The organism is Pedobacter sp. ISL-64, from assembly GCF_018613605.1.
In the GTDB taxonomy this organism is placed as follows: Bacteria; Bacteroidota; Bacteroidia; order Sphingobacteriales; family Sphingobacteriaceae; genus Pedobacter.
In genome coordinates this window covers 230,686-288,356 of the sequence record NZ_JAGGPU010000001.1, presented here as the reverse complement: position 1 = coordinate 288,356, position 57,671 = coordinate 230,686, and the positions used below count along the sequence as shown (strand labels likewise).

51 protein-coding genes and 2 tRNA genes (2 of these 53 only partly in view) are annotated in these 57,671 nt (G+C 39.1%); 15 read left to right on the top strand and 38 right to left on the bottom strand.

The window, feature by feature from the left end:
- The 10 genes in view from traN to J7E57_RS01215 are tightly spaced (at most 37 nt apart) and all read right to left on the bottom strand, a layout consistent with a single transcriptional unit that may run on beyond the window.
- A protein-coding gene (gene traN, locus J7E57_RS01260) for a conjugative transposon protein TraN (RefSeq protein WP_215129826.1) crosses the window boundary here: on the bottom strand, positions 1-725 show its 5' portion. It extends 199 nt beyond the left edge of the window; only the first 725 of its 924 coding nucleotides appear in the window; the start codon lies at positions 723-725; its stop codon lies off the left edge, out of view.
- A gap of 20 nt (positions 726-745) precedes the next feature.
- A complete protein-coding gene (gene traM / locus J7E57_RS01255) occupies positions 746-2,059 on the bottom strand; it encodes a conjugative transposon protein TraM (RefSeq protein WP_215129824.1) in 1,314 nt (437 codons plus the stop codon).
- Positions 2,046-2,330 carry a nitrogen regulatory IIA protein gene (locus J7E57_RS01250; protein WP_215129822.1) on the bottom strand — a complete coding sequence of 95 codons (285 nt, stop codon included), beginning with the start codon at positions 2,328-2,330 and terminating at the stop codon, positions 2,046-2,048. The genes traM and J7E57_RS01250 overlap by 14 nt, the downstream gene beginning before the upstream one ends.
- Positions 2,331-2,360: 30 nt before the next feature.
- Positions 2,361-2,783 carry a hypothetical protein gene (locus J7E57_RS01245; RefSeq protein WP_215129820.1) on the bottom strand — a complete coding sequence of 141 codons (423 nt, stop codon included), beginning with the start codon at positions 2,781-2,783 and terminating at the stop codon, positions 2,361-2,363.
- Positions 2,784-2,792: 9 nt separating this feature from the next.
- Complete coding sequence (traK, locus tag J7E57_RS01240) at positions 2,793-3,416, bottom strand: conjugative transposon protein TraK (RefSeq protein WP_215129818.1); 624 nt, start codon at positions 3,414-3,416, stop codon at positions 2,793-2,795.
- A gap of 26 nt (positions 3,417-3,442) precedes the next feature.
- Positions 3,443-4,435: a conjugative transposon protein TraJ gene (traJ, locus tag J7E57_RS01235; RefSeq protein WP_215129816.1), complete on the bottom strand. Its 993-nt coding sequence runs from the start codon at positions 4,433-4,435 to the stop codon at positions 3,443-3,445.
- 28 nt (positions 4,436-4,463) lie between these two features.
- The gene (locus tag J7E57_RS01230) at positions 4,464-5,087 is read right to left on the bottom strand and encodes a DUF4141 domain-containing protein (RefSeq protein WP_215129814.1); all 624 of its coding nucleotides are present in this window, start codon (positions 5,085-5,087) and stop codon (positions 4,464-4,466) included.
- A gap of 37 nt (positions 5,088-5,124) precedes the next feature.
- Positions 5,125-7,623, bottom strand: a complete 2,499-nt coding sequence (locus J7E57_RS01225; RefSeq protein WP_215129812.1) for a TraG family conjugative transposon ATPase — start codon at positions 7,621-7,623, stop codon at positions 5,125-5,127.
- Entirely contained in the window at positions 7,620-7,958 is a 339-nt protein-coding gene (locus J7E57_RS01220) for a DUF4133 domain-containing protein (protein WP_215129810.1), read from the bottom strand. Before J7E57_RS01220 ends, J7E57_RS01225 begins: the two co-directional genes overlap by 4 nt.
- Before the next feature lie 11 nt (positions 7,959-7,969).
- Positions 7,970-8,275, bottom strand: a complete 306-nt coding sequence (locus J7E57_RS01215) for a DUF4134 domain-containing protein (RefSeq protein ID WP_215129808.1) — start codon at positions 8,273-8,275, stop codon at positions 7,970-7,972.
- A gap of 287 nt (positions 8,276-8,562) precedes the next feature.
- On the opposite strand from J7E57_RS01215, the gene J7E57_RS27215 reads away from it, so the two are divergent.
- Both J7E57_RS27215 and J7E57_RS01210 read left to right on the top strand, forming a co-directional pair.
- Entirely contained in the window at positions 8,563-8,694 is a 132-nt protein-coding gene (locus J7E57_RS27215) for a DUF6922 domain-containing protein (protein ID WP_262897897.1), read from the top strand.
- 92 nt (positions 8,695-8,786) lie between these two features.
- On the top strand, positions 8,787-9,224 hold the full coding sequence (locus J7E57_RS01210) for a DUF6922 domain-containing protein (RefSeq protein ID WP_215129806.1): 438 nt from the start codon (positions 8,787-8,789) through the stop codon (positions 9,222-9,224).
- Between the two features lie 478 nt (positions 9,225-9,702).
- Here the strand turns inward: J7E57_RS01210 and J7E57_RS01205 are convergent, their stop codons facing one another.
- The 7 genes from J7E57_RS01205 to J7E57_RS01175 all read right to left on the bottom strand — a co-directional run bounded on the left by J7E57_RS01205 (position 9,703) and on the right by J7E57_RS01175 (position 13,875).
- Positions 9,703-10,062 carry a hypothetical protein gene (locus J7E57_RS01205; protein ID WP_215129804.1) on the bottom strand — a complete coding sequence of 120 codons (360 nt, stop codon included), beginning with the start codon at positions 10,060-10,062 and terminating at the stop codon, positions 9,703-9,705.
- Positions 10,063-10,230: 168 nt separating this feature from the next.
- Positions 10,231-10,863 (bottom strand): hypothetical protein, encoded by a 633-nt coding sequence (locus J7E57_RS01200; RefSeq protein WP_215129802.1) that lies wholly within the window; start codon positions 10,861-10,863, stop codon positions 10,231-10,233.
- 7 nt (positions 10,864-10,870) lie between these two features.
- Complete coding sequence (locus J7E57_RS01195; RefSeq protein WP_215129800.1) at positions 10,871-11,680, bottom strand: hypothetical protein; 810 nt, start codon at positions 11,678-11,680, stop codon at positions 10,871-10,873.
- Between the two features lie 45 nt (positions 11,681-11,725).
- Positions 11,726-12,358 (bottom strand): conjugal transfer protein TraD, encoded by a 633-nt coding sequence (locus J7E57_RS01190; RefSeq protein ID WP_215129798.1) that lies wholly within the window; start codon positions 12,356-12,358, stop codon positions 11,726-11,728.
- Positions 12,359-12,409: 51 nt separating this feature from the next.
- Positions 12,410-12,682, bottom strand: coding sequence for a DUF3408 domain-containing protein (locus J7E57_RS01185; RefSeq protein ID WP_251029751.1), 273 nt, complete (start codon positions 12,680-12,682; stop codon positions 12,410-12,412).
- A gap of 12 nt (positions 12,683-12,694) precedes the next feature.
- Positions 12,695-13,099, bottom strand: a complete 405-nt coding sequence (locus tag J7E57_RS01180; protein WP_215129796.1) for a DUF3408 domain-containing protein — start codon at positions 13,097-13,099, stop codon at positions 12,695-12,697.
- Between the two features lie 5 nt (positions 13,100-13,104).
- Entirely contained in the window at positions 13,105-13,875 is a 771-nt protein-coding gene (locus tag J7E57_RS01175) for a ParA family protein (RefSeq protein ID WP_215129794.1), read from the bottom strand.
- 719 nt (positions 13,876-14,594) lie between these two features.
- On the opposite strand from J7E57_RS01175, the gene mobA reads away from it, so the two are divergent.
- Together mobA and mobB are read left to right on the top strand one after the other, a co-directional pair.
- Positions 14,595-15,032 (top strand): conjugal transfer protein MobA, encoded by a 438-nt coding sequence (mobA, locus tag J7E57_RS01170; protein ID WP_215129792.1) that lies wholly within the window; start codon positions 14,595-14,597, stop codon positions 15,030-15,032.
- On the top strand, positions 15,033-16,307 hold the full coding sequence (mobB, locus tag J7E57_RS01165; protein WP_215129790.1) for a conjugal transfer protein MobB: 1,275 nt from the start codon (positions 15,033-15,035) through the stop codon (positions 16,305-16,307). It abuts the gene before it with no gap.
- Positions 16,308-17,387: 1,080 nt separating this feature from the next.
- On the opposite strand, the gene J7E57_RS01160 is transcribed toward mobB, so the two are convergent.
- The 3 genes from J7E57_RS01160 to J7E57_RS01150 are packed head-to-tail and all read right to left on the bottom strand — an operon-like array spanning position 17,388 to position 25,026.
- The gene (locus tag J7E57_RS01160) at positions 17,388-17,936 is read right to left on the bottom strand and encodes a hypothetical protein (RefSeq protein WP_215129788.1); all 549 of its coding nucleotides are present in this window, start codon (positions 17,934-17,936) and stop codon (positions 17,388-17,390) included.
- Positions 17,930-24,547, bottom strand: a complete 6,618-nt coding sequence (locus J7E57_RS01155; RefSeq protein WP_215129786.1) for a polymorphic toxin type 23 domain-containing protein — start codon at positions 24,545-24,547, stop codon at positions 17,930-17,932. Before J7E57_RS01155 ends, J7E57_RS01160 begins: the two co-directional genes overlap by 7 nt.
- A 20-nt stretch (positions 24,548-24,567) precedes the next feature.
- Complete coding sequence (locus J7E57_RS01150) at positions 24,568-25,026, bottom strand: T9SS type A sorting domain-containing protein (RefSeq protein ID WP_215129784.1); 459 nt, start codon at positions 25,024-25,026, stop codon at positions 24,568-24,570.
- Positions 25,027-25,797: 771 nt separating this feature from the next.
- Between J7E57_RS01150 and mobC the strand changes: the two genes are divergently transcribed.
- Positions 25,798-27,792 (top strand): conjugal transfer protein MobC, encoded by a 1,995-nt coding sequence (mobC, locus tag J7E57_RS01145; RefSeq protein ID WP_215129782.1) that lies wholly within the window; start codon positions 25,798-25,800, stop codon positions 27,790-27,792.
- Between the two features lie 253 nt (positions 27,793-28,045).
- Here mobC and J7E57_RS01140 read toward each other — a convergent pair whose 3' ends face one another.
- The 3 genes from J7E57_RS01140 to J7E57_RS01130 form a co-directional block, all read right to left on the bottom strand.
- Positions 28,046-28,678 carry a TetR/AcrR family transcriptional regulator gene (locus tag J7E57_RS01140; protein ID WP_215129780.1) on the bottom strand — a complete coding sequence of 211 codons (633 nt, stop codon included), beginning with the start codon at positions 28,676-28,678 and terminating at the stop codon, positions 28,046-28,048.
- An 84-nt stretch (positions 28,679-28,762) separates the two neighbouring features.
- On the bottom strand, positions 28,763-34,111 hold the full coding sequence (locus tag J7E57_RS01135) for an N-6 DNA methylase (RefSeq protein WP_215129778.1): 5,349 nt from the start codon (positions 34,109-34,111) through the stop codon (positions 28,763-28,765).
- Entirely contained in the window at positions 34,098-34,535 is a 438-nt protein-coding gene (locus J7E57_RS01130) for a DUF1896 domain-containing protein (protein ID WP_215129776.1), read from the bottom strand. Before J7E57_RS01130 ends, J7E57_RS01135 begins: the two co-directional genes overlap by 14 nt.
- A gap of 151 nt (positions 34,536-34,686) precedes the next feature.
- Between J7E57_RS01130 and J7E57_RS01125 the strand changes: the two genes are divergently transcribed.
- Positions 34,687-34,863: a histone H1 gene (locus tag J7E57_RS01125; RefSeq protein ID WP_215129774.1), complete on the top strand. Its 177-nt coding sequence runs from the start codon at positions 34,687-34,689 to the stop codon at positions 34,861-34,863.
- A gap of 90 nt (positions 34,864-34,953) precedes the next feature.
- Here the strand turns inward: J7E57_RS01125 and J7E57_RS01120 are convergent, their stop codons facing one another.
- The 6 genes from J7E57_RS01120 to J7E57_RS01095 all read right to left on the bottom strand — a co-directional run bounded on the left by J7E57_RS01120 (position 34,954) and on the right by J7E57_RS01095 (position 41,670).
- A complete protein-coding gene (locus tag J7E57_RS01120) occupies positions 34,954-37,038 on the bottom strand; it encodes a type IA DNA topoisomerase (protein ID WP_215129772.1) in 2,085 nt (694 codons plus the stop codon).
- Between the two features lie 31 nt (positions 37,039-37,069).
- Positions 37,070-38,581 (bottom strand): DUF3945 domain-containing protein, encoded by a 1,512-nt coding sequence (locus tag J7E57_RS01115; RefSeq protein ID WP_215129770.1) that lies wholly within the window; start codon positions 38,579-38,581, stop codon positions 37,070-37,072.
- 96 nt (positions 38,582-38,677) lie between these two features.
- Entirely contained in the window at positions 38,678-38,971 is a 294-nt protein-coding gene (locus tag J7E57_RS01110) for a helix-turn-helix domain-containing protein (protein WP_215129768.1), read from the bottom strand.
- 379 nt (positions 38,972-39,350) lie between these two features.
- Entirely contained in the window at positions 39,351-40,199 is an 849-nt protein-coding gene (locus J7E57_RS01105; RefSeq protein WP_215129766.1) for an RteC domain-containing protein, read from the bottom strand.
- An 886-nt stretch (positions 40,200-41,085) separates the two neighbouring features.
- Entirely contained in the window at positions 41,086-41,418 is a 333-nt protein-coding gene (locus J7E57_RS01100; protein ID WP_215129764.1) for a hypothetical protein, read from the bottom strand.
- A 27-nt stretch (positions 41,419-41,445) separates the two neighbouring features.
- Positions 41,446-41,670 (bottom strand): hypothetical protein, encoded by a 225-nt coding sequence (locus tag J7E57_RS01095; RefSeq protein WP_215129762.1) that lies wholly within the window; start codon positions 41,668-41,670, stop codon positions 41,446-41,448.
- Between the two features lie 313 nt (positions 41,671-41,983).
- On the opposite strand from J7E57_RS01095, the gene J7E57_RS27395 reads away from it, so the two are divergent.
- Positions 41,984-42,232: a LytTR family transcriptional regulator DNA-binding domain-containing protein gene (locus tag J7E57_RS27395; RefSeq protein ID WP_410522673.1), complete on the top strand. Its 249-nt coding sequence runs from the start codon at positions 41,984-41,986 to the stop codon at positions 42,230-42,232.
- A 5-nt stretch (positions 42,233-42,237) separates the two neighbouring features.
- On the opposite strand, the gene J7E57_RS01090 is transcribed toward J7E57_RS27395, so the two are convergent.
- The 7 genes from J7E57_RS01090 to J7E57_RS01060 form a co-directional block, all read right to left on the bottom strand.
- Positions 42,238-43,377, bottom strand: a complete 1,140-nt coding sequence (locus tag J7E57_RS01090) for a TlpA family protein disulfide reductase (protein ID WP_215129760.1) — start codon at positions 43,375-43,377, stop codon at positions 42,238-42,240.
- 466 nt (positions 43,378-43,843) lie between these two features.
- The gene (locus J7E57_RS01085) at positions 43,844-45,127 is read right to left on the bottom strand and encodes an HlyD family efflux transporter periplasmic adaptor subunit (RefSeq protein ID WP_215129758.1); all 1,284 of its coding nucleotides are present in this window, start codon (positions 45,125-45,127) and stop codon (positions 43,844-43,846) included.
- 11 nt (positions 45,128-45,138) lie between these two features.
- Positions 45,139-47,325, bottom strand: coding sequence for a peptidase domain-containing ABC transporter (locus J7E57_RS01080; protein ID WP_215129756.1), 2,187 nt, complete (start codon positions 47,323-47,325; stop codon positions 45,139-45,141).
- Between the two features lie 67 nt (positions 47,326-47,392).
- Entirely contained in the window at positions 47,393-48,541 is a 1,149-nt protein-coding gene (locus J7E57_RS01075) for a TlpA family protein disulfide reductase (RefSeq protein ID WP_215129754.1), read from the bottom strand.
- Between the two features lie 30 nt (positions 48,542-48,571).
- Positions 48,572-49,225 (bottom strand): DUF4369 domain-containing protein, encoded by a 654-nt coding sequence (locus J7E57_RS01070; RefSeq protein ID WP_215129752.1) that lies wholly within the window; start codon positions 49,223-49,225, stop codon positions 48,572-48,574.
- Between the two features lie 66 nt (positions 49,226-49,291).
- Complete coding sequence (locus J7E57_RS01065) at positions 49,292-49,486, bottom strand: hypothetical protein (protein ID WP_215129750.1); 195 nt, start codon at positions 49,484-49,486, stop codon at positions 49,292-49,294.
- 158 nt (positions 49,487-49,644) lie between these two features.
- The gene (locus tag J7E57_RS01060) at positions 49,645-51,225 is read right to left on the bottom strand and encodes a thioredoxin domain-containing protein (RefSeq protein ID WP_215129748.1); all 1,581 of its coding nucleotides are present in this window, start codon (positions 51,223-51,225) and stop codon (positions 49,645-49,647) included.
- Between the two features lie 481 nt (positions 51,226-51,706).
- On the opposite strand from J7E57_RS01060, the gene J7E57_RS01055 reads away from it, so the two are divergent.
- The 5 genes from J7E57_RS01055 to J7E57_RS01035 are packed head-to-tail and all read left to right on the top strand — an operon-like array spanning position 51,707 to position 55,619.
- A complete protein-coding gene (locus J7E57_RS01055; protein WP_215129746.1) occupies positions 51,707-51,886 on the top strand; it encodes a class I lanthipeptide in 180 nt (59 codons plus the stop codon).
- A 27-nt stretch (positions 51,887-51,913) separates the two neighbouring features.
- The gene (locus J7E57_RS01050) at positions 51,914-53,365 is read left to right on the top strand and encodes a S41 family peptidase (RefSeq protein ID WP_215129744.1); all 1,452 of its coding nucleotides are present in this window, start codon (positions 51,914-51,916) and stop codon (positions 53,363-53,365) included.
- The gene (locus J7E57_RS01045) at positions 53,362-54,414 is read left to right on the top strand and encodes a sensor histidine kinase (protein ID WP_215129742.1); all 1,053 of its coding nucleotides are present in this window, start codon (positions 53,362-53,364) and stop codon (positions 54,412-54,414) included. The genes J7E57_RS01050 and J7E57_RS01045 overlap by 4 nt, the downstream gene beginning before the upstream one ends.
- A gap of 57 nt (positions 54,415-54,471) precedes the next feature.
- The gene (locus J7E57_RS01040; protein WP_215129740.1) at positions 54,472-55,194 is read left to right on the top strand and encodes a LytR/AlgR family response regulator transcription factor; all 723 of its coding nucleotides are present in this window, start codon (positions 54,472-54,474) and stop codon (positions 55,192-55,194) included.
- A 56-nt stretch (positions 55,195-55,250) separates the two neighbouring features.
- Positions 55,251-55,619 (top strand): LytR/AlgR family response regulator transcription factor, encoded by a 369-nt coding sequence (locus J7E57_RS01035; RefSeq protein ID WP_215129738.1) that lies wholly within the window; start codon positions 55,251-55,253, stop codon positions 55,617-55,619.
- A 226-nt stretch (positions 55,620-55,845) separates the two neighbouring features.
- Here J7E57_RS01035 and J7E57_RS01030 read toward each other — a convergent pair whose 3' ends face one another.
- On the bottom strand, positions 55,846-56,154 hold the full coding sequence (locus tag J7E57_RS01030) for a hypothetical protein (RefSeq protein WP_215129736.1): 309 nt from the start codon (positions 56,152-56,154) through the stop codon (positions 55,846-55,848).
- Positions 56,155-56,663: 509 nt separating this feature from the next.
- Between J7E57_RS01030 and J7E57_RS01025 the strand changes: the two genes are divergently transcribed.
- Positions 56,664-56,739, top strand: a tRNA-Met gene (locus J7E57_RS01025).
- Between the two features lie 75 nt (positions 56,740-56,814).
- Positions 56,815-56,886, top strand: a tRNA-Glu gene (locus J7E57_RS01020).
- A 79-nt stretch (positions 56,887-56,965) separates the two neighbouring features.
- Here J7E57_RS01020 and J7E57_RS01015 read toward each other — a convergent pair.
- Positions 56,966-57,343, bottom strand: coding sequence for a winged helix-turn-helix transcriptional regulator (locus J7E57_RS01015; RefSeq protein WP_215129734.1), 378 nt, complete (start codon positions 57,341-57,343; stop codon positions 56,966-56,968).
- Positions 57,344-57,453: 110 nt separating this feature from the next.
- Here J7E57_RS01015 and J7E57_RS01010 point away from each other — a divergent pair, with 110 nt between their 5' ends.
- Positions 57,454-57,671: the 5' end (the start) of an FMN-dependent NADH-azoreductase gene (locus J7E57_RS01010; RefSeq protein WP_215129733.1), read on the top strand. The gene runs 385 nt beyond the window's last position; 218 of the gene's 603 nt are visible here — the first part of the coding sequence; the start codon lies at positions 57,454-57,456; the stop codon falls past the right edge of the window.

The window sequence follows — 57,671 nt, the reverse complement described above, 5'->3', positions numbered from 1 at the left end:
GATCTCAGGGGAACCAATTCGTTTTCCTGCACTGCAGTCAATTTTGATGTTTTTCGATCTACAATCTTGAAAGTCATAAAATCGACAGAATAAGGTACGTTTGTATTATTCTTAAGTTCGGTATGGAAATAATATTTACCATCATAGATATAAATTCCTTTAAGTAAAAAACTGATTCCAAAACTGTAGGAACCGATATGCCTGATCAGTTTTTTATTCTTGGTATAAATGGTTTTCAAAGCTGCCGCAGTTAATGTGGGCCGGTTACTTCCCAGATCTTCAAACAGCACATCGTTTACTTTTTCCTTATCCTGATGCTTGAACATTTTAAGTACATCATAATTTAAAGTTGCCGGATATCCGCTGTAAAAAACATCAAAGCTGTAAAACCTACCATCCTCTGTGATGACCGAAAAATTGGTTTCAGACTCAAAGTTTCTTACTGCCGCTTTTACGCGCAATACATTTTCCGCGGCGTCGGCTTTTCCAGCTATCAGGTTCTCACTACCTAGGTCTACGTACTTAATCTTTGCTGGAAAAATGATATGACTTGTCTTATCATAGGTAACCGTCAGCCAATAGGGTTCAATCTTACCTGTTTTTAACCGCGATTGGGTAATCACACTATCTTTCATCGATATGCTGTCCTGTTCCTGCGCATTTATATGGAGAGAAAAAGTTAAAAGCAGCATTAGCGCGCAAACATCTTTTAATAGTATTTTCATATTGTTATTCTTAATTATTGTTATTTTTTGGCGATCAGGAATACCTTGTAGCCCGTTTTCAGGGTAACTTTCGGCGTCCTGACCTTCTTTGAAAAGTATCCGGAAATTCCCTGAACTACACTTTTGCTCAGATCACTTGTGATCTGCTGCCCGGCAGTTGAGCTCAGCGATACACTGGTTCCCGAAGTGTTGCCCATATTGGCAATGGTTTCGGTAATGGCGCTTCTTTCAGCTGACACCGAAACGGGTAGACCAGGCTGCCCCTGTAGATCATAGGCAGAAATTTCTACGGGGATGATGTTGCCCCCAAATTCTATAGAACTGATTAAAAGCTGCAATCTTGAACCCTGAAACTTTGCTGTTCCGGTCAGTACAGTTCCTTTGGGGATGATCTGGCCGTCAATCGTCGCATTTTCCAAAAGCCTGATACCAACAGCACTATTACCAACAACGAGCTGCTCCTGGTGGATGCAGGCACGGATGCTGTTTACGGTTTGAAAAGATTCCCTGGTTTTTCCGATGCCGAAAAAATTGCGATTTTTTCCTCTGCTGAGTTCAGCCAGCCAGGCACTATCGGATGGTTCCCTGTTCAAAGCGGACACAATAATATTAGTGGCTGGGTACAATGCAGCGAAAGAAAGTTTCTGCCCTGTTTTTTCAAAGGTGTCTTTTGGTCTCGTTGTTTCCTTTACTTCTGATTTCACGTTGCCACCAGTGGGAAAATACTTTGCTGCCATCTGGTAGGATTTTTCCATCAATGCCAGTTGGCTTTCCACGGGATTAGTCTGTCCAACATTTTCCTTTTGTGCCAATTGCGATTTCAAGGACCGGACTTCGTTCTGTAACTGTGCAGTCTCTCCTTTATCTTCGTAAAAATTGCCCAAGGTACCCTGAATGTTGCGGTAGCTGCTCAGTGCCTGATTATGGTAATCTGGTAGTGGCGCGGCAGGATTTGAACCTGGTTTCGATACATTCGTCTCTGATGCAGTACTGTCACCGTTCCAGTAATCCGAAAGGGTAGCTAATGATTTCTTCCTCTCAAGTTCTTTCTGCTCCATGAGGTCACTTTCGTAAGCTTTGCCCTTATCTTCCTGCATTCCTGCATCGCTCGCCTGTGGCACCACCTCATTCAACCCAACCTCGTCCATTGCTTTTTTATCAGGTACAAAAATCATGTACATACAGGCCACAAAAACGATGGACATCAGCCCGAAAATAATCGGTTTCCTTAGTTTCTTCAATCTGTCCTGCGATGTTTCCACCGCTTCAGGACTTTCGGTCTGTCCCACTTCCGTAAGCTTGACCGAGGTGTTATTATTATCATTCTCTTTCATGTTGTTTATTTTTTAAGATGATTGATGATGAATCCCCCAATTGATTCTCTCGTTTCAGAATTGGGTTTTGGATGTGCTCTATGCCGTTTTTCCGCGTTCTTCTCTCTGTTTTGGCATCAAACCACACTGTCGCGATCACGCATGCTGTGATAAGCAGATAGCCCGCGAAAAAGAGCACGATAAACCTTCGCTGTTTACGCTCTGAGAGTTTTGACCACCGTTGTTCTATGCGGCTTTCCCAGACATGGAACATTGCTCGTAGTTTTTTCATTGGTTTAGGTTTTAATTATAATTTTGATTTTTACAGGCGCAGCCTTCGCTTCTTTTCCTGAAATGACTTGTGTTTCGGCGTATCACTGACCAGTTCAATGGCCCGCTGAGTGGATGGTACCTCATCTAATGACAGCTTATTCAATTCACATTGTTTGGTAGGGCCATCACCTTGTTTCTCGATAATCATCTTATCCACGCCCATTTGTCCTTGGTCCTCTTTCAGCCACATATCGCATGAAACGAACTGTTTCCCATCCCCACTCCAGCTGATGTATGTGAGCAACCATAAGCCGTCGTTACCGGCAATCCTATTTTCGATTTTACCATCAAAATAGTCTGCTACAATTTCCCTAAGTTTCCCGACTGAATCTCTTTGCGCCATCATATAACCGTCATATCCTTTGGCGGTAAGTGTATCGACAATCCTTTCTTGCTCTTTTTCTTTATCCATAAGAAAGATTTATCGTTCTACAACCTGGATATCTTTGTTTTCAAGCACCCTGAATCTTTCCATATTGAAGCCCTGCGGATTGTTGTCGGAGCGGACCGAGTTTACCAAAAAGCAGGATGTAACAAGGTTTCTTTCCGTGACATTACTGGATCTAAGGATAAATTGTCTGGCAAAAGTTTTAACGGCATAGGGATAAGTTTCGAAATCACAATGAACGCTGTCCACTTCGATGCGCTGCTGCACATTTCCAGAAATAATCCGGTTGTAATAGCCTTTTTCGGACAGATCTTTATAGTAGTCAAATGCGCTTCTGTCTGCAAGGTTGAATGCCCTTTTCATATTACTTTCAATTGCATTTTTATCAGGTGCCAAGGTGAAAAATAGCTCATGGAAACGCCGTACGTGTTCTCTTGCTTCTACGGGACGGTTGACTGTGGCATCCTGCGCAAGTGCCAGCATCAGAGATTTACCGTTATCCAATACGTAAATCTTTTGCCTTTGCTTTTCGGCGAAATCATAGGATTTCCATACGGCAAATCCCATCACCGAGATACACACCACCGCAAATATGATGGCATACAGCCTGATCTGAAGGAAACTATTTTCAATATTTCTTAATGTTTTAAATTCCATTTTTTATATTTTTTTTGTGAATTGAATTATTTCAATAACTGACCTCCAATATTGCCTGCCGCTGCACCAGCGCCCGCACTGGCAACATTTCCTGCTTTTTGCGCAGTTTCGGTAACTTTGCCCATGAAATTATCGGCACCACCAGCCTGGATGACCCAGCCTGTTACCGTTGGAATGGTGAAATAGCCCACGATGCCGATGATCATAAATATGGTATAGATCGTGTTCGAACCATCAGGAATAAAACTCGGATCAGAAAGACTTTCAATATCTTTTTCAAGCATCAGAGATTGCAGCTTGGCTAGCATCGAGCTGAAAATATCCGCAACCGGAAGCCACAGGTAAACACTGATATACCTTGTGATCCATTGATTTAAAGTTGACTGAAATCCATCCCACACCGAAATGGCAAAGGCAATAGGTCCTAGGATTGACAGGACGATGAGAAAAAATGTCCTTATCGTATCGATGACCAGTGCAGCAGCCTGGAAGAGAATTTCCAAAAGATCCCTGAACCAGTTTTTTATGCTCGTTTCAAGCTTGTAGCTCTGGCGTTCTAGATACATTCCGGCCATTGTTCCCAGATCAGATGGTGACCAACCCAGTTGCTCCAGCTTTTTATCAAATTCCTCATCAGAAATAAGATAGGCCTGTTCTGGATTGCGGAGCATTGCCTCGCGTTCCAGTTGGTCTTTTTGCTGTTGCAATTTATTCAGGTCGAGAACTTGATTTTCAAGCATTGCATGTGTGCCTTTTACAACGGGGCTTAACACCGCATTGATCGTTCCCAATACTATCGTGGGAAAAAACATAATGCAGATTCCAAGGGCAAATGGCCTTAGCAATGGAAATACATCGATGGGTTCTGCTCGGCTCAGGGCTTGCCAGACTTTAAGGGCAACATAAAACAGGGCTCCTAGTCCCGCCACCCCTTTAGCCACCGCCGCCATCGTTGCAGAAAGTGGGAGCATCTCGTCATAGAGCGAGCGTAATATTTCATGAAGATTATCGAATTCCATAATATTTAAGATTTAGAGGTGATCGGTTCTACCAGTATTTTTGATTCGCTGTACCATACAGTTGCAGTACGCGCTGACTATCGTTTTTCTTTTTGGCCCTCAGGTAGCTGACCGATATATTTTTATTGGTATAATAGCGTACAAGCTTATAGTAATCACTAACCTCTTTATAGACACGGTCGATAATTTCCATACGCTCTTTATCGTTCATGGAAAGCGATGAAGAATTAACGATCTGTTTGAGATCACTTAAAAGCCCTCCGCTTTCATTCAGTAATTTGGCATACCCAAATGCAATGGCGCTTAGTTCCTGCGATGAAAAGTTCGGATCATCAATCATCTTCCCGAAATTCGTGACATACACCTCGGAAATATCGCCCACCATCAGGACAGTCTGCTGTACCTTACGGGCATCTTTGATCAGATTATTGACCGCTTTGAGTTTATCATAATACTCCTTTCCCTGCTCATAGACTTTTTTGACTTCATTGAAATTTTTGATCACATTGGAGACCGTATTGGAAGTCTGCACAATTTCATTGGCAGAATTTAAAATACCAGATGCCAGATTGGTAGGATCAGTTACAACGAACTGAGCCTTCATTGTTGCCAAATTCAATAATAGGCCACAGAATAAGATTAATTTTTTCATTGTTTTGATTTTAGAATGTTATAATTATTTTGAAATTTTATGGGTTCTCACTTTTGTAGGCAGCGATCCTCTTTATAGATAGCTCTACGTTGCCATCCAACTCTTTAGCCAGCTGCATCACTTCGAGCTTTTCTGTTTCTTCAGTAGTGTAGGCCAGATATTCCTGAGCGGAAACCTCTGTAGCATAAACTGCAGAATGTGTCCCGCCCAGACCGATCCATACTTCTTTATAAAAGCGGGAGGGATCGTTGTTCATATTAATAGAAAGCACCTGCGCTTTCTCTTTGTCAGTGAGCCCGAGCATCGCCTGAATATCATCGAACTTGTTCATGTACTTTCGCTGATCCAAGAGGATCTTGCAGTCCGAGTTGTTGATAATACTTTCCCTGACAATTGGTGAGTGGATAATATCATCGACCTCCTGTGTAACTACGATAGCCTCGCCAAAGAATTTTCTAACGGTTTTAAACAAATATTTTAAATATTCCGCCATGCCCTCCTTGGCTATCGCCTTCCAAGCCTCTTCAATTAAAATGAGCTTTCGGATGCCTTTCAGCCTTCTCATCTTGTTAATGAATACTTCCATGATGATGATCGTTACAATCGGAAATAAGATTTTGTGATCTTTAATCGCGTCGATTTCAAACACAATAAACCGTTTTGTTAAAAGGTCAAGCTGTTTCTCAGAATTGAGCAGGTAATCGTATTCGCCGCCCTTGTAATAAGGTTCCAATACATTTAAAAAATTGGCAATATCAAAGTCTTTTTCGCGAACCTGCTTTTCTTCCAGGATCTTACGATAATCGCCTCTAACGTACTCGTAGAATCTGTTAAAAGACGGATTGTAATTCTCCTTCTTGATCCTATCGATATAGCCGCTCACCGCATTGGAAAGGGCCACTTCCTCGGCTCGGCTTGGCGGTTCATCATCTCTTTTCCAAAGCGTCAATATCACGGTTTTGATACTTTCCCTTTTTTCAATATCGAAAACGCCGTCGTCGGTGTAGAAAGGATTAAAGGCTATCGGACTATCTTCCTTATAGATAAAATATACCCCGTCCTCTCCTTTCGTTTTGCCTTTGATCAATTCGCACAAGCCTTGATAAGAATTACCCGTATCGACGAGTAAAACGTGAGCTCCTTGCTCATAATATTGTCTCACCATATGATTGGTAAAAAATGATTTACCGCTTCCCGATGGACCTAGAATGAATTTATTCCGGTTGGTAATAATGCCTTTTTTCATCGGCAGATCAGAGATATCAAGATGTATAGGCCTTCCTGTCAGACGATCGGCCATTTTAATTCCAAAGGGCGATGGCGAATTTTGGTAATTTGTCTCTTCAGTAAAAAAGCACAGCGCCGGTTCTATAAACGTGTAAAAGCTTTCTTCACTTGGAAAATCTCCCGCATTACCGGGAATTCCTGCCCAAAACAAAGTGGCAACGTCTGTCGTGTTGTGGCGTGGTTTACATTCCATCAGGGCCAAAGCACTACCCGTATCGTTCTTCACTTGTTTAAGCTCAACAGCATCATCCGACCATGCCATTACATTGAAGTGCGCCCTTATGGATGACAGTCCATGAGAGTGCGCTTCGTTCAGATAGCGTTCGATCCATTCTTTATTGATCTGGTTACTACGGCTGTATCTTCCCAGCGAATGCATATTTCGTGCAGATTTTTCAAACTTCTTGAGGTTATCATCGCTGTTATCAATAAATAAATATTGATTGTAAATATGATTACAGTTCAATAATAATCCGACAGGTGCAGCAAAGGACAAACGGCAGTCACTACGGTCTGTAGATAATTTTTCATACCGGCTATCTGTGGCTACTGTTGACGGGAGATCATCGGTGTCGGATAAAGTATGCAGACAGAGCCTGTTATTTCCGATCCTCATTTCTTCGCTCCCCAAAGCAATGTCCTGCAGTGCAGTCCCCGGTTTTCGGGAAAGCGTAAAATATTGTTCAAGTATACCCTGCTTGTCCTTGCCGCCGATAATATCCTCTTCACTTAGTTGCTGGATTCTGATAAAGCCGGAATCATTTACGATCCGCTCGAACTGGCTTACCGATTCCATAAACCTTCCAACCGCTTCCTTATCCCTTATTTCCTTTGGAACTAATACCCCTTTGCAAAGCGAAGAAAAATTGCTCTGCATCCGCATCCTGTCTTTGGAAGTTTTGGTAATAAATACATAGCAATAATGATTGAGGAATGGGCGCTCGTTAAAGTGCTGCTGATATGACTTACCAAGGAAACTCAAATCGTCTTTAATAATGTCAGGTTGATAGTTCTCCTTGATGTACCAATCCTGTTTATGGACCACGGTATATTCAGGTAATGTTTTCACTGCTTTATGCCATGCCGAATGGATCGCATCATAATCAGGTCCTGCCACCGTAAAAATCTCAGGCAGATGAACTACGAAGCATGCAGTAATGTCAGCTTCCTTTGAGATTATACAATGGTTTTCTACCGCAAGCAGTGGAAATTTACTCTCCAGTGTGGTTGCCTTTGAAATATTTCTCATAAGGCACCTTTTTTATGGTTGAACTTGAGATAACGGTAGATCGGTTTACGGCAGATGATGAATTTGGGATGCCTGCTTTTTCCACCGATTTTCATTAATCCGTACTCTCCATATTTTTGGTTGAGCTTGAATGTCTGCCAGATTAAGAGCGAAGCCCCTCCTGCCCCAACTAAAAGACAGATGTAGGAATTAACCCCAACCATGTATAGGATCATTGTCAGGATAAGAATACCCAGCAGTCCGCCTGCAAAAATGAACAGGTACTGCGCTTTTAAGCCCTTAAATTCTACTGTCCTCCCAATACCTTTGTTGATGTTGAATGCTGTATTATTCATAAGGCATCAGTTTAAAGGAAGAATGAACGAAGGATTGTTGCAGCTACGATCAGGAAAATACATGCACCAAACCAACTTGCCGCTGTCTTGCTGGTGTCGGGATCACCGCTGCTGAACTTATTGTACACTTTTACCCCGCCGATCAGTCCCACCACGGCACCAATCGCGTAGATCAGCTTGGTCGCAGGATCAAAATACGATGTGACCATCTGGGTCGCTTCCGTAATTCCTGCTGCACCATTCCCCTGCGCAAACACGCCCGATACTGACAGTAAAATCATTCCTGCCAGAATCAGTTTTTTTCTTTGTTTCTCCATGTGAAATTGAATTATTTGTTAACCATTTTCCCGCGCCTTGCGGGACTTGAAAACAAATGTATTGGGGAAGCAAAGACAGACTAACAAACTGGCAATCAGTGGAATTACTTGGCGTTAAAAGGCTTTTAAAGTGAAAAAAATCGTATATTTGATAGAGATATTTTTAAGAAAAAAAATAGAAATCCAATTTGTAAAATGATGAAAGAATCAAAGAAAAATATACCCAACCTGCACCCCAATTTTTTTTGGGATTTCAGATTTGATGAGATCGAATGAGAAGCTTATAAATGGTAATCGGTCGCATCGTTGAGCGTGGAGGACAGGAAGAAATTGATGAAATCATTCGTTTCTATGGTCACGAAAAAGTGATCAGGGCTATCCGCGATGAAATCCACTTTCTCCCTAACTATGGCTATTGATAAGGTATTAAGATTTTTTCCTGAAATCAAGAAAGAAGAAATGCACTGTTATCAGAATAGGAAAGACAAACCTTATCACTGGATTTAACTTCATGAGTAAACGTTTTCACAATTCCGGCAGTAGAAGAAACAGCCGTCGCGCAGAAATAAAAGCAAAAATTGTTGCCTACATCATTGATTTCAGGGTTCAGCAAAAAAGTAAATGTTATGTTATCAAACCTATCTCAAAAAATAAAAGAATGCCAAAAATAGACCGTGTATTTTTTTGGGACTACGACATAGAGGCAATGGATTTTGACAAAGCCTATAGATCAATCATCGGACGCATTGTAGAACGTGGAGGACAGGAAGAAATTGACGAAATCATTCGTTTCTATGGGTATGAAAAAGTGATCAGGACGATCCGTGACGAAATTCATTTTCTCCCTAATTATGGTATTGATCATGCATTAAAATTTTTCCCCGAACTCAAGAAGGAAGAAATGCACTGTTATCTGAATAGAAAGGACAAACCTTATCAGTGGATTTGATTTAATAATAAAAATAATAGATACTGAACCTCAGATCGGATTTTTTTAGATTACAAAGACCCTGGTAAAGTGAAAAATATTCATTAAATAATATGATCTTAAACATTTTGTACAGGTTTAACCCACATTCGATTATTAATATAGTAATTCATGTATTACAATCACATTGCTTTTAATAATGTTGATTTTTAAATAGTTAGTTTTCAAAATACTTTTAAAAATCAAAATTAGAGAACCGAGGATTCGTTCTTGGTTTTTTTATTGTTAGATTAGACAAACAGGCATAAAAAAACGTCAGGCTTTATGTTCTGACGTTGAGAATAAATATGTATTGGATAAATTTAAATGAGTATTTTAAACTTTGCTTTTTACGCTTTGCTTTTAAAAGTTCTTGATGGTATCTGTTCCTCGCCTATTATTTTTCTTCTTCATCATACAGCTTCTGCTCATCATCCGATAATTCATTCCATTGCAACCCTTAGGGTGCGCCACCACTTGTATGCCCAACAATAAAGGCGAAATTTTCATCCTGATTGATACCCCATACCAGCCCTCTGCTTTTTGCCAATGCTGCTTCCTTCATTTGCTTTTTCTGTGCAGTCACCAATTCAACAGAGCGTTTGACCGCTGTTTCATATTCCTCTGTAACAGTAATCCCTAAGATCCGCAATTCTGTGATCGAACAAAGTAGGTCGGTGTGATAATGCCTGGCATAAGCCCGTACCAGGTGCTTTCCCGTATAAGTTGGCAGCCACTGCTTTGCAGACTGCAGCCTTCTTGCACGCGGCATTGTTCGTTTAGCCTCTTTATTGCCTTTTTTCTTTCTCTTCTTAGCCATATCAAGATATAGTATTGATTGAGGGGGGAGTTTTCAGTTACGTTTCACATTTCGTGGCGTATACAAAGATCCGATTTTTCTTACTACTATGGTGTGACCACTGTAGTCTGTGGGATCATTCATTTCTCTAAGATAGGAAGTTTGCCTACACAAACTCTCTTTCACAATTCACAGCTTACGGCCTTTTCGCGGCAGCTTACTTTCATTTTGTTGTATGGCATCTTTGCCGGAAACCGGCTCTGTATACTGATTCTTTTTCAATCCCGATTCCTCTAGCAGTTTTTGGGGAATATTGGTATTTAAAATTATTCTTCCCTCTCTAAGAGTCGGAAGTATTTCATTTACAAGAGCCCTTTTAATGACTTGCAATCCACTTGCATTCTTGAGGTAATTGGCTAACGGCATCTTGAAACGCCATAATGAATAAGATTCATTAGGAATACCCACCACAACTCCTCTTTCCATCTCTTTTTTAATTCTCGTTTGAAATCTCTTAAGATCTCTTTCATCAAGCCACTTATCCAGAAGTTTGTCAATATGGCTTTCAAGATTCATCTCAAAAGAGTAATCTTTACCCTCTGACCTAAATTTATCAGGCGGAAGTGTTTTACACCAGGCTTCGGCCCGTTCGATAAGCTTTTTGCCCTTTTCATCGTCTGCCCTATAGCCCGTTGGTCCGCCATGCCCCGTATTAGAGGCGGTTCCTGCTTTCCTTCCTTCAATATACAGAGTGGCTGCGAATGCATTGGTCTCCTCGCTGAGCAGCTCACTATATTGAATATTCTTTATTTCAATTTTCATAACTCATTTAAAGTTTTGGCCCGTTTCTTTTTATTGGTTTACTAGCTTTGGCAGTTTCGCTTTTAATGGAATTTGCTTTGTTTTCACGAATAGTTTCTTCTATACCCGTATCTTTCCAGGCAACCTGACCAGCTTTGAAATGAGACTTCAGGTTACTTTCCTTTAAGTTAGACAGCTCTTCAAAACCATGCTTTCTGTTATACCCGATCGGGTCCAAAGCACTTTCATGAGGTACGCTGACAACAATAATATCTTTAGGTATTTCGGTTATCGAGCTAAAATCAATCTCCTTAAATTCATGCGTTTTAGGATTGTATGGAATGCAGTACTCTTCCTTTCCATCAACGTAATAGTCTTCGATCTTAGAAAATACAATCCCTTCTGACAAGAAATCGTCTTTGGCGCGCAGCATATCCATCCGCAGATCAACATAAAAAGGATGACCTGCAATATCAACAATGGGTAAAAGACCGCTAAGCCGTTCTTTTAATGCGGTCTGGTCAACCATTAGATCAAAATCGCTTTTAGTTGCAAACATCTCTAAGGGAACGCCATATTTCGCAGACATGCCTTCCGGATCGAGTGTCACCAATTCCGGCAGACTTACCGTAACCGTTTCTCCACGGATAAACGAAGACGGTATATTCTTTTCCGTCAGACTATACTCAAAAGCATATCCATTGTGGTTTCTAAGATCCCGCATCTCAAAAAGCGAAATCGTATTGTTGGGATTATTACTTTCTATTAATTCCAGTTTTTTTACATCAACAATAAAGTCTGTTCCTTCTATATTCACAACAGGCAATTCTCTTTCCATAATTCCTGGTATTAATTCGTTAAATAAATAGGGGAAATTCTGCTTTTATACAAAGTCTCCAATATTAAAATCTGATAAATTATTATTCCGCAAAATGGAAGAACCGGGATCTGCTTCGGCGGAAAGGCTTCGGTCCAATAGATCAGCTATTCTTCTCGAAGCCCCTTCCATAGAGTTTTCCAATAGACTGAAAAGTTCGGTTCCCTGTATTTTACGAACAATATCTACCGCTTGTTTCTCTAAAGATGGCTCGGGCATTTCCTGGCTCAGTAACATCCCCACGGTACTTAGTTCCTCAAAGGTGACCCCTGTGGCGAAACCGTCTTCACCATCAGAAACTCTATATTTGCCCCATTCTTTTTCCTCATCTTCAAAATCGGGCATTTGACTAAAAACTTCTTCCGGCTCTTCCTGCGGAATTTCTATATCGAAATCATCTTCTTTGATTTCAGTGGCTAAATTATCTGATTGGGGCTCTTGTTCCTTACTTTGGCTTTCAGGGGCATTCTTTGGCGTCGAAAGTCTTGTTGCGGGCCTGGGCAATCCCATTATTTGCGGTAAAATGATCGCCGCTTTCTCCTGGCTTTCTTTCTTAACCGGTCTTTTTTTGATCACAAATTTATCCTCCAGCAGTAAAAAGATGACCACAAGCAGGCATATTACAATGAGTGTTTCCATAATTATATAATAGATTTAAGTGTTCTGTGAAATTGAGAAAAGTGTATTTTCTCATAGGATAGGTTTATTCCTTTCATTAAAAAAGTCGGTAATATCGACTCCGAATTCCTGGAAATGATGTTCGAAAATATTATCAATATAGGAATAAAGTGTCGTCTTCTCTTCCCTGGTCAATTGAACAATGCGAAGAAGCCGCTCGTGATATTCAGGACGTATGTATACCACTTTCCCAGTGCGTCCCGATGGGTAACGGTTGGTAAGGAACAGGGCTTCATATGTTCTCAGTGGTTTCTTACTGATTTTCCCATTTTTCTTAGATGTCATAATTCAAATATTTTATAAAATTGGTTTGTACTTCTCGTTAAAACTTGTAGTGATCTCTTCACCGAATTCCTGAAAATGATACTCTAATACATTGTTTAAATAGGCATAGATGGACAGTTTATCATCACCAATGACCTGAACAATTCGGGAAAGGCGTTCATGAAATTCAGGGTTTATGTATACGGATTTTCCATTGCGGGCGTTGCTGCCTGGATTTCTGAAAAACAGCTCTTCATAACCCTTATCGTTTGTCTTTACAGTCCTGCTTTTTTCTTTGGCAGCGGACTTTATTTCAGCTTTTGAAGGAGATTCGGGAAGCGGTTTCATTCCTTCTTTTCGTACACCGTATTCCATCTGGTTCATGATATATTCCGCATTGAATACCGGACTGGCCTTTTCTTCATTTTCCTCGTTCATAATTCTTATTGTAATTTTAAGATTGTTAGAAATTCTTCCATAAAAAGGTCGAGATGACAGGTTTTCATCAATCGCAGATCAGGAGGCAGTAAAGTGGACCGAAAGGCTGTGCTTTCCATTGCCTCACCTTCTTTTCTGAATCTTTTACTATCCTTGATATGGCTTTTCATAAGAGAGAAGCCCAGACCTTCTATAAAATTGGTATAGAAATCGTAGAGGGAAGATTTTTCACGCCGATCAACTTCGTTCCAAAAAAGCCTGATATCTTTAATATTGCTCTCTTCATTCTTCATAACGATATCACTCAGGGCCTGGGTAAAGCTTAAAGTACTTTCAACAACCACACGATCGGCAGTTATGGGTGAAAAAATATAGTGCATGTTCATAAGGGTTTTCAATATCCCGGCAGTATTTACTGTTCCCGGAAGATCAAAAAAAACAACATCAGGAGGAACCACTGAAGACGCTATAAAATGTGAGGCTTCCTGTATCGCCGTTTCTGCCCGGCAATTAAAGATCGGGTAGGCTTTCTTATTAAGTGTCATAAACTGTTTTTGAGCCAATCGTTTAAAGGCCTCATTTTCCATTACGGTTTTCAAATCCCGGTCACGCATTTTTGTCAGACTATGCTGGGGAAAATCACAGTCAAATACCGCTACCTGATAACCCAGGCGGTAATGCAGCGTACTTGCAACAAGTGCTGTAAAGGTACTTTTACCAACACCCCCTTTTTGTGAAGAAAAGGCTATAAATAATGGTTGATCTTTTGTTTTCATTGTATATATTCAATTATTAACTTATGTTGTTACGTACTTCTTTCTTGCTAGAAGTAACTATTATTCTATTTTCTCACCTGCGTTTACCGGTGCAGACACCAATAACGCAGTGCGTATCATTCCTTATGCTTAACTCAATACCTTTAGATATCTTTACGTATTTATCCTGCGCTCTTCATCCCCGCGCATTTCTTCACTTATCTCCATTTAATTATCTGTATACACCACTGTTCGTATAATTCTCTATATGACCATAATTACGGGGATGTCTATAACCGTTCGCAGGTAGCTTTTATCGTCTGTACGTATTTACGTACTTACGATTCCACATGCTTACTACCGCTTTCATATACAAAGGAACATTTATAAGCTGGGGCAACACCTAAGTTGGCAGCATTTGGCGCTCACAGGAATCATTTGGCATTACACTGGATATCAACACTTTCAATATTCCGCCCGAACTTTGTAAAAAGATTTTGAAATGGATTTTACAGATAACTGCTCCGGTAAATCAGGCAGTATGCTCAGCAGCTCAAAGCTGCCTTTCTCTGCTTTATTTAATTCATCCCGCAGGGTGAATTCTCTGTTCACCGGAACAGAGCAAGTTATGTTTTGAGCTGCTGGAAATGAATTTCCGCAGCTCAAAACGACTTGCCCTTGCAGGGGGCTGGAAAACCGCTCCGAAGTCGCAGTTTTATTAACATTACAATTGGATTAATATGGAAGATAATATTCAACACAAACAGAAGAAAGGAGGACGGAATCCTAAAAAGAATCCTGCCATATTTCGCTATTCGATCAGCCTCAATGCAGAAGAAAACAAGCATTTTCTTTCCCTTTTTAAGCAATCGGGAATGAAGGTAATGGCACATTTTATTACGGCCTGCCTATTTCAGAAAACAATTAAAACCGTAAAAATTGATTCATCAGCTCACGATTATCACATACGACTAACCAATTTTTATGGGCAGTTCAGATCAGTTGGTGTCAATTACAATCAGGTTATTAAGATTATGTACCGCAATTTCTCTGAAAAAAAAGCCTCTGCATACCTTTTTAAATTGGAAAAACAAACCTTAGAAATGGCCAAATTAATTCAGGAAGTGATTCAATTGACTCAGGAATTTGAAACTAAACATCTTAAAAAGGAAAAATAAATGATCGCAAAAATTGGTAAAGGTGCCAATTTATTTGGCGCACTTAATTACAACCAACAGAAAGTTGACAAGGAAAACGGACAAATATTATTCATTCAAAAGATAGCCGAGACACTGAATGGCCAATATTCGGTATCACAATTACACCATTCTTTTGAGTTTTATCTCTCAGCAAACCAAAAAGTAGAGAAACCTGTTTTGCATATTTCCCTTAATCCTGATCCAAAAGACTTGGTTAGTGATGAGGCTTTTGTTTCAATAGCCCAGGACTACATGAAAGATATGGGATATGGCGATCAGCCCTATGTGGTATTCAAACATACCGATACCGAGCGCACCCACATTCATATTGTATCCACCTGCGTAAAGCTGGATGGAAAAAAGATTTCAGATAAATTTGACCATCCACGTTCAATGGAAATTTGCAGGGAGCTTGAAAAAAAGTATAATTTACTGACTGCAACCGAACAAACTTATTCTACAAATGAAAAAACATTTAATTCAGTAGACTATAAAAAAGGCGATATTAAGAGCCAGCTTGCTGCTGTGGTCAGGTATCTCCCCAAACATTACCGGTTTCAAAGCATTGGGGAATATAATGCCCTGCTATCACTATTCAACATTACGGCGGAAGAAGTTAAAGGGGAATTACAGGGTAAACCGAAGCAAGGTTTAGTTTATTTTGCAATCAATGAAAATGGAGAAAAAGTGAGCAGCCCCTTTAAGGCATCTCTTTTTGGAAAAGGTGCTGGCTATTTTGAACTTCAAAATCATTTTGAAAAATCTAGTGAACTCCTTAAAAAGGAAAAGACAAAACACCTACTTATAGGTTCCATAGAAGTTGCGATGCATACCGTATCTGATGAGGAAAATTTCAAGCAGCAATTGGTCGGACATGGAATTAATACTGTCGTACGAAAAAATGCTGAAGGTCGCATCTACGGTATTACCTTTATCGATCACAACTCTAAGACGGTTTGGAATGGCTCTCGTCTTGGTAAAAATTTATCGGCTAATGTATTTAATCAATGGTGGAACAATAATCAAAAACCTCAAATAAATATTAATACAAACGAAAAAACTATCAGCCCACTCCCGTCGCCAGAATTACCGATTGACGAAAAGCTGCATAATATTTTTGATTTTCTAGATAAGGAGGAACCAGGGTTTACCGAAGGATTGGGAGGATTATTGCCGCAGGCTCAAGGAGATAATTTTGAAGAACAGCTATTTGAAAACCAAATAAAAAGGAGAAAACGCAAAACAGGCAAATAAGAATAAATTAACCACAATAAGCAGCCTTAATTATTGATAACTCTCATCCGCCTTGCTAATATCCTTTACTTAGTGTAGCGAACTACTAAATAGCTATCAAACAAAAAATCTAATCAACCTGGCAACTTTATGAATTATTATTTATCAATCTTAACTGCATATTTTTTTTATAGATAGAATAAAAACCACCCACGAGCCGATTTAATTGTATAAGTACCATGATATAAAATTATTAATTGTTTTATATTGTTATTATCAACCCAGTTCCAAGACAGATCCTCAAACCCCAACTACCAATGTCATCATTTTCTGAATACCTTATTTTGTGGTACCTTATCTTGTATTAAGTGGACATCAAAAACTTTAAAATTAAAAGCCCTGTTTACCTTTTCGACCTTATCCGTTCTGTAATCCCTGATCTCAAGGATTCTAAAACTAGATGGATCCAGCCATTCTCCCGTCTCCTCTTTTAAATAGTAATCTCCCTGATGGTTGTAATATGTCTGTATTAAAATTCTATTTTTTACTATTTTATATTTCCCCCAGTTCCATATGTCCATTGTACTGACTCTTTTTCTTTTGGGACTTTCGAGGTAAGTGTTGATCATTCCTTCAGACACGGCAATCTCACAAGATAAATCGACAACTTTTACGCATTGATTTCCATAACCATTTCGAACTGTATATGTAAATCAATGCGGAAAACTTTCATGTAAATTCCTTTGCCCTGTTTACTGTCAGTAACATTTGACCGCTCATAGATAGAATAGTAATAGCCATTACTGTTTAATTTTTTTTCATCTCCATTATCCCAACTAGTCAGTCTCCTTTTATCGTGTATAATTCGAGGAATACAACTATATGTTAGTAGCAGTAACGTAATGAAAAGATGACCTGTTATGCTTTTTACCATAATGAGTAGGGATTAAATTTTCTATACTGAGTAGGGATTAAATTTTCTATACTGAGCATATGGAGCAACGTTCTACACACCATTCTAAAACCAGGCTACGGTGGAACAATTTATGCTCGGACCAATTTTGAAATGCATCTCTTACATATTCAGAGTCTATTCCCATTTTACCAATCGGGGGTCCAGTTTTCAAGTATTCCTTTCGGTAATCTTTTCTTTTCATATATCACACCGAAATGGCGTTCCAAAACAATGGAATCGCCTTTTACAAATCCTTTTTCATTGCTGATGAATAAGTTACAATTTCCGATCGTTGATATTCTAGTCTGGATCTCTCCATTTTCCTTAATTGTAAAGTAGCCCATCTTTGCTTTTAAGGGATTAAAATCTTCTCTTTTCAAATGGGCCGTATCACTTTTGGATATAATAAACAAGCCCAGTTTCCCACCTCCATAAAATTTGAAGTAGCTGGTGTAAGCATAGTCCGTATCACTGTCTTTTTCATAATAGGTATATTTTTTTAGCGATTTATTGTAAAAGAAATTAGTTTTAATCTTATACACCGCAGAGGTATCGATTAGGCTACTATAGTTTCCGGCCACATCCAGCTTCCGTATAGCTTTCCGGGGCAAGCCATAACTTGTTTTAACTCCCGTATAGCAACAGGCGCTTAAATGTAAAAGCAAACCTGCACCAAAAAATATTTTTTTTACCATGATGAAAATTGATTTAGTGTTTTATATTGCATGAATCCTTCCCATTTCCATGACTGGTTCTCAAATCCCATCTGCCGCTTATCGATAAGGGACTTACCATTGAACCAGGGAATTCTCAGGTTGTGGATCGCCTGATCCTGAATGGCATGGCGAACATGTTCACTGTTAACACCGACCCTTATATTTTTATAGCCTATGGTTAGCATGCCCATCCTGTACTTTGTGTTGAGCTCTCTAACCAGGCCGTTCGGCATTCTCCTTCCAAAATCATCTATACACATAGGATCACGGTGCTGGGTAACCGATCCATTTTCACGAATATAATCCCTGTTGCCAGTAAAAAGGCTAAATGCAGCGCTTACGTTGCCAACAGACAGTGAAAGAGATGCTGTCCGGTAACGGTCTTCATCATCACCAAATGGTCCAATTGAACCATCATTTTCATAAAAAGCCCTGAATTCTCCGAAATGAAGTCCTATCGTTCCCGTGCGTTGATTAAATTCGCGCATTTCCCCTGAACCCCACCATTTGTTTGTCCCAATGGTAAACCCGTTTGTACCGTTATCATAGCCCGCCATTAATGAAGCCCTGATTTCAGCTCCTCCTTTCCCAAATCCTTGATAATTCCCATAAGCCATAAAGCCAAAGCCAGCAGCAAAACTCCATTTTCCGGTTGAATACCCAACACTTAAATTTGCGCCCATACCGAATGATTTACCAAACACTATCGATGGAGAAATACTAAAATTGAAATCGCCTATTGAAAAGTTTGCAGATGGCATAAAACCACCTACAAAAGCCGTTGCAAATGTCGTTCCCAATGAATTGCTGATCAGCCCAGCTGGATTAACCCCTCCTGTAACCCCACCTATAACAGCCCCTGTAAGCATGGACATACCAAGTCCGCTCCAGCTCCAATCGCCTGTCCTTATTGCGGAGGCGACATAACTTACACCCCCGGTCAGCGCACCGATCAAAGCTCCAACCGCAAAAAATGCCCAGATAAATTCCCCGTTTGGATCGGTAAACATCAGTGGGTTATTCATAGCATAACTATAACGGTTATAAGTTTGTGTATTGTAAGGGTCCTGAACGAAATTATCAGGAGACAGGAATCTGTGAAGTTTAGGATCGTACAAGCGGCCATTCATATGAATGAGACCTACACTGAGCAAGTGCTCATGTCCCGTGAAACCGCGGTCAAGAATTACAAAAGCAGCAAGGTCGTTACCCAAACCGTCCTGTAATTTAACAATATTACCCCATGCATCGAACTGACGCTTTTCTACAACCTGTCCCTGATCGTTAGTGATCATCACGATGCTTCCCAGATGGTCACGGTGCAGATAATAAAGATCTTGTGTACTCTGCCCGCTTATATGCACCTCTTTCCATATAGCCGGCGCGTTGTAAGGATCTCCGCCCAGATAAAATACAAAACTGGTTTTCCCGGTTTGGATATCGTTTGTGATTTCCATGCTTCCTTCCTCGCTATAATGCCGTCTGTACCGCCGCAACATTTTATCAGTCAGTTCGTCACCATAATACATATGAGCCCGACCCAGAGAAGCATTATACTGAAAACCGATGCGCTCTTTGCTTTGTTCAAAAATTTCTACCGGGCTTTTAAAGGCATTATAGCTTATCTGTTGTAATGGGCGATCCAGCTGATAATATGCATCTGCTGTACCATTTAAGTTCAGCTCACTTTGGCGGTAAGAGTTACCATCATAAGAGTAGCTGCCCAGTTGGCTATTATCAGTTATGCGGCTGCGATTATCATACTCTTGACTGTTGTTGCCCAGATTGTCATGGAAACTGGTAAGGCGGTCCTGACTATCATAGCTAAAGCTTTCGCTCCAATTGAATGCACTGTTACTTCTGCTGTTGAGCAGTCCTCGCAGGCCGTCAAAGCTGTAACCCTGGGTCATCAGCGTTGTGGGGGTGCCCGAGATATTTTCCAGCATGTTCTGCTGTAAAAGTCCATAAGTATCATACTGCATCGTATTTTTTAATGCTGTACCCTGAATAGTTTCCGTAAGGTTTCCCTTACCATCGAGCGCATTGACCTTCCATATTATCTGCCCTGTTCCCTGTAAAGTAGCCTGCAACAGTTCTCCATTTTGATACTGCATTTCTATGGTCTTTGAGGCTATTATATTATTCGATTTGTTTTTAGCCTCATAACTTTCGGTACTGATGCGACCGAAGCTGTCATAGGTGAACCCTTTTACAAATCTTGCATGGAGATTATCTTCTATGGTACTGGTTATCCTTTTATCGCCGTCATAGTTGTAAGTGTAGGTTGCATTGTTGCCATCTGCGTTGGTCAGTGCCATGTTGGTCAGCAGCTTTGTAGTGCCGTCATAAGTATAATCCTGCTGCATATTGGTGTCGTCACCCACAATTTTCTTTTGGGTAATTCTGCCTGTCGCATCCCAGGCATTCTCCGTAATGCCTTTCGGTGTAATTTCTTTGGTTAATTGGCCCCAGCTGTCATACTGGTATTCGTATACCCCCGCCGAAGGGTCAGTTAGTTTCGTTTTACGTCCCCAGCCATCCTGTTCTACAGTTTGTGTAATTCCAGCGTAATAAGCAGTCTTCATATTACCATTGGCAAAGTAACTGTAGTTAATCGTTCCACCAGGATCTTGCAGACTTACTACTTGCCCCATAGCATTCTTAGTGGTGGTTATCGTTTTTGTTCCGTCACTCACAGTCATACTCAAACCGTTATAGCTGATGTTGGTTACTTTACCTGTAAAACTGGTGGACTGCTTTGGTCTTCCATATTCATCGTAAGCAAGATAGTTCCACTGACTGGCCGACCCTGGAGGTGCAGGCTCGCTCTGACGGTAAACACGCCCATAGACATCGAATTCAACAGCATCAGCAACGTCATTACCTAATAATGTTGATTGGCGGCTACCACGCTTCTGGCCGAAGACATTGTAATGGATAGCACTTGAACTTCCATCGTCGTTAACCTCCTCCACACTGATCGCGCCCAGAAAAGAAGGTGAATAATAGATTGTTTTCTTTTTGCCAAGATAGTTTGTGGTGGATATCATTCTGCTCCAGGTATCGAAAGTGTTAGTTGTAGTTTGACCGTAAGGATTGGTTGTAGTCAGCGTATTGCCTGTACTGTTATCATAGCTGGTTGTAGTCACCATTCCATCTATGTCTGTATTGTTAACCATAAACCTCCCGGATGCATCATATTGCATTGCGATTGTCCGCTGTGCACCTCCTGGTGCAGTAGTGGTTTTTTGGGTCACGTTACCAAAACTATCATAAGTCATGTCCTCTATTACCCAGTCGGTATTATTTCCTTTCTTTTTCACCTGCGTGGCTAAAAAACCACTATAAGTATATTGATCCTCCGTTGTAAAAATTTCCGGACCATTGCTAAGCGTAGCCTTGGTCGATAATGGCCGGCCAATGTAATTGCCTGACGGGTTGCTATCATAGGTCATCTCTGTTAATTTTGATCCGGTACCATTGAAATTGCTCGTGCTTTTCGTTACATTAAAATAGCTATCATATTCCATGGTCTGGGTACCGAAGGTTTCGGTGAGCATATCCTTGCTGGCTGTTCCCACAGCTACATTGACAAATACCTTATTGGGCAGAAGCTGTGTGCTATAAACCTGGTCTGAGCGGCTAATGTAATCAGAGAGGGATGCACCGTCCGGTACACCACCCGCTGGTGCAGGGCTGGTCAGCGCCAGATCTTTTATAGCCGGGTTGATGTAGGTAGACTTGGTACTGAAACTACGGACAGGCGCCCCCCTCAAGAGCGGGTCAAAGAGGCTGATATTGAAAATACGGTTATTATCATTGCTGTTTACATGCCAGTTGGTACGGATTGTTTCGCTAAAGCCCATAAATCCCAGACCGCCGATATGGGTTACGGCCTTTCCATAACCAAATACCTGGTTCAGCTGCTCCCCGTTATAGTTTCGCGTTATCTTGCTTACCACGCTCACCCCTGGGAGCGTATGCAGGTCCACAAAAGGATAGGTCTGATTATAACTGATCTCATATAAGGGTACATCAGGTGTACTTTGTTCACCCGTAAGTTCATTATAAGTGATCGAGTGGCTTACTCCATCCTGTGAAACAGTACCGATCTGCGCTTCTTTTCTAAAATCTTTATAAAACCGGAATAAGGAAATCGTGTAATCGCTTATAAAACCAAATTCTGGCCTAAAACTTTGTCTGTTCGGGTTCAGGAATATAGGTATAGGGTTATGCCTCAGATTAGTGAACTGGCTCTGTGTATAGGCTGAAGTAAAGCTGGGGGCAAAGACAAATGAAGAAATACCCAAATTGTAATGGATATTAAGGTTGATCGTTCCTCCATTAGTCCCATTCTGAGTTACAGTTTCGGCACGTATAATATCAGTCTTTCCATCTCCATCTACATCACAAGGTATAAGGTAATATTGACGTAAAACTTCCGAACCCGCACCAGAAGGGCTTGACCAATAGGCAGCGGTATTGCTGAAAGAATGGTACTGTTCCTCCTTGATAAAAGCTTTTCCGGTAGACATAAATGTGGCAAAAAGAGAATTATTTCCTGTTGAAAACATAACATCCATTTTACCATCACCATTATAATCACCCAAAAGCAGCGGATAATTCAGCGTTATTCTGCTATCATTTCTCTGCCATAGCAATTCTAACGTGTTGGATTGAGAATTTAAAGAATAAACATACATTACTCCATTAGCAACCTGTAGTATATCTGTCTTGCCATCTCCGTTCACATCGGCTGTGTATAACTTCTGTATACCGTACTCTAAGGATAGGGCGAGGGTGCCAACATTGGTAATATAGTTGCTGGTCAGTCTTCTGTCCATATTAATAAAATAGGCTGATGACCCGATATTGGTATAATTTTGAATACAGGTATTAGCTTCTTCGAGGAGGTATTCATCACTTATTACCCAGCCATAGTTTATTGCAATTAAGTCAGTTAGTCCGTCACCATTAAAATCACCCGAGACAAATTCATTCTCCAAAGGATTGTTGGTATGGTTTCGATAATCGCAAGTCGAAGGATAATCCGGGGCAAAAGGGGCATCCCATACTTTTTCATACTGAAACAACAGTGGGCTGGATATACCATTAGATAACATTTCAAATTTATATCCGTTAGGACCGTTTCTCTTTACAACGATCATCCCTTGTTGCGGCATCAGTTTGTCGTTATGGCTAAGCCAGGTGGCAGGGATAATCTGTTCAAAAAGACCCGTATTCACCATCACACCGAACTGTTGACTCGAGGTGTTGGCTGTCACGTCAAAAAATGCATAGAACTTACTTTTATCGAACTTTTTGTAGAACAAAAAATCCATAGTACCGTTACCTGTAAAGTCAGCTGTTATGATCTCTGAATTACTTGCATCTATTCCAGATATACCAAAATTTGAGATAGTGCTTGAAGGGATAACATTTCCTGCTGTAGCGTAGGTAAAATATATTGGCTCGAATGCTTTTGTTTGATCTCCATTCAGCTCCTGTACCGAACTTATACGCTGATAGTTAACGTCTGCCACGACCTCATACGTCAGCAGATAATTCCTGTAGGCTGTTCCATTAGCTATTATAGAAATGTCATTTAAAAGGCCAGTATTATAGAAAGCCTCTCCTCCTGCATAAGCCTGTTCCGGCCGTAAGCCAGCTCCATAATTGAAATTAATTTGATTTATACCTGCTGATGAACCCAGAGCGCCGTAGCTGATCTGGGTTATTAGCAGGCTATTAAAAAGATTACTATAGGTATAATTGATACGTGCCCCGATGGGGTTTTCAGAATAGCTTATACTATACGAAGATGCTGTTTTTGCAGAGCCTATACCATAGTATGCTTTTGAACCATCAGGGAATAATACTTCGAAATAATCCGGGCCTGTCGTTGTGCCGCCCCTGGAAAATATTCTGATGTTCGAATAGTTTTCAGTTTGGTATTCTGTGCCATCAGCGCCATAGATACCGCTTTTTAGCAGCAGGCGCTGGCCATCCATTGCAAAACGGTCATCAGCATTATAGTTGATGCTGCCTACAAATCCATCGTGGAATATTGTCGCAGGGATGCGCGAGATTACCGATATCCCTGAAATGTTCCAGCCAATCCCTAAATTTCCGTTACTTCCCTGACTATTATAAGATAGTGAGACCTGTGGTAATGCATTTCCGAGACCTGGAGGAAGACTGAGGGGAATTGTATAAGTTGCTCCTCCGGTTGCAGAAACGTCTAAGAATGTCTTAGTACGCCCGGCTTCAATGGAAGCTGAAGACAGTACGCTGCTGCCAGCTAGTTTTGATTTGCTTCCGGTTGCACTGGATCTGCTGTCAGGCATTTTCGATGCCTGTCCAGTACCGTTTGTTGTAGCCGAAGGTTTTAATAACAGCGTATCCCTTTTGATTGACGGAACAGCTCCCGAGCTTATCTTGATCTCCGCACAGGGGATGGCAATTTTTTCGATAGATCTTTTTGTAGTATCTGGATTTTTGAATTGCTGTACCTGTGGCGTTTGAAAGGCTGCGCAAAAATGCATGCTGGTTACAAATAATATGAAGTATAGAGAGAAGCGGAATTTCATGAGGTTGAGGTGTTAATAGTTTAGATTTTGATGAGTTTTATAGTCTCTGTTTGAGAGTCAGAATATTTGGCGATCATCAGGTAGGTCCCGGGCGGCAGCCTGCCAAAGGAAATCTGGGTTTCGCGTTGATCAGATTTATAGCTGGCGCTAAAGACCCTGTTACCGCCCATACTAAGCACATCTATACTTTTCAGATAAAGCTTTTCCTGTACTTTCCAGGCCACATTGAGTGTTTCACTAAGGGGATTGGGAAAGACCTTAAGCTGTCTCCCATTGACTAAGCCTTCATTTTCAAGATCGGAATTGGTTTCAAGGTTCATTTTTTTGGCTATATCCATGCTCCGCGGAGAGGGGCAGTTTATGCAGACCCAACGTCTCTCGATCTGGTTTCCAGATGCATCATAACTGAATGCAAGTTTTTGTGCATTTGACACTGTTACCAAAAAAGTAAAGAGCAGGATAAAATAGATTCTTTTCATAGCGTTAATTTAGAGAGAGGACCTTATCTGTAAAATGGCATGCCATAAATTGACCTGTCTGATTTTACTTACATTAAAATTGGTCAATCACGAACGCATTGAAATTTTATTACACCAACTACTGAGTTTATTACACAAAACCACCTTTTTGGAGTTAGATTGGTTTTTAATCAACATTTCACATTTCGTCTCCACTTGTTAGCCATCTCTTTTCGGAATACATTTGACTTTATAAGACTACACAGTAATGTTGTTTGATGCCGTTCCCGCGACCCATGCTATGCGCTGTATCTCCGGTGAAGAACCGGCAGAATGCCGCTGATAGGCCGATTTTATGACAAATTCTCAAACCCCCACAGTAGATTCAGTATTTCATGCCGTTATCCGCAATCCTGCCTAGAAAACAAAGCCAAGCTGGCACATTGCAGCTAAGTCTGACTGGCGCATCAATCCGCACCTGGAAAAGGTATGTGCCAAATGAGCAAAAAGCCATATGGTAGAGATGGCAGGAGTCAGCCATTCGGCTTACATCTCGCATGCTAAAGAAGTAGCTCAACTTATTGCAGCAGCTATAGGTAAAATACAAAACAAATAATCACCGTGATAATCAATGGTATTAACAATGCATTAGCTCAAGGTCAATTCTATCCGACACCGTGCAGGCTTAGGATCTTAGTGTCATCTGGCGCTAAGAAGCGCCAACGGGTGCCAGTTTATAGTACATAATTGCATTTTGATTTAGCTTGAACCTCCTAACATTAAAATAACAAAATGCAGGGAGAAGACGATTTAAGAGGTCTGGCTAAAATCATGGGATTTATGCGGGCAGTAAGCATACTTATATTACTCATACACCTTTATTGGTATTGCTATGGATTTTTCCTTCAACAGCACTGGAACCTTGACCTGATCAATAAAATCCTGGGAAACTTTCAGAAAACAGCAGGATTATTTTCGCACCCACTCTATACCAAGACTTTTTCAATCTTGCTGCTCGCCTTGAGTTGCCTGGGAACCAAAGGGGCAAAAAATGAAAAGATCACCTGGAAAAAAATCCATACTGCGCTAGTGGTAGGTTTTATTCTTTTTTTTCTTAATACCCCACTACTCAAACTTACAGCTCAGGCTGCAGCTTTCTTTTATGCCCTAACGCTCATGGCAGGATATATCTCGCTGCTCATGGCTGGGGTCTGGATGAGCCGCCTGCTGAAAGATAATCTCATGGATGATGTCTTTAATACAGAAAACGAAAGCTTCATGCAGGAAACCAAGTTGATGGAAAATGAATACTCTGTCAACCTGCCCACCAAATTCTACTACAATAAGAAATGGAACGATGGCTGGGTTAACGTAGTGAATGTTTTTAGGGCCACAATTGTACTGGGAACCCCTGGCTCTGGAAAATCATATGCTATAGTCAACAACTATATTAAGCAACACATCGAAAAGGGATTTTCCATGTATATCTACGATTTCAAGTTCGACGATCTTTCCACCATTGCTTACAACCATCTTTTAAAGCACGCAGATAAATATGAGGTAAAGCCAAAATTTTATGTGATCAATTTCGATGATCCAAGCAGAAGCCACCGCTGCAATCCTATTAATCCTTCCTTTATGACTGATATTTCTGATGCCTATGAATCAGCATATACCATCATGCTTAATCTTAACAGAAGCTGGATCCAGAAACAAGGTGATTTCTTTGTCGAGTCTCCAATAATTCTTTTGGCAGCTATTATCTGGTTTCTTAAAATCTATGATAATGGCAGGTACTGCACTTTCCCCCACGCCATTGAATTGTTGAACAAAAAATACTCAGATGTATTTACAATTCTTACTTCCTATCCTGACCTGGAAAATTACCTATCACCTTTTATGGATGCATGGCAGGGAGGGGCACAGGATCAATTACAGGGACAGATTGCTTCAGCAAAAATTCCATTATCGAGAATGATCTCACCGCAGTTATACTGGGTAATGACAGGAGATGATTTTTCGTTAGATATCAACAATCCCAAAGAGCCAAAGATCCTTTGTGTCGGAAACAACCCCGATCGTCAGAATATCTATTCCGCTGCATTGGGCTTATACAATTCCAGAATTGTAAAATTAATTAACAAGAAAGGGCAGCTGAAAAGCTCAGTCATTATTGATGAGCTACCCACAATTTATTTTAGGGGCCTGGACCAACTCATCGCAACAGCCAGAAGCAATAAAGTTGCAATTACATTGGGGTTTCAAGATTTTTCGCAGTTAATACGTGATTATGGCGATAAAGAAGCCAAAGTAATACAGAATACGGTTGGAAATATTTTCAGCGGTCAGGTAGTTGGCGAAACTGCTAAAAGCTTATCTGAACGCTTCGGAAAAGTACTTCAAAAACGTCAAAGTCTGAGTATCAATCGAAACGATAAATCCACCTCGATCTCAACACAGCTCGATAGTTTGATACCGGCCTCCAAGATTTCAACACTGACTCAAGGTATATTTGTGGGCGCTGTATCAGATAATTTCGACGAACGGATTGAGCAGAAAATCTTTCATGCGGAAATTGTGGTAGATAATGAAAAAGTGGCGCAGGATACAAAAAACTACAAAAAAATTCCCCAGATCCTATCCTTCAAAAACGAGCAGGGAGAAGATACCATGAAAGACACAATTGAGGCTAATTACAAGCAGATCAAACTGGATATCGTGGAGATCATTACCGATGAAATGGAAAGGATAAAAAATGATCCCGACCTGCAACATCTCTTGCAGTAAGCAAATCTCCTGTAATCTTCCAACGGCGAATAAATAAATTAGGAATGATAGTTTTATCCAAAAACAAAGCAAGATTTTTAGCAAAGAATGTTCTGGATATAGTAATATTTTATTAAATATGATGGTGACCATTACAAGGTAGTCACCATCTAATATTTCGTTTTCTTAGGTTTCATTTTCTTGTTTATAGACCATCAGGTAAGTGAGAAACGCCTTACATGATAGTATAAAATAACCTCATAAAGAAAATCCACTACAAGTATGCCCAATCAATAATTTGTCTTAAGGTCTTCTTTATTTCCTCCTGTGCTTCTATTTTTCTGATATCAATTCCGCAAAGAAGACCATCGTTGGTATGGGCAATTAAAGCCATATAATAAATCCCCCCAATAAGAAGAGCTGTAACAGGTCTGATATTTTTATCTTTATTTTTAAAATACTCGTCGGTAATCCCGGCAAAAAACTGCTCACCTAAAAATTCACGCTTCTCGTTTAGTTCTTTCAGAGAGGTTGAACTTTCACTTATTCCCCAGCTTATGATGCTGCGCAATTCCTCATTGACCACAAGGGTATTAAGCTGGTTCTCCAATAAATCACATAACATCTCTTTTCCGTGATCACTTCTGCTTTTTTCCACAAACTCCTCTGTCTGCTCGATGTTAACAGTATAATAATCACGGCTGTTAAGATATTCTTTTACCAAACCCTCCATACTCCCGAAATACTCGTAAATAAGCTTGCGGTTAAGATTTGCTTTTGCAGCTATCCTGCTGACATTTAAACCTGTAAAACCATCTTTCTTCAGGATCGCTCCTACCGCATTCAAAAGTTTATTTTTAGTTCTTTCCTTATCCCTGATTGGGCCGCTTGTAATCTTTCTGGTCATTTTGTTAGGCTTAATACTGCAATTTCTACTTTTTTCATCGATTAATCAATAGTTACTTATTGCTTAATTTGCGGTTCCATCTGATTAAAACTTAACCCGGACTGCCAGGGTGCCACCTGTTTGTGTGCTGAGAGCTTCTTCAGATGATGCAGGCACCTGGTTTTGTTGCTGCTCTTTTTCCTTTTCAGATACGATAGATAACAAAATCTTACGGTCTATCGCGGCAAGTTCAGTCTTTAAATTACCAAGCTGAACTTCTTTATTCCAATTGGAATTAACGATATCTTCCAGGACGGTGAGATCTTTTTCCAATCCCGAAATTTTAGTCTTTTCCTGCTCCATCAGACCCGGTATTTTATCTAGTGCGTTTAGAAAATTCAATGCTGCCAGTTTTGAATCGCCCGCCATCTGTCCATTATTGTAAGAGTATTTCAGGTTACTCTCTCCCATCACAAAGAAACGGTTCTGCTTAATAGTAATGCCTTCCTTTTCTGAAGCCTCGGTTTTAACCAGTAAGGAAAAGCCATACAACGTACCAATTTCCTCATATTGCCCTTCTGTTCTGGCTTTTTCGGAGATAAACTTAAGTTTAGCACCAATCTCTTTAACATCCGTACTCGATGCCAGACCAACTAGTTGAACAGGATTTACAATTATACCCTCCTTATCCCTTTGTATCCTCTTTTGCAAATTATCCCAATCAAGGCTAAACCTTTCCAGTCTGGACCTTGATTCTGCCAAAGTCGTGTTGTTCTCATTCAATTTATATTTTGAGTTAAATTTCGACCGGATAAAAGCCTGCCGCTCACTTTCAAGCCCTCCTATTTTTTTCTCTAGCTTAGCTTTATCCAATAAATCAGTATTGCCAGAAAGTATGGCTACATATTCAGAATAATTCATTCCCGACTTTTCATCCATACCTCCTTCGTCTATAGTCCGTTTTCCCAAATTATTGTTTTTGAGCTGGTCTATAAAAAGTTGCTTGTTAAATAACAGATTAAACTTATAACTGTCCAGAGATTTTTCAACAGCATAGATAAGAATGTCCACGATATTACCAGCAAAGTGTTTAGCAACCCTGTTACCTTTTCTCACCGCCCTGCCATGACGTTGTTCAAGATCGCTCGGCCGCCAGGGGGTGTCGAGATCATGGACGGCTACAGCACGCTCCTGCCCGTTTACTGCGGTACCTAGCATTTCAGTAGACCCGATCATCACCCTGATGCGCCCTTCATTCATAGCCGCGATAAATTCCTTTCGCATTTTGTCATTCTTCGCCTCCTGAATAAAGCGAATCTCATGAGCAGGAATATCATATTCATTAACAAGCTTTCTTCTGATCTCAGAATAAATATTCCATTCACCCGGTTTGTAGGTACCTAAATCTGAAAACACGAACTGCGTACCTTTCTGAGCATTATACTTTTTGTAATACTTTGCAATATTGGAGGCACAATGAGAAGCTTTGTTATCAGGATGATCCTGGTATATTGAACTGATTAACCTCATATCCAGAGACATCTTCCGTGCATAGTCGGTGGCGATCAGCATTTTGGCCTTTTCTTCCGATTTTGATAACGGCTCCCGGCCAAGAATCGTAGCATCTCCCGTTTTAGCAAACTGCATCAGCTTTTTAATGAAGATTTCCTGATCAGGTGTCGGCGGAATGTTATAGAAAATTTCGTTTTTTTCAGGGCGGTCAATCCCAATATCCTTTGCCGTTCGGTAATCGGTGATCTCCGAATAAAACTGCGCAAGTTCCGGCACTTTGATAAAGTAGCGGAACCGCTCTTTCTGTACAATATTATTGGCTACAGAAAACTCATAATCCGATGTTTTTCTTGCATAAATGGCCGCCCATGCATCAAAACAAGTAATGCCCTGTTTTTCCATCGCCTTTGGCCGTAAATATTTAAATAACAGATAAAGTTCTGTTAGCGAATTACTAATCGTGGTTCCGGAAAGAAAAGTGGCCCCAAGATCTTTTCCCGTCCGCTCCTGAATCGTTCGCAGGGCAAACAAAAGGTTCATTGCTTTTTGACTTCCCTGCATATTTCCTAAGCCCGATACCCTTTCATGCCTGGTATTAAACATCAGGTTTTTAAACTTGTGGCTCTCATCCACAAGCAGATGATCGATACCCATCATTTTAAAGTCAACCACATCATCCTTTCGGTTCTCAATATCGTGTTCAAGCGTTTTAAGTTTAACTTCCAGATTCTTCTTTCGCACAATAACCCCTTTAAGCATCGCTCTTGAAATTTCTTTACCCTGCGACTCTAAAGCACTTAAGTTTTCTTCAACACTTTGCAGTTCTGCTTCCAGAATTTCCTTTTGCATTTCCGGCGACTGAGGAATCATACCAAACTGGTCATGGGTGAGAATCACACAGTCCCAATCATTGTTCTTGATATCCCCAAAAATCCGCTGGCGTTTCTGAGGGGTAAAATCCTCTTTACCCGGATATAAAATTTTAGCGTAGGGATAGGCTTTCCTGTAGGTTTCAGCAATCTCGTGAACATTGGCCTTCAGTCCCAGAATCATGGGCTTATGCGCCATTCCCAGCCGTTTCATTTCCTGAGCAGCACAGCACATAATGAGCGTCTTGCCTGCTCCTACTTCATGGTCACAGATCGCGCCTCCATTGAGCTTAATCATCCATACCGCATCTTTTTGACTACCATAAAGATCTTCGATGCCCAATGCCCTGCGGTCAAGACCCGGAAAATCCTGATGGCTGCCATCATACTGCGGGCGAACGAAACAATTAAAGGTATCATTGTACTTATCAGTAAGGGCTGTTCTAAAATCTTCGTTTTGATCATACAACCAATCCGTGAAAGCTTTTCGGATTTCGTCAATTTTAGTATTCGCCATTTGTATGGCTTCCATATCGCGAACTTTCATTTCCTGATCGCCAACGTGAATGGTTTTGGTAATATCCGGGGTCGTATTGACCAATGCATGTTTGAGCAGGGAAATACCGTCATAAGTCCGGCTTTCAGATTTTATAGCATGTTTTTCAGTAATCAGGATATTCTTTTTATCGCAGTTAATTGAGAAATCATCAGTGTTTTCACTATAATAAATCCGTACATCAGTATCGAAAAGATGAGAAGCAAACCGTTTGTAAATATCTGTCGGTATCCAGCGTTCTCCTAAATTGAAATCCAGTTCTTCAAACTCAATGCGTCTTGGAACTGCGGCCTCCAGTGCTTCGAGACTTCGTTTTGCCTCTTTGTCATCAGGATTCGACAGTAAATATTGCTCAATGTCCTTTATCTTTTCAACGACGTTACCCGAAATAAAGCGCTCCGAAATTTCAAAGTCATTTTCTATTGGGTTAAATAATATTCTTCCCTGTAGCATTGTTTTAAGCTCTTCATTGCCCAGACCACTGATCTGAGACATATAGCCAAGATTCACTTTACCATACCGGTTCAGTGATGCAGCCAGCGCCTCGTCCGCATTATCCGTTGCCAGTGCTGTGGTCGAAAAACTAACCGGATGATGGAAAATATCAGCTTTATGGATTACTCCGCCTACTACTTGTTCGAGATAGGGAATCTCTTTTCCCGCACTGTCTGTTTTAATCAGCTTTATATTTTCAGCCGAATTGATAGACCCGAATTTTTTAACAAAAGCATCATAGTGCTGATTAAGCGCTTTCCGCTCAGCACCGAATTCAACATGATTTTGGGCTTCTTTTTCGTATAGATTGATATAGGTATCTCTCAGCAAAATATAGGCTTCAGCCCGGGATTTTTGCAAGGAAGGTAGTGACAAAGGATGAAATACCGCCGTATTTTTATTGGATTTAAAATCTTTCAGATAACCCACCAAACCACGATCACTCACCAGACAGTCATTCCTGTAAAAACTTTCGAGCTCGCCGTTGTATGGGGAAGGAACCAGTGGCGTAAGGGTGTTTGCATCATCATTGACTCCCTGATTAAACAGATCACCAATTACATTCTCTTTACCTTTAAAGACTGGAATGTAATCGGGTTCAATGCTGGTCTGAACAGCTACATCACCAAATAAGTCTCCATGAACGGGAGCGGCTCGCTTTTTATTTTGTTTTTTATTTATTTTCTTGCTTGTTTGCAGGGGTGCCTGTATGCTTGGTTCAAAAAGATCAAATAGACTTAATTGTACTTCCTGACCTGTAGGAGAAGTTGTTTGAATTTCTGCAACTTTTAGTTCTAAAATTGGATTTTGTATTACAGAAGGCAAGACTTTGGGTGTAATATTGGGATCTATAAGGGGCTCATTACTTCTTTCGCTTTTATATAACTGTATATCTAAAAATTTTGCAAAATCCTCCCTAAGCATTTTTTGCAGGTCGCTGGAAATTCCTTCTGCACCATTCTCATGTAAATAAATCAAGGCGGATTGTCCATAAGGATCAGTACCGACCACCTGCGAGGTGTGTATGATGCGGCTATTATCCTGAAAAAAAGCATTGCCCGGTGTATTAAATTCCGTCAAGCAGCTTTGGCAAAATAATTCTTCGGCCACTGTAATACCTTGCTTGATACTGTTTTTTTGAAGAACGATTAAATCACTGCCGACTTCAGTTCCGGCATAATCCGTGAACAGGTTGTTAGGAAGCCGGATAACCGATACCAGATTATTATCTTTCATTAATGCCCTACGTATCGTCTCATTTTTAGGACTGTTGAGTACCCCCTGCGAAGTAATAAAAGCCAGAAGTCCGCCCTCACGTAGCATATCCGATCCCTTTAGGAAAAAATAATTATGAATACTTCGGGCCGCCAGTATTCTTGCATCATCTTTTCCTCTTGAATAGGAAAGATCAAAAACAGAAATATCTCCAAATGGAATATTACTGGCCACTACATCAAAACTCCTTTTCTCAGACTCCTCTATCTCCTCAAAACCGGTGTTCTCAATATTGTAATCTGGATAAAGTTGTTGTAGAACTTTTCCGGTTAAGAGATCTTTTTCGTAAGCAGTAACCTGCGGTAAACCGTGATGGGCAAAAGATTGCAAAAAAGACCCGATACCAGCCGAGGGTTCCAGAAATTTTTGGATAGCTATCCCACTGTTATCTAAACTTTGAGCAATAGCATCAATGATTATTGGTGGCGTATAAAATGCAGATAATATAGAACTCCGCATACTCTCGACATAACGGCGATACTGCTTTTCATCGCTGGCATTACTCTTTAAAACCTGATGGAGCTGCTGCGTTATAGGAAAAAGATCGTGTTCGGTTTTTCTCCAATGATTGATGTCAATCTCATGTTCAAACGGATTAAGGATAAATTTGAGCCCGCCAAATCCACTGTATCGTAATAGAATTTCTCTCTCACTTTCAGTCGCCTGTCGTTTCTTCTGTTCTAATTGAAAGACCACCTTCAAAGCCTCAATATTTTGGCGGAGGTGCTTCTTTTTATTGAAGCCCATGCTCCTCAATCCAGATTTGAATGCTACCCGTTAATTCCGTATAGAGCGCATTATATTCAATGGTATACGCGAAATCATCAGTTAGCTCATAAGCTTTAAAAACAGGCCTGCAAACTGGGAACATCTGCAAGGCAAATGACCGGAGCGCCTCATCGGCCATAAGGGTATCAAACTCTCGGCAGACCACCTCAAATACGGTATCGAACTTTGAAAAATGTAGATCTTCAAATAAAATGAAGTCAGCAATTTCATCACACTGCTCAATCGAATTCCCACTAAGGAAAGCGCCTTCATAAGCGTTGGCAGCTAAGTCAGATCGGCGCGAAATAAACTTATGGTCTCCCCATAATTCTGGGAAACTGTTATTGATATGTTCCTGTAATCGTATTTCGAAATACGAAAGGTCTTTTTGAGTTGTTTTCATAAAATGTTCTATTTTTATTTTGTGATTTTTTTTTGTAAAAGCGTCTTGTCTGCTCGTTACTCTGGAATCGCTCTAGATTTTTTACTGTTACTATTGACTTCATTAATCAGTAATTCATACATTAGCATCTTATATCTAGAAAAATTATACAATGAAAGAACTGGTTGAAAAAATTAATGCAGAGTTTGAAATTTTCAAAACGGATGCTGGATTACAGGTAGAAAAAGGTAATAAAGCAGCAGGAACAAGAGCACGTAAATCGGCTTTGGAGCTGAGTAAACTATTCAAAGACTTCAGAAAGGTTTCTGTGGAAGAAGCTAAAAAGTAAAAATAATCCCTGTTTTAGGACAGGGATTGTTTAAGTTCTTCATTTCTTTCCTGATGTAAAAGGCACCCAAGGTTTGCTTAGCATTTCGAATTATTTTTTGCGGAATTTATTATTATCAAATTCAAAAGCTGTTTCCGCCTGATCATTTAGTGTGATCCTGGCATCGAATTTCTTGCCCGCCTTACTGGTCATTCCTTTAATTAAGCTAGTATTCCTTTTGCTGATAAGATTCTCAACTTCTTTTAGACTTAATTGTACCCCGCAAATACCACGAAATAATATCCAGCTGCAGGCCGCATCAGGACATTTAACGACCTTATCCCGAATAATTAGATGCCTGACCTTGCATTTGGGGCACAGTAAATCAGGCAGTTTTTCGTTATTTAAAGGCACCGATAATAAATCTTCTGTAATTGATTTGGTATACTGTTCAATCTCCCTTTGAAAATCGTCGGAACTGGTTTCTCCATTTTCGATCTTTTGTAAAGCGCATTCCCATTCCCCTGTCATGGTTACATCTGCAATTTTCTTTTCCTTTACTAACTCATAAACCTTTAATCCCTTTTCTGTTGGAAGAAGTGATTTTTTTTCGCGTCTGATATAATCACGATTAAATAAAACCCCAATGACTGCAGCTCGTGTAGCAGGCGTACCTAAACCAATATTTTGAAGTGCCTTTCGCTCATCAGTATTTTCAATTTCTTTTCCACAGGTTTCCATGGCAGCCAGTAAACTGGCTTCAGTATATAAGGCAGGAGCTTTGGTTTCTTTCTCTACTACATTTGCTTCTACGATCTTTAATCTGTCACCTGATTTAACCACTGGAAGAGGCTCAATTAAATCTTCATTGTCTTCACTAAAATCGCCTCTAACAATGCGCCAGCCTGGTTCAATGATCTGCGTTCCTCTTGAAGAAAACTCATAATGGAGAGCTTCTATGCTAATGGTCACAATTTCCTTTTGACAAGGTGGAGATACCGATTCTAACATGCGATATGCAATCATATCATAAACAGCGGATGCAACACCGGGTAAAGCTGAAGGAACTTTCTCTGTGATCAGTAAACCATGATGGTCTGTCACTTTTAAATCATTGACAATTCTTTTACTTAAATGTCCCAACTTTACTTTTGACACCGACTCTAACAAGGACTTGCGATCATTTAATGCCTTGATCAAGTGCGGGATTTCAGGCCATACGTCTTCAGGAATATAACAGCTCCCAGTCCTGGGATAGGTGATAAATTGCTTTTCGTACAGGCTTTGAGCAATATTCAGCGTTTCTTCGGCAGAAAGATTGAGTTTTTTATTGCATTCTTTTTGTAAACCCGTTAAATCAAACAACAAGGGAGCCTGCTCTGAAACTTTTTTAGTTTCAGCATTGGTGACTACTCCCGTTCCACTTCTGAGAATCAATTTTAATGCATCTTCACCTTTCTTCTGATTATCCCACTTGGTTTTAGAAATGCTGGTAAAGTCTACCGAGTCCTTCGTATGGTGCAGCTGAATCTGCCAGTATTTCTGAACAGAAAAATTTTTGTGATCATAAAATCGCTTACAGATTAAGGCTAAGGTAGGTGTCTGAACCCTCCCTAATGAATAAATGCCATAGCCTGCAGAAATACTCAGTGCCTGGGACGCATTGATGCCTACAAGCCAATCAGCCTTACTCCTGCTTTGTGCAGCGAAATATAAATTATCAAAATCATTCCCAGGTTTAAGGTTCATAAAACCCAGTTTAATAGCCTTTTCCGTTAGGGAACTAATCCACAAACGCTCAAAGGGTTTATCACACTTTAAATATTCATAAATGTACCTGAAGATCAGCTCTCCTTCACGTCCTGCATCTGTAGCAACAATAATGCTTTCACATTCTTTTAATTTTCTTTCAATGATTTTTACCTGTTTAGCTGCTCCCGGATCAATAACATAAGACTTTTCCTTTTTGATTTTCCGGATGGTCAATAGAAATGGATCAGGTAAAATCGGTAAAGATTCTTTATTGAAGCCTGCTATTCCATAATCTTCGGGCATAGCAAGCGTGATGAGGTGCCCGAAAGCCCATGTCACACAATAACCCTCACCCGAAAGATAACCCTCATTTTTATCTAAAGCCCTTAGCAATCCGGCAATTTCGCGGGCAACGCTCGGCTTTTCCGCTATAACTAATTTCATCTTAATTTATTTTTAATTTGATGCTTTTGAATTACACTTTGGGACCTTTGCTGCGAAGAGGTCTCTTATTTTCAACCTGCTGTGTCTCTTTCTGTTTTTGGTTATCCGGTTCGCTCTGTCCTGATTTTAAAGGCTCTTTAATACCTTTAGTTGATTCGTTGGTTTTTCCTTCTGAATTAACTGCGACCTGGGTTTTGTTTTCTTCCGCTGGTTGAGCTTTTGCTTTTAGCTCGTTCGGGTTCTCAAAAGTGAACTTAGTATCTTGCGTTTCTTTATCAAGGGTAATGTAACCTTGATATCCCTTACCCTTTTTGTCAATTAAACCCTCGATCTTTACGCTTTTTCCTGCTTTCAAATCTTCATATTGTTTATCTGTAAGCTCTTTATCTCTGAAAACTTTTGGGACTTCCTGAACCTGATTAGGCTGCAGTTTGTTGGTAATCGTATTATTAAATAAAAATTCCACATAACGTTTTTCAGCATTAAACTGAACACGACCATCAAAGGGTTCCCCTTTATTTGAAGTCATTCCTTCGAGATAAAGAGGTTTCCCATCCATTAAAGTCTGCTTTTGATCAGCATTCAGCACCACACCTTTGAGAACATCTGGAATTTTAATTCTGTCAGTTCTTAACGCGACGATTTCATTAGTCAGTTTATCAATACTGATAATGGATGGAATTTTCTCACCTACATTTTTAAGATTTTCAAGCTCGACAACCCGACCCATATTGCCTGTTGACAATAAATTTTGCTTGTCCTCTTTACTAAACTCATGTCCAAAGAATTTAAAGTCCAAATTGGGTTTTTTGCGAATACCATGAATGGCCACTGTTACTTCTCCTTCAGGATTTTTTTGCAAGGACAGTCTGGCATCCATTCGTGTTATTACCGTTCCCAGATTAAGACTTACAGGAATAAGTTTATCTGTTTTGAAACCTTTCAATAAATCGTCGAGAACATTCATTTTCTCTAATTTCTCCTGATGAAGCCCTAGTTTGGACATCGTATTCCAATCAATTTCTTCGACTTTGTAGCGGTTTTCGTTTGTTTCAGGAGCATTATGATTTGTTCCCGGCAAGTTTGTTTGTTGCGTTGCTTCTGGCTTTTCCATATTGTTTTGATTTTGAGATTTATCTTTATGCTGTTTTTCAGCAGTCACTTCATATTTGGAAAGGATTTTATTTGTCCCATCCGATGGAGCGTCAATTGACTTTTGCAGTTCATCAGCTGTTTTAATAGCCGATTTCGCTGGTACTTTAAAGAATGAAAAGTTGGTGGGATTTTTTATCTGGCTGAAAAAATTGGAAAAGAAATTCGAAAAAAAATCACCGTGTTTATCCACTCTCATGAACTGGTTTTGATTTTTCTCATCAGCAGGAACAGTTTCCAGTTCCCCATTTTTCCCAATGCCCTTAACAGCTTCAATTCTCATTTTTTCCTTATTCAAAACCAGTAAAATATCCGATAGCTGGTCAGGAGATAGCTGACTAGCTGTTTCTTCTTTAAGATTTTGTTCTGTTGGGTTTTCTAACTCACTCATAACTCACGATTTAAGATTTGATTACCAAAGTAAATGGTATATCTCTTAGCTGAATAGACTTGGCTTCCCTTAGCCATTATTTGTCATTTATTGGCTTTATTTTGAGCTCGTATTATTAGAACTGTTGAGGATAAAATTTCTGACATCAGATAATTTGTAATACAATTTCCCGCTGATGGTGAAGTATTTTAACCTTCCGGAAGATCGATAACGCTGTAAAGTGCGGGTGCTTATTTTAAGAGTACGTAGTACATCCTGATTATCCAAAAGTTCCTCATCTTCTAGCACCATGCGCCCTGTAAGGTTCAAATTCAGTTGATCGGAAAGGATATCAAAGCGTTCCATGATTCTTTTCATCCAAAAGCTAAATTCCATTTTGTCTATTTCCATGATGTTATGATGTTAGGGTTTATTAATCCACTACCAGATTACCGTTGGTATTGTGGTAATGCATCACAAAATTGATAAGACGGAATTTCTTTTGTGGGCAAGTTTTTTACAAAAAAAAATGGGCAAATGGAGGCATGTTATGGCATAAGATTATAATAAAACGACATGCAGTATTAGAAGAAAAGCAAGCTAATAGCTTGTTAACTGAAATTGAGTGAAAAAAAAAGGTCTTGAAAAATGATTTTTACCAATGGGATAGATATGGGCAAATGGGAGCAAACCTTGAATGGTTAGAAGAGCAGATAATAAAGGCAGTTTCAATATTTAGTTACCAGGCACCACTGCCTTTACTATTGAGTCTTGGATGGATTTAAAAAAATTACATAAATTCTTTATCCATATATTGTTCTAAAGAAGATTTCAGACGTTCCAGGAAAAGGCCACGGTTTCCTGCACGGTATTTCATCTTATGGAAAGCATGATGAAAATCACCCAGCTGGATATTAAAAAGGTTTTGAAAGGCAAGCGCGACTTTTCGAATACCTATATTACCATTTCCGATGCATTCCGTAGCATGTAGTGCATAGATCAGCTCAATAAGGGCATTCTTAGAAGCCGTCCAGTGGACCATTTGATCACCAAAATCCGAAACTGAGATCCTGTTAAACTCCAGATCATTTGTCGTTCGCATCAATAGGTACTGATAAAGGAGATCACTTTCGATGATCCGTGAAACTTTGTAATCATAATAAGTGGAAAAAAGTGGATCGGATTCAAAAAAATGACTTTGCAGCCCCAGGTTGAAATCTATGTTTCCACGAATAAAATAGGTATCATCCTTTTCCCTACTTCCTGACTGGTAATACCGATAGAACTCAGAACTGGAAATATGCTCTTTGTAATTTTGTTCTAAACGCTGTAATTCACTGTCAAAATAAGTCTGGTAGATGTTACCAAAATTTATGGGCCGTCCGATCTCAATACGGAATACTTTATTATAATAAAGTAGTTTCCCTTGAACTTCCGGCTTGATCTTCCGGAAAAATTCTATTTCATCGGCTTTCTCGCGAAATCCACTTGATATTACACGGTCTCTTAAGTCGTTGAGCAACTCCTTTAGTAAAATGGTCATTTTCCTGGATTCTTCAATAGCATTTTCAGAATCCAAACTGATTTGCTGTTCAGCATCTTTGATTTTTTCGTGAACGATTTTGTAAAAAGTTTTCATGGTTATAAGGATTAAGTTATGATTACATCCTCTATGGATGCCTTTTTAATCAGCAACTTAATCATTTATTATAATTATTTCTCAATAGTGAGAAATAATTTAATCATAAAATACCTCCATCTATCACGTCCTGTTAAAAACTTTCATTTCGATCCGGATCGTAAAATAGTATAGATACATTATTCAGTAACCGCTTATGAATTATTTTAAATCACACGCACAGGAGCACAAAGCAGGTGTCGTGCGATATTTTAGATTGGCAAAGAATTCGTAATGGAAATGTCTGCACTGGAACGTAAAGGCTTATCTTTTTTTATTTATATTAATAATTACTATAACAACCATTAATACAATAAATAATTGAACGACCACAGGATGTGCCATAAGTCCGACCTATAAAAGAATTAATGTGAATATGCTTCTATAGAGTAAAAAAGCAATTAGAAAGCGTTGGAAGTACGCAGTAAATTATGATGTAAAATATAAACCAATTATCATCATTTCTTTTATTGCTTTCACTAAAGTGCCCCATAGAAAGTAAAAACTATTTCAGTGAAAGAAAGTATCACGCACAATTTTCGCAAATATTTTTAATAACACGTGTATTATGTTCAAATTACCAAACATTTACAGCAATAATTTTTTTTAGAAAATAGAAATTATAAATTATTTATGGTAGTTTCGTCCCGTGGGGGTGAGAGCCCACGATCATTATTTACATAATGAGAGCGTTAATTTAGATTGGCAGGCGCATTAAGTTGTGTCTGCTTTTTTTCTGCAGCTTTCCTCCACAGGCATTTAACTTTCTGTCTAGCTCACGGAAGTGGGATATGGATAATCATAATTCATCTTTTTTTATGAATATCCAGCCAAAGGAAATTGATATTTATTCAATCTTTAAAAAACGCTGGTGGTTCCGGTAGCCCAATTTTGACCATTCTGAGGCCGTCGGAATTCTAAGTAAATACAATTCCATTTCATAAGCCGGGTCATCAGTCCAATCCTTAACTTGTACCTTGATTTGATAGTTTCCTAATCTAGTTATTTTAATATCGGCAACTTTGCACGAACTATACCTTTCATGTGCCCAGTCCTCTAATGCAATCAAAAGATCATCCATATTAGTTACAATAAACAGATACTTTATTGACTTTCCATTAAAATATCCATCCTCCCCTTCTTCGTCATTGAGAAGATATATTCCTTGATCTATTTTCATAATTTTAATGCTCGTTTCTATCTAACTTTAATGAGGCAGTTCAACAAATAGATAAGAATAGAACCCGGCTGTTAACTTATCAGTTAAAGCCTCAATCTTTTGATGTGGGTAATTTATTGTCGCTTTATCAATAAAAGCCGTGATTTCGTTATCCGTCAATTTACTAAAGCTTTGACTAAAATCATGATTAGTTCCTGTTAAGCGTTGAATTTCAAGCATTACCAAATAATGTATTTTATAATCTTTTTCCATAATGTTCTTCTTTATTTAAGTGTTCCAACCGTGATATTGTATTTTTTTCCTTTTCATAAATAATAAATAGTACTTCATGTAAACTACAACTAACTTAATCAATTAAAAAATCCGAAGTGGTGCTCTTCGGATTTTTATCTTGCTTTTATCACAAACTATTAAATTATCTCTAACCATTTAGATTAAAGGCAAGATGATTAAAATCAACCTAATCGATATTGATTTCATCGAGCGTATGAAAAATTATGTTGCTTTCCACCACAACGGTATCCGTACCATCGCACTGACCACTATGAAGGACATTGAAGGATAATTGCCTGAGGAGTATTTTATCCGGGTTCAAAAGTCCTTTATCATTACAATAAATAAAATTACTGCGCTTGATGGAAATAGGGTCATTCTCAAAAATATCTCCTCAGAAATTTTAATTGGAGAGACCCATAGCAACATCTCTTGGAAACAATCAAAAAAAGCAGATTATATAATTGTCCGCAAGCCTACTAATTTACCACAATCTTTTCTACCCGCATTTAACTATGGAACTGACCTGCTACAAGATTGATTATATTATAATAAGCTCTCAATCATTTTGGTAATCTGATCCTCAAGCTCTTTATAAAACCCGTCATATGACTGCGCAATTCTGCCCTGTTTATCAATTAAATAAAATGATGGGTATCCATCAAATGGAAAGGCTTTTTGTATTGATCTGTCTGAGGTGTAACTTGATGTTTTTACATTCTCCTTCAGATCGAATTTGAGAATAGCCTCTGGTGTGTCAATAGGATAAATGTTCAATATCACTAAATCCTTACCGAGGTATTTTTCATTAATCCTATTTAGCATTTGGGCGGCTCCCACACAATGTGGACAGCCAATCAAGCTAAAGTTGATTAATAAAATTTTTCCCTTTTGTTTTTTAGCATCCAATTCCAAACCTGTCAGATCCCTAGCATGTAAAGTTGGAGCGATAGTCCCATTTGCTAAAAATACCACGGGCTGTCTGCTTACAGGTAGTTTAAAATGGCTGGGTATCGAAGTATTAGAAAGATCGGGAAACTTTTTTTTATTAATAACGAATTTGCTATAGTTATGGATTTCGATAAGACCAAATACCGTACCGTCATCTCCACGCCCCTTAAATCTACTGATAATCTTGATTGGGAATTTTGTTGTTTTGTCAATAATATAGTTACTGATATTGTAAAAATGCTCACTATTGTCAATTGTATCGGATTCAACAATTCGAATATTAGCAAACTGCATTCCGTTGATAATTGTATCCTGATATTCACGTCTATCAACCCTCATTTTCGCAGATAACTTTTGCATCTTTGTTGCCCAATAGGCCAGAGTTCTTGTGTCCTGGTTCAGCACCTTATCTTTTTCAACATTATATGTACTATCCTTAAAGTTTAACATCACCAATCTATTTCCGTCAAAAGAGTAAGAAATATCTCTTCCTTTCAGAAAAAATCGGCCATCTGCAAACCGATCCTGAAATGAAATATATGACCTTAAAGTATCTGCATAAAAATCTTCTTGAAATGAGAATTTAGTTTCTACAATATCCGTATAGCTGATGTTTTTTAAACTTTTAATTTTTTCTGAGGACTTTACCAGAAATTGGGCACAGGCATCCCCAGAAAAAAAAAGAAACAGTATCAGACATATGAGTGCCAGCATTCTCGGGATAAATGTTATCATAATCTAAAATAAACAAAATTTGAGATAAATAAATTTGCTATAAAAATTGTTGAATTTCAAGCATTACTAAATAATGTATTTTATAATCTTTTTCCATAATCTTCTATTTTATTTAAGTGTTCCACTGGTGATATTCTATTTTTTTCCTTTTCATAAATAGTACTTCATGGTAAACTACAACTAACTTAATCAATTAAAAAATCCGAAGTGGTGCTCTTCGGATTTTTATCTTGCTTTTTTCAAAAACTACTAAATTATCTCTAATCTTTTAGGTTCTTATTTTCATTACGCAAACCTAAATTTACTTCCTTATGTTGAAGCTACGTCAAGAAATATTGATATCCCCAAATTACACCAATTCACAAATAAACTTATGATCAGTTGCAATGTTGCGTATTTGCGAGGCGACATTAGTTTTTCCATAGCATTAAAAAAATTTTAGGTGGACAAGTACAGGTTTGGGTAGCTAGCCATTGTTCAACATTTTCGTTATGTTTCTAAAAAAACGTTGCAGTAAAGAGCTTTCTTCCGTAATTATTTCTGCATCGGCCTGCATCCCCGTCTTTAGGACGATCTTACGATCTCGATCTTTATTCTCAAAATGTTCGAAGCTTACTTTTGCAATAAATACACTATCGCGGTAGGCAACATCTGAAATATAGGTTAGTCTTCCCCTGATTATACCATATTGTTCATAGGGATAGCTACGCATTTTCACCAGTGTTTTTGCGCCCTTTTTTATTTTCCCCATATTGTATTGCGGGATCTGGATCTCGCCAAAGAAATCAGTATTACCTGGATTTACAACAAACACTTCCTGATTAATCTGCACATTCTGGTTTTGCTGGACAATACCTGCAAAACTTACGTGTCCTTTAACCGGAGCAGTTAAAATATGCTGCATCATCCAATTATCACTTTCTGTGATGCACTGGTTTAGAGCCTGCACAAATTTGGACTGTTCTTCAGCGATCGTATGGCGCAGATCTAACAATTCCTTCTCTTTAGCACTATAAGTCCCTAAATTAGTAAGCATTGCCGTCTCACTTTGCTGCAATGGGTATTTCGCCGAAAGATATTTGTTTTCCTGCTGTGAAAACTCACTTCTGGATATGACCTTATTCTTATATAATTTCTGGTAAGCCTTGTATTCCTCTTCCTGGTTCGTATACTCCAATTGCTGTATTTGCTGCTGCTTTTGTATCTGCCTACCTAATGTTTTAATATCTTTCAAATCTTTCTCAAGAAAGACCATACGGTTAAGATAATATCCGTTTTTAGTTGTGGCCTGATATTGGAGGTACTGCTGATAGAAATTCTGGTAACTGCCTTGTATTTCGCCAAGATTCAACCCTTCAGGCAAAACGATTGTCTCAAAGTTTCTTTTTGAAATTCTTGACTGTACCAGTTTAAGTTCATAGTTTAACTTCAGTATATCTTCGGCTTTTGCAGTACTCTCAAAGTATGCCAGCGGCTGCCCAGCCTCTACAGCCTGACCTTCTGAAATAAGCAATCTCGTCAGTTTTCCCGTTTGTTTTGCCTGAACAGGCTTTGGGGCATTAAGGCAATTCACCTTTAAGGTGGTTTTAACTATATCGGGATAATTGATAAACGATGAAAGTAAAATGATACCACCCAGAATAGAAAATACCATAGTAATTCCCCATCGCAAAATCCATGATGGCACAGCAGTTATTATTTCATTTACTTCCTCACTATTAACCTCTTGATCGAGTATCTTATCTGGCATAATGTAAAAATTTAGTTCCCAAGCTCAAGCTGGTTTTTTACCAACAGGTAGTATTCTCCCTTGCTTTCGGTGAGTTCAGCATGTGTACCTTGTTCTATTATTACACCTTTATCAAGGACAACAATATTATCGGCATTTTTCACCGTGCTGAGGCGGTGTGCCACAACAACGACAGTCCGTCCCTTAAAAAAGGTTTCGAGGTTTTCCATAATTACTTTCTCGTTAATTGCATCAAGTGCGTTTGTCGCCTCGTCAAAGAAGATATATTTCGGGTTTTTATAAATGGCCCTGGCAATCAAGATCCGTTGACGCTGCCCCTGGCTGATACCGTTACCTTCCGCACCGATCTTTGTGTTTAAACCCAAGGGTAGATTCTCTATAAAGTCGGTGATATTAGCCATTTCAATGGCATGTTTGAGTTTCGTTATATCAGGATATTCATCACCCGCTGCAATATTCCTTGCAATACTGTCCGAGAAGATAAAACCATCCTGCATCACCACACCGCACAGGCTCCGCCAATAGCGAAAACTGACCTGGTTAAGATAACTGTTTCCAATCTTTATATCTCCTTTTTCAGGTTCGTAAAAACGGAGTAGTAATTTTAATATCGTTGTTTTACCGCTGCCGCTCATCCCTACTATAGCTGTGGTTTTGCCTTCAGGTATGTCCAAAGTAATATTTGACAGTACTGGTTCATTACCAGCACCTGGATAGCTAAAAGTTAAGTTCTGAAGGGAAATACCCTTATCAAAAGGCAGTTCTTTAATAAAAGTCTTGTCCAGAGGTTCTTCATCATCCATTTCACGGATTTCGTTTAAGCGTTCTAAAGATATTTTGGCATCCTGAAACTGTTGGACAAAGCCAAGCATTTGTTCTATCGGACTGTTCAGCTGGCCAATGATATACTGTACGGCCATCATCGCACCCAATGTTAGCTGACCATCGACGACCGATTTGGCTACCAAAAAGGTAATGATGATATTTTTGCCTTCATTAATGAAGAAAGCACCAGCTTGCTGGTACTGCGTTAATTTCAGACTTTTGATATTAAAACGGAAAAGTCCTGCCTGTAACCGTTCCCATTCCCAACGTTTCTGTTGTTCGCAGTTGTTGAGTTTTATTTCCTGCATCCCACTTATCAACTGCACTACTGCGCTCTGATTTTGTGAGGAAAGATCGAACCGCTTAAAATCCAAAGAACGACGCTTTCTTAAAAAAAGCATTACCCAAATGCTATACAGTACAGTACTTACAACAAAAATAATGAAGATGGTAATATTATAAAACGCTAGGACAAAACCGAACACGATCAGGTTAAACAAAGAAAAAATAACGGTAAGCGTAGATCCGGTAAGAAAGCTTTCAATTCTTTTCTGATCATTCATCCGCTGCATAATATCCCCGGTCATTTTGCTGTCGAAAAAATGCATAGGCAGCTTCATCAGCTTGATTAAAAAGTCAGTAAGGATAGAAATATTAATACGTGTACTGATATGCAGCAATATCCAAGAACGGATAAAGTCTACACTTGTCCTTCCAATAAATAACATTGTCTGCGCAATGAGGATAATGTAAATGAAATTAATGTTCCGAGTATTGATCCCGATATCAACCACAGACTGGGTGAGGAACGGCAAGATCAACTGCAACAGGCTTCCTACGCCAAGCCCGGCAAAAAGCTGGATAACAAGTGCTTTGTAACGGTAGAGGTACTTTGCCAGGTATGAAAGATCCAGTGATTCTGTCTTATCACCCTCTTGCAGGTAAAAATCAGGTGCAGGAGAAAGCAGGAGTACGATACCTTCACTTTTCTCATTATTTGCCCTGGCGCTCCAATGCTTTAAAAATTCATTCTCAGAATATTTTAAAAGCCCTTTGGCAGGATCGGCAATATGATAGTATTCCTTTTTAACCTTATATAGTACAACAAAATGATTCTGATCCCAGTGTAAGATCAGTGGAAATTCTGATTTCTTCAACTCATCCAAACCAATCTTCGCCCCTGCCGTCCGAAAGCCAATCTTTTCAGCAGCTTCGCTTATCCCCAACAGAGAGACCCCTTCACGGTTTAACCCTGATATGTCCCTAAGTTTTTGCAAGCTAAAGTTTTTGCCATAATGTCTGGCCACCATGCGCAGACAGGTTGGCCCGCAGTCCATCTGGTCGGGTTGTTTATAAAAGGTGAATATTTTCACTTGCGTAAATTAAAAATGGAAGCTTTTCTTTCTCTGCCTTTGGTTGGTCTAATGTTATATTCTTTAATCATTTACCGGGGAACAACTGCTGCAACAACTTGCTAAGACCGTCTCCGTTTAGATTTCTTGCTATGATTATCCCATTGCTGTCGATCAGATAGTTTGTGGGAATATACTTTATACCGTAGGCTTTTTGAGCCACATTTGCAAAATCGCTTAACTGATACCAGATCGAGATCTTATCCTGTTTAATAGCTCTGAGCCAGTTTTTTTTTAATGCCGGACTGTCCCTGCTAATACTGACAATGCTGAAGCCGTTACTACTGTACTTTTTAAATTCCCTCAACAGTAATGGGGCTTGCTGCCTGCACGGGCCGCACCAGCTCGCCCAAAAATCTATCAAAATATACTTTGCCTTTATTCCCCTTACACTAACGGCTCTACCGGCAGTATCTAAGAGAGAGACATCTTGGAGTACTTTTCCAATGGACATACGCTTTGAGAGGTCTATATTACTTTCGAGAATACCTGCTGAAGGCATTTTTCGCACAGCTTCGCCCATCCCGTCAAGGAGTTCACTGATCTTATCCGGTTCGGTCTTGATGCGTTGATCTGTTATCGGCCGGTCAGCATACCGTGTGAGGGCGTACAGACCAATTGCCTCATTTGGAAAAGAGCGAACAGTTTTCAGATAAATTTCACTATCAATCACATTTTCAATCGAGTCCCTGATTTTTCCAATTTCCGCTTCTACATCTTCGGTTTTTCTGTTCAGATAACTGACTTTTCTAACAAGGCTGTCAGATAAGGCTTTGTAGGACTTGACACGGTTATCCAAACTTGAAACCTTGGCCAAGAATAGGTTGACCGAACAAACTGCTAATTTGGCTTCATACTTGTCAGTCACTGAAATATCCGTTTTAGACCCGCTCCAAAAGGATGTGGAGGTCTCCGGTTTATCGTTCCACTGGATATTTACAACGAAAAGTTCAGGTTCTTTAAAGCTCTCGCTGTATGACACCCTCTGGTGCAAAACAGCCAGCGTATCTTTTTTTAAAGTGTAACCGTCAAGAGCTACTTTTTGTAGTATGACCAATTTCGGCTTTTCCTTAACCGCCGTGAAGTCTATTGCAAATTGCGCAGAAGAATCTTTCTGTTGGGCATGTATCCCATACGTTAGCACCAAAAGTATAATGATAGTGGTAAGGGTCTTCATCTTTTCAATCCTTATTAAATACAGGTACAGTTATAATGCGTCAATGCTCTTTTTTAGCTCAATCCCGTTAGGACTTTTTTTGATTCTTTCGGATAACAGTGAATACAGAACTTTGAGAGGTTGTTTCTTGTCCATATCTCCCCTGGAAGGCGCATCATTCATCTGAACCATTTTGTCAATCATGGATAGGCTTACGGGTGAATCAGGATATTTCTTTATAAATTCGACACTTTTTCCCTGGGCTACCGCGGGCTTGCTTTCATCCCACTGTTTAGTCAACTTACCTCCGGAAATAATTTTTGAATTTGATGCCAGCTGGCCGTTTTCGATCTCAAAAGTTACTTCTTCAAGAATCACCGGTCTGAGATTTTTCCTCCCGTTGATCCAAACTCCCTGTTTAAGTTTTGAGTATAGCTCATCCATAGTGATGTTGCCTCTTTCATCAACAAACATGACTGCAGGTTTAAAATTTTCCCCTTTTAAATCTGTTTTACCTGAGAAACTGAAGCTATTGTTTTTAATTGGAACGACTTTGAACATTTCTTTATTCTTAGCAACAACGAGATAGGCAAACTTTGCTGATTTGTCGTTTTTAACAATCCCTTTAACAAGATAGCTGTTAGTCTGCGCATTTATTAAAAGGGGAAAAATGGAAAGAAGTATTATGTGTGTAAGTTTTTTCATAAAGGAAATTAGTAAATATTTTCTGGTATGACGAATCATACCAGAAAATTAATTAATTAGACAAAGTTATGAGCAACGGCCATCGCAATAATCGTAAACCCCATCATCTGTAGGATCATATTCCTGCCCTATAACAACGCAACAGTTAAAGCAGATATCATAATCATGGTAATCGCCTGTTAAACATGGATTAGCTACGGGAGTGTTACCTCCCATTACATTTTTCATCTCAGCTCTGCTGAGTAAATTCATTTTTTTCATTGGTTCAATTTTTATTTGTTATTAGTATTGCCGTCCCTTCACGCAGGGTCAACTTTAGCGATGGAGGTAAACGCCTTCATTCGTCTTTGGGCAGAATCGTTTGCAACCGCACCACCCTTTTTGTACAAAATCTTAGTCTCTTTTTTATAATGAAATGCTTATTCAATTAAATACCTTAAATCCGATGGATGATAAGGTTGTGGCAATTTATATCCATTGACAAGAATGGTCGGAGTAAAAGTTATATCTGCCATCTCACACCATTCATTTTGCTTGTTTATTGCTAAAATCGTTTCATCATTCAAATTTGACGGATATTTTTCTGCCCAGAATTCATACCTTTTATGTTGATGCTTGTACCAGTCACTCAGTGCATTCCCGACAAGTGTTTTATCGGGCAGCTGGTTCAAAGAAGTTAAGTGCATGGCTACCTTTGTCCGCTCTTTTTGATTATGACCGGTAGTGGCAAAGAGAACCTTGACTTGGAGATCATCCCTGCTGTTTAAGAGCTCTTCCAATGTTTCATGCGCCTTTCCGCAAGGTCCACAGAACGGATTGCTAACCATTGTGATTACAGTTTCAGCAGCAGGGTTGCCTAAGATAATAGGCCGCAGCTCATCGCTTACCGCATAGCGCACCTGGCTGGTCAGCGTCTTGCCAAACAGGTTTTTATTGTATTTAAACTTTTTCAACTGTTGTCTAAGCGGAACTACCTGAACAGATGCATGCAGGAGCGGTTTTAGAAAGGACCACACCAGAACCGGCAAGAGAAAAGAAATAGGTAAATAATAAAATAAAGGAAGATGAAAACTGATATGATAAGATGCAGATGTTACATTGATCAAAAACTCCAACCATAGAATAATCTGTATGCTACAGCACAATACACACCAGTTTTTTCGCGTATATTGGTAGGCAATAGAATACATTGTATATGGAAGTGCAAGCACGTTCAACCAGGCAAGAAGATGTAGGGAAAGTGGGTAGATAAACAGGAGCAAAAAAGATCCCGCAAAATAAAAAAAACCGACCTCACTCCAGCTTAAATAGTGTGTTATTTGGGCTGCATCAGATTTCAGGATAGCATTACAATCGCCTTTTCCCATCATACCGCACAGATTCTGGATAAATGGATTTTTGCTATCGCTGCTTTGTATTAACAGTAATATGCTAACAATTACTCCCACAAGCTTTACAGATGCTAGCAATACATGGAGTGAGGTGAATGAAGCAGATATTGCTGCTAAGATAAAAACGGTTATCCCTAAAACTACAGAAATGGGCACAGCCAGTTTTTTCAAAAAATAGTTGAAATAATGCTGCTGGTAATTTTTTTCCCCGCTATCCACCTTTTTTTCTGCATGCAACGCAATGCCATCCCACTTTTTTAACAGTTCATCTTCCGTCATAACCAATTCCTGATGCTGTCCATCGGAATAATTCACTTTTCCATCATCAATGTTCAATATGAGAATAAACCGTCCACCATTTTCTCTAAGATGCGCTAAGAACGGGAAGAACAGTTCTTTAGGATCATAGTCATTCTTTTCTATTCTGTAGGTCTGGTTCTCAACATTCCACTCTGATAGACAATCACTCAACGCGAGTACACTTGGGTATTCAGGATGATCCTGGATGCACCTATCACTGGTAACTGGAGTAACCTTGATCCTTAATTGATTTAAAAGTGCAGTTAGAACACCTTCCAAATTGTACTCTTTCTGCTTCAACAGTTTCATATTATCTATGCTTCGTTATCGCGACCAGCATTTGTATATCGTTTGCTACGTAGTCACCTCATTATTATTAGAAGCTAAGTTTGATGTTTTTTCTTCTAAATCAAAGGCTCGAAAATATCTATTACACCAAATCCATGTTTCAATGGATGAACCCGCTTCCAAAGCCGGACGAACTGGGGTAAAAAACATCTCATTAATTAAATACTCTGATGAAATACTTGAACAGCACAGAAAATAGTCCAAGAAAAATTGCCCTCCCTAAATCTAGCATTTAGGCATGAATTGGTACATTGAACTATATAAATCAGAAATTCACTTTCTGAAATTCAGCAGTCATTGTAGTATTTATAAAAAAAGAGAGATGGATATGTCCTTACCAAATGGGCGTTCGTCCCTGTTATTACCTGTTTGGTTTAATATGTTTGGAGACGATGCTAATAAATAATACTTTTAATTTTTAAATACATACATCTACAATAACATGAAAAACAAAAAATTAGAAAAAAGGGTTCAGTTTATCTTTAAAAGAAAATCAATTACGAACCTGACCAAAGAACAAATGCGTCACGTCAAAGGCGGAGATGGCCCTACAACTGAAATCCCATCAACACTACCGGGCTGTGTTGAAGACAAACCAACGCTGAACACCATAAGCCTTTAATCATAACCGAGACCGATAAAAACCGACATGAATAGATATTTTAGACATCTTGTTTCTTTTATACTTGTTTTCTCATGCTTTTCTTCAAGAGCCCAGAACTGTAGCTGTAGCGATAACCTGAAATTTGTTGTAGAAAGAGTAAAGAAAAATTACGTTGGCTATAACGACAAGATAAATAGCTCAAATAGAAACAGGTTTGAGCTATTTACCGATAGCCTGATAAATGAAGCCTATAAAGCACCCACTTATCAATGCCTGCCAATTTTAAAAAAATGGCTTTCTTTTTTTAAGGATAAGCATCTTGGTGTCAGCTACGATGACAGTAATTATAGCAAAGAGCAAATAAGGACTTATTATGCCAGAGAAGAAAAAACAGGCTGGACAGAAACCATATTCGATACGTATTTAAAAGAAAAAACAAGTAGTCTGGACAGTTTGGAAGGTATCTGGAAGGATCATACCGGAGCCTACCAGATAGGTATTGTAAGGGATATAAAAAGTAAAAATGATTTTATCGGTTTTATTATAAAGGCGGACGGTACAAGATGGACACCACAACAGGTCAAATTAAGAATTACTAAAAAAAATGACCGATATTTTCTAAAATACTTTAGGGCTGTTGATCATTCACTTAATCCCCTTTCATTCCAAAAAATAAAAGATACATTAACACTTGGCGATGGGGTTGTCACTTCAAGATGGTATAAAAATTCAGTAGATATTCCGCAAACGCCAAGTCAAACCCGCAGCAGTGATCCTGGTCCCAAGTTTACAATATTGGATGACAAAACCTGTCTATTTTCGATGCCTTCATATGCATCACTGGCTTATGTAAGTGTCATGGATAGCATCATTAGAAAAAACTCGGATGAAATAGCAAAGCGTGATCATTTGATAATAGATCTTAGAAACAATTATGGGGGGTCGGTACTTATTTACGACAAGTTAATCCCGTACATCTATACCAATCCGATTTTAACCGAGGGAGCAAGTGTCCTGGCTACTGAAGAGAATATCCGGGATTATTACAGTCAAATCCCATCAAATGTTCCCGACAGCATGAAAAAGATATTTGAGAGGAACCTTAGCAATTTAAAATTGCATATTAATGAGCTTTATCCCCTATATCCTGTAGACACGGTTAAACTCACCAAAGTATTCAATTCTCCAAAATATGTTTCTCTGATCATAAACAGCAATACGGCCAGCGCAGCTGAACTTTTTATTTTACAGGCAAAACAGAGTTCCAAAGTTAAACTTTACGGCGGTAATTCTTCAGGGGCAATAGATTATTTGGAAGTTGTAAGAACGAAATTGCCCTGTTACTTTTACAGCCTAGGTTATCCGGCATGTAAATCTTTAAGACTACCTGGTTACCCACTGGATAACATCGGTATCAAGCCGGACGTAAAGATCCCTGGCGATGTTTCCGATTGGTTAAATTTTGTAAGAACTGATCAGGCGAAAAAGAGGCCATGAAAAAAAAATATAGAATAATATTATTCCATGCCATCTTTTGGCTTGGCTATATGCTGATCAGTACCTCGATTGAATTTGTGGTCAACCCAAAAGATTATTTTTTTAGTATCGGGGATTTTTTCTTTACCCAGTTTCCCAATATATGCACATTCTATTTATGCATTTATATATATACTAAGTATGTAAATCCGCTAAAGATCTATCTGCTGACCATCGGTATCGTATCCGTTTATCTGTTTTCCTATTTAAACTGGTATATAACAGCCTATCATATCCGGCCGTTGATAAAGGCTAACGGAGGGCCAACTCCGGCATTTCATATGTGGACATTTGCGGTTCCGGTTCTTTGGCTGTACATCAAATATTCATTTTTTGCATTTGGATATTACTATTCTACAGAGAACATCAAATATCAAAAAGCGTTACGTACCGTCGAAAAGGAAAAACATCATGCACAATATGCATTTCTAAGGGCTCAGATCAATCCCCATTTCTTAAACAACACACTTAACTTTTTCTATGCCAAATCCCTGCCTTTATCAGCAGAACTGGCCGATGGGATCATGACGCTGAGTGAAATCATGCACTACTCTCTAAAGCAGGACCGAGAAGACCAGACTACCTTGCTGGACGAAGAGATTGCGCACATTAAAAATGTGATCACCATCAACCAGCTGCGTTTTAACCATCAATTACATATAGATTTTGAGGTCAGCGGTCCAACGGCGAATGTGCGTATTATTCCGCTCATCCTGATTACCATAGTGGAGAATATATTAAAGCATGGTAGCTGCACAGATGAGTCAAACCCGGTTAAAATTGGCTTGACAATAAATGAAGATAAACATTACATCCAACTCAAAACTTTCAACAAAAAGAAAAAAGGACCGAAAGAACTCTCCAGTGGCATCGGCATGGAAAATATCCGCCAGCGGCTCAGTCACCATTATGGGAAAGGTTTTAACCTTTCTATCCTTGATACAGAAACCGATTATCAACTTGAAATGACATTATATCCTTTAACAATCAGAACTACTATCGCAATATAAAATTTCCGAAGATCATTCACCATATCACAGCCAATATTTATCAAATACCTCTCTACCATGATTAACTGTATTATCGTTGACGATGAAATACATGCTATAGAAGTTTTACAGCATCATATCAAATCTATCGCTCAACTCAACTTAATTGCCTGCTTTACAAAGCCTACAGAAGCTATTACTTTTTTGAACGGCCAGCAGGTCGATCTTATCTTCTTAGATATCCATATGCCTGAGATATCAGGGATAGAATTCATCCAGGCGGTCCGCCATATCAGTTGCCACTTTATTCTAACAACAGCCTACAGGGAATTTGCCGCCGACGGTTTCGATCTTGATGTTGTCGACTACCTTATAAAACCCATCTCGCTAAATCGTTTTTTACAAGGATTCACGAAAGCTCAAAGAGCAATCAGCTCCAAAACGGATCATACTAAGGATTCTATTGAAACAGATTATTTTATGGTCAAATCACAGATTAAGGGCAATATGATCAAAATAAACCTAGCCGACATTGATTATATAGAAGGTATGAAAAACTATGTTGCATTTCATCACAAAGGTATTAGAACCGTTGCGTTGATTACCATGAAAGACATTGAAGGAAAATTACCGGATAAATATTTTATGCGTATTCAAAAGTCTTTTATTATTGCACTTAATAAAGTAACAGCACTTAATGGAAACCGCGTAATTCTTAAAGATGTTTCATCAGAAATTTTAATTGGAGAGACCTATAAGCAACATTTTTTAGAAACAATCAAGAAAAAGCAGATTATATAATTATTATCACTTAAGGCAATAAATTTTACAATAATCTTTTACACCTAGATTTAACTATGGAACTGACCTGCTACATTGTTGATGATGAATGCTATTGCATCGCTTATACTTCCGATCTCATTACGGCAACTAACGCATTTAGGATCATCGGGACTACAACCGATCCTAGAACTGCAGTAACGGAGATAAAGGAACTTAAGCCTGATGTTATATTTACAGATATCAATATGCCATATATTTCGGGTATTGATCTAGCCGCCCAAGTTGAACACATAGGATTAGTGGTATTTATTAGTTCTAACATACTATTTTTGCACCCTGGGATAGATCTTCAGAAGTCCATGTTTCTAGGCAAGCCTGTGAGTTTACATGAGTTCTCAAAAGCTACCGCTCAAATTAAATCAAGATTAGGTCATAGGGCATAACAGCAACATAAAAGTAAGAGGGATAAGGTCAACAAAAGGATTGATTATTTATGGCATCCCTGCCGGACGGGCTTTCCGCTGTATCTCCCATACCGGAGGATGCCGCTACAATACCTGATGCAGACAACCCGCGTTTTCGATGTACTAATTTTTGCTTATCAGCAGGAACCTGCACCAACCCATATTTTTATACAGTTAATTTCAATGGATGATTATATCCACCAATCTATTCTTTGTTTGGCTTTAAATCTACTTTTTTAGCAATATGAATTCTTTTTGTTTTAAACATATCTTTTGCGAGATTTATCATTGGTACAGATATTAAGTATTCTGAGTAGTCATCGACTATTACATTCTCCATTATCAACAATTGTTCACCTGGCATAAATTTCAAAACATGTTTTTCATTTTTAATTCTTATTGTAATTATATAATAATCAGCGTTCTGCTCAATTTCACGGACTAATCCTAAATTGATCAGATAATTTCCAATTTTAAGATCCTTAGCTTCAACCTTTTTTATATCCTCAATCATATCATTAGGTTAGTGAAAATAAATACTAATATAAATATAATCTGCATCTATGACTAGATTACTACGGTATTAAAGATTTTCAACCTTGATCAGTGAAAAATAACAGATCGAATCGAAATTAACTCAATGTATAAAGGAAGATTTTCTACAATTAGTTTTTTTTAACAGTCTAATTAATATTGTTTTTATTATCTGTAGCTATAACTATTTGATAATCAAATTAAGAGAAACAATTACAAAAATTACCTTGAAATTTGTTGCAGGAATAAAGGTTTTCTTCTATATTTGCACCAGCAATAGCAGCTAACAAAATAAGATATCAGAATCGAATGAGTAATTCGATGAGTTAACAAAACAACATTTTGTAAATCACTGATAATAAGCATATTGCTCGATAGGTTCAATTCCCCTACGGGCTACAAAACCGCTACAGAGCTGAGCGGTTTTTTTTATCAGTTTCAATACTGCAAAATTGAAGGTTGGTATTTCCCTTAAAAAATACAATAGAGTGCGGGGTGGAGCAGTTGGTAGCTCGTCGGGCTCATAACCCGAAGGTCGCACGTTCGAGTCGTGTCCCCGCTACCAAGAAGTTGGGAGTTGAGAGTTTTAAGTTGGGAGTTTCTCCAAACTAAAGACTCCAAAGTCAAAACTCAGATTAATGGCCCGTTCGTCTAGGGGTGAGGACGCCAGATTTTCATTCTGGAAACAGGGGTTCGATTCCCCTACGGGCTACAATCCCGTTTTACGATAAGTAGAACGGGATTTTTTCTTTATAAGCAGTAACTCCAATCTATCCCCGAATTCTTTTAGCTTAATACTGCTTCCGCATACTTTGTTTAACTTTTTCTCTATGCTGTTTGCCCCATGCATCCAGTTCACCCAATACATTCTTTAAAGTTTGGCTATAGTCGGTTGCTTCATAAATAATGCTTACAGGTATGGTGGGATATACTTGACGTTTGATAAAGTCATTCAATTCCAAATCTTTTAATTCTTTTGCTAAGACCTTGGAGGATATTCCGGCAACTTCATTTTGAATTTCATTAAAACGTTTGGACGATTGTACAAGGGAAAGGATCAAAGCCAACTTCCATTTTCCATTCAGCACATACAATGCATCAAGAACATTCTTAAGTGAACCTGCACATTCCATTTTATCCGGTAGTGACTGATTTTTAACGACTTTCATAACAGCAAAGATAATCACTTACCGCAATGTAAGCACTTACCTTTAGGTAATGCGTAACTTTTTATCAACCGGTAAGCCTAGTTTTGCTTTTCATTAATTAATAAAATTTTATGAAACATATCCTTCATTTAAAATCAAGCATACAGGGCGTAATATCGTACAGCATTAAATTGGGTGATGCCATTGTTGAAGAAATCCAGAACAAATATCCTGGCAGTACGGTTGAAGAACTCAATCTGGTAGATGTTGATATACCACACCTTAAACCTGAAGTATTGCGGACATTCTTTATCCAAAGTGATCAATTAACTGAAGAAGAAAAAGCATC

What these genes read in the sequence shown, in the direction of transcription:
- J7E57_RS01065 (WP_215129750.1), bottom strand. Translation starts at nt 49,486, where the DNA reads ATGAAAAAAATGAATTTACTCAGCAGAGCTGAGATGAAAAATGTAATG.
- J7E57_RS01245 (WP_215129820.1), bottom strand. Translation starts at nt 2,783, where the DNA reads ATGGATAAAGAAAAAGAGCAAGAAAGGATTGTCGATACACTTACCGCC.
- traM (WP_215129824.1), bottom strand. Translation starts at nt 2,059, where the DNA reads ATGAAAGAGAATGATAATAATAACACCTCGGTCAAGCTTACGGAAGTG.
- J7E57_RS01060 (WP_215129748.1), bottom strand. Translation starts at nt 51,225, where the DNA reads ATGAAACTGTTGAAGCAGAAAGAGTACAATTTGGAAGGTGTTCTAACT.
- mobA (WP_215129792.1), top strand. Translation starts at nt 14,595, where the DNA reads ATGGAAGATAATATTCAACACAAACAGAAGAAAGGAGGACGGAATCCT.
- J7E57_RS01140 (WP_215129780.1), bottom strand. Translation starts at nt 28,678, where the DNA reads ATGACCAGAAAGATTACAAGCGGCCCAATCAGGGATAAGGAAAGAACT.
- J7E57_RS01215 (WP_215129808.1), bottom strand. Translation starts at nt 8,275, where the DNA reads ATGGAGAAACAAAGAAAAAAACTGATTCTGGCAGGAATGATTTTACTG.
- J7E57_RS01175 (WP_215129794.1), bottom strand. Translation starts at nt 13,875, where the DNA reads ATGAAAACAAAAGATCAACCATTATTTATAGCCTTTTCTTCACAAAAA.
- J7E57_RS01125 (WP_215129774.1), top strand. Translation starts at nt 34,687, where the DNA reads ATGAAAGAACTGGTTGAAAAAATTAATGCAGAGTTTGAAATTTTCAAA.
- J7E57_RS01180 (WP_215129796.1), bottom strand. Translation starts at nt 13,099, where the DNA reads ATGAACGAGGAAAATGAAGAAAAGGCCAGTCCGGTATTCAATGCGGAA.
- J7E57_RS01230 (WP_215129814.1), bottom strand. Translation starts at nt 5,087, where the DNA reads ATGAAAAAATTAATCTTATTCTGTGGCCTATTATTGAATTTGGCAACA.
- J7E57_RS01190 (WP_215129798.1), bottom strand. Translation starts at nt 12,358, where the DNA reads ATGGAAACACTCATTGTAATATGCCTGCTTGTGGTCATCTTTTTACTG.
- J7E57_RS01130 (WP_215129776.1), bottom strand. Translation starts at nt 34,535, where the DNA reads ATGAAAACAACTCAAAAAGACCTTTCGTATTTCGAAATACGATTACAG.
- J7E57_RS01150 (WP_215129784.1), bottom strand. Translation starts at nt 25,026, where the DNA reads ATGAAAAGAATCTATTTTATCCTGCTCTTTACTTTTTTGGTAACAGTG.
- J7E57_RS01220 (WP_215129810.1), bottom strand. Translation starts at nt 7,958, where the DNA reads ATGAATAATACAGCATTCAACATCAACAAAGGTATTGGGAGGACAGTA.
- J7E57_RS01090 (WP_215129760.1), bottom strand. Translation starts at nt 43,377, where the DNA reads ATGATAACATTTATCCCGAGAATGCTGGCACTCATATGTCTGATACTG.
- J7E57_RS01050 (WP_215129744.1), top strand. Translation starts at nt 51,914, where the DNA reads ATGAATAGATATTTTAGACATCTTGTTTCTTTTATACTTGTTTTCTCA.
- mobC (WP_215129782.1), top strand. Translation starts at nt 25,798, where the DNA reads ATGCAGGGAGAAGACGATTTAAGAGGTCTGGCTAAAATCATGGGATTT.
- J7E57_RS01250 (WP_215129822.1), bottom strand. Translation starts at nt 2,330, where the DNA reads ATGAAAAAACTACGAGCAATGTTCCATGTCTGGGAAAGCCGCATAGAA.
- J7E57_RS27215 (WP_262897897.1), top strand. Translation starts at nt 8,563, where the DNA reads ATGGTAATCGGTCGCATCGTTGAGCGTGGAGGACAGGAAGAAATTGAT.
- J7E57_RS01095 (WP_215129762.1), bottom strand. Translation starts at nt 41,670, where the DNA reads ATGGAAAAAGATTATAAAATACATTATTTGGTAATGCTTGAAATTCAA.
- J7E57_RS01195 (WP_215129800.1), bottom strand. Translation starts at nt 11,680, where the DNA reads ATGGAAAGAGAATTGCCTGTTGTGAATATAGAAGGAACAGACTTTATT.
- traK (WP_215129818.1), bottom strand. Translation starts at nt 3,416, where the DNA reads ATGGAATTTAAAACATTAAGAAATATTGAAAATAGTTTCCTTCAGATC.
- J7E57_RS01085 (WP_215129758.1), bottom strand. Translation starts at nt 45,127, where the DNA reads ATGCCAGATAAGATACTCGATCAAGAGGTTAATAGTGAGGAAGTAAAT.
- J7E57_RS01015 (WP_215129734.1), bottom strand. Translation starts at nt 57,343, where the DNA reads ATGAAAGTCGTTAAAAATCAGTCACTACCGGATAAAATGGAATGTGCA.
- J7E57_RS01185 (WP_251029751.1), bottom strand. Translation starts at nt 12,682, where the DNA reads ATGACATCTAAGAAAAATGGGAAAATCAGTAAGAAACCACTGAGAACA.
- mobB (WP_215129790.1), top strand. Translation starts at nt 15,033, where the DNA reads ATGATCGCAAAAATTGGTAAAGGTGCCAATTTATTTGGCGCACTTAAT.
- J7E57_RS01205 (WP_215129804.1), bottom strand. Translation starts at nt 10,062, where the DNA reads ATGGCTAAGAAGAGAAAGAAAAAAGGCAATAAAGAGGCTAAACGAACA.
- J7E57_RS01030 (WP_215129736.1), bottom strand. Translation starts at nt 56,154, where the DNA reads ATGATTGAGGATATAAAAAAGGTTGAAGCTAAGGATCTTAAAATTGGA.
- J7E57_RS01155 (WP_215129786.1), bottom strand. Translation starts at nt 24,547, where the DNA reads ATGAAATTCCGCTTCTCTCTATACTTCATATTATTTGTAACCAGCATG.
- J7E57_RS01225 (WP_215129812.1), bottom strand. Translation starts at nt 7,623, where the DNA reads ATGAGAAATATTTCAAAGGCAACCACACTGGAGAGTAAATTTCCACTG.
- J7E57_RS01100 (WP_215129764.1), bottom strand. Translation starts at nt 41,418, where the DNA reads ATGAAAATAGATCAAGGAATATATCTTCTCAATGACGAAGAAGGGGAG.
- J7E57_RS01210 (WP_215129806.1), top strand. Translation starts at nt 8,787, where the DNA reads ATGAGTAAACGTTTTCACAATTCCGGCAGTAGAAGAAACAGCCGTCGC.
- J7E57_RS01075 (WP_215129754.1), bottom strand. Translation starts at nt 48,541, where the DNA reads ATGAAGACCCTTACCACTATCATTATACTTTTGGTGCTAACGTATGGG.
- J7E57_RS01045 (WP_215129742.1), top strand. Translation starts at nt 53,362, where the DNA reads ATGAAAAAAAAATATAGAATAATATTATTCCATGCCATCTTTTGGCTT.
- J7E57_RS01035 (WP_215129738.1), top strand. Translation starts at nt 55,251, where the DNA reads ATGGAACTGACCTGCTACATTGTTGATGATGAATGCTATTGCATCGCT.
- J7E57_RS01200 (WP_215129802.1), bottom strand. Translation starts at nt 10,863, where the DNA reads ATGAAAATTGAAATAAAGAATATTCAATATAGTGAGCTGCTCAGCGAG.
- J7E57_RS01105 (WP_215129766.1), bottom strand. Translation starts at nt 40,199, where the DNA reads ATGAAAACTTTTTACAAAATCGTTCACGAAAAAATCAAAGATGCTGAA.
- J7E57_RS01055 (WP_215129746.1), top strand. Translation starts at nt 51,707, where the DNA reads ATGAAAAACAAAAAATTAGAAAAAAGGGTTCAGTTTATCTTTAAAAGA.
- J7E57_RS01110 (WP_215129768.1), bottom strand. Translation starts at nt 38,971, where the DNA reads ATGGAAATAGACAAAATGGAATTTAGCTTTTGGATGAAAAGAATCATG.
- J7E57_RS01115 (WP_215129770.1), bottom strand. Translation starts at nt 38,581, where the DNA reads ATGAGTGAGTTAGAAAACCCAACAGAACAAAATCTTAAAGAAGAAACA.
- J7E57_RS01040 (WP_215129740.1), top strand. Translation starts at nt 54,472, where the DNA reads ATGATTAACTGTATTATCGTTGACGATGAAATACATGCTATAGAAGTT.
- J7E57_RS01160 (WP_215129788.1), bottom strand. Translation starts at nt 17,936, where the DNA reads ATGGTAAAAAAAATATTTTTTGGTGCAGGTTTGCTTTTACATTTAAGC.
- J7E57_RS01135 (WP_215129778.1), bottom strand. Translation starts at nt 34,111, where the DNA reads ATGGGCTTCAATAAAAAGAAGCACCTCCGCCAAAATATTGAGGCTTTG.
- J7E57_RS01120 (WP_215129772.1), bottom strand. Translation starts at nt 37,038, where the DNA reads ATGAAATTAGTTATAGCGGAAAAGCCGAGCGTTGCCCGCGAAATTGCC.
- traJ (WP_215129816.1), bottom strand. Translation starts at nt 4,435, where the DNA reads ATGGAATTCGATAATCTTCATGAAATATTACGCTCGCTCTATGACGAG.
- J7E57_RS01070 (WP_215129752.1), bottom strand. Translation starts at nt 49,225, where the DNA reads ATGAAAAAACTTACACACATAATACTTCTTTCCATTTTTCCCCTTTTA.